General features: G+C 67.0%; 48 protein-coding genes (1 of these 48 running past the window's edge). 20 read left to right on the forward strand and 28 right to left on the reverse strand.

Annotated features, from left to right (window positions below):
- Positions 1-286: 286 nt before the first annotated feature.
- The 3 genes from CXQ90_RS18025 to CXQ90_RS18035 form a co-directional block, all read right to left on the reverse strand.
- Positions 287-1,645 carry an ABC transporter substrate-binding protein gene (locus CXQ90_RS18025; protein ID WP_104140734.1) on the reverse strand — a complete coding sequence of 453 codons (1,359 nt, stop codon included), beginning with the start codon at positions 1,643-1,645 and terminating at the stop codon, positions 287-289.
- 313 nt (positions 1,646-1,958) lie between these two features.
- Complete coding sequence (locus CXQ90_RS18030) at positions 1,959-2,927, reverse strand: carbohydrate ABC transporter permease (RefSeq protein WP_104140735.1); 969 nt, start codon at positions 2,925-2,927, stop codon at positions 1,959-1,961.
- Positions 2,920-3,864 (reverse strand): carbohydrate ABC transporter permease, encoded by a 945-nt coding sequence (locus tag CXQ90_RS18035; protein ID WP_104140736.1) that lies wholly within the window; start codon positions 3,862-3,864, stop codon positions 2,920-2,922. Before CXQ90_RS18035 ends, CXQ90_RS18030 begins: the two co-directional genes overlap by 8 nt.
- A gap of 404 nt (positions 3,865-4,268) precedes the next feature.
- Here CXQ90_RS18035 and CXQ90_RS18040 point away from each other — a divergent pair, with 404 nt between their 5' ends.
- The 3 genes from CXQ90_RS18040 to CXQ90_RS18050 are packed head-to-tail and all read left to right on the forward strand — an operon-like array spanning position 4,269 to position 9,048.
- Positions 4,269-5,597 (forward strand): acetylesterase, encoded by a 1,329-nt coding sequence (locus CXQ90_RS18040; RefSeq protein WP_308470561.1) that lies wholly within the window; start codon positions 4,269-4,271, stop codon positions 5,595-5,597.
- A gap of 2 nt (positions 5,598-5,599) precedes the next feature.
- Positions 5,600-7,897 carry a DUF6807 family protein gene (locus CXQ90_RS18045; protein WP_104140737.1) on the forward strand — a complete coding sequence of 766 codons (2,298 nt, stop codon included), beginning with the start codon at positions 5,600-5,602 and terminating at the stop codon, positions 7,895-7,897.
- Positions 7,894-9,048 carry a Xaa-Pro peptidase family protein gene (locus tag CXQ90_RS18050; RefSeq protein WP_258064589.1) on the forward strand — a complete coding sequence of 385 codons (1,155 nt, stop codon included), beginning with the start codon at positions 7,894-7,896 and terminating at the stop codon, positions 9,046-9,048. Before CXQ90_RS18045 ends, CXQ90_RS18050 begins: the two co-directional genes overlap by 4 nt.
- Before the next feature lie 186 nt (positions 9,049-9,234).
- Here the strand turns inward: CXQ90_RS18050 and CXQ90_RS18055 are convergent, their stop codons facing one another.
- From CXQ90_RS18055 to CXQ90_RS18070, 4 genes are read right to left on the reverse strand one after another with little or no spacing between them, the layout of a single operon-like run.
- Positions 9,235-10,365: a mandelate racemase/muconate lactonizing enzyme family protein gene (locus CXQ90_RS18055; protein ID WP_258064590.1), complete on the reverse strand. Its 1,131-nt coding sequence runs from the start codon at positions 10,363-10,365 to the stop codon at positions 9,235-9,237.
- Between the two features lie 41 nt (positions 10,366-10,406).
- Positions 10,407-11,312, reverse strand: a complete 906-nt coding sequence (locus CXQ90_RS18060) for a 5-dehydro-4-deoxyglucarate dehydratase (RefSeq protein ID WP_104140738.1) — start codon at positions 11,310-11,312, stop codon at positions 10,407-10,409.
- Positions 11,309-12,316: an NAD(P)-dependent oxidoreductase gene (locus CXQ90_RS18065; protein WP_104140739.1), complete on the reverse strand. Its 1,008-nt coding sequence runs from the start codon at positions 12,314-12,316 to the stop codon at positions 11,309-11,311. Before CXQ90_RS18065 ends, CXQ90_RS18060 begins: the two co-directional genes overlap by 4 nt.
- 36 nt (positions 12,317-12,352) lie before the next feature.
- The gene (locus CXQ90_RS18070) at positions 12,353-13,786 is read right to left on the reverse strand and encodes a Gfo/Idh/MocA family protein (RefSeq protein ID WP_104140740.1); all 1,434 of its coding nucleotides are present in this window, start codon (positions 13,784-13,786) and stop codon (positions 12,353-12,355) included.
- Between the two features lie 180 nt (positions 13,787-13,966).
- Here CXQ90_RS18070 and CXQ90_RS18075 point away from each other — a divergent pair, with 180 nt between their 5' ends.
- Positions 13,967-15,004, forward strand: a complete 1,038-nt coding sequence (locus tag CXQ90_RS18075) for a LacI family DNA-binding transcriptional regulator (RefSeq protein WP_104140741.1) — start codon at positions 13,967-13,969, stop codon at positions 15,002-15,004.
- Between the two features lie 12 nt (positions 15,005-15,016).
- On the opposite strand, the gene CXQ90_RS18080 is transcribed toward CXQ90_RS18075, so the two are convergent.
- Complete coding sequence (locus tag CXQ90_RS18080) at positions 15,017-15,607, reverse strand: TetR/AcrR family transcriptional regulator (RefSeq protein ID WP_104140742.1); 591 nt, start codon at positions 15,605-15,607, stop codon at positions 15,017-15,019.
- Between the two features lie 175 nt (positions 15,608-15,782).
- Between CXQ90_RS18080 and CXQ90_RS18085 the strand changes: the two genes are divergently transcribed.
- Together CXQ90_RS18085 and CXQ90_RS18090 are read left to right on the forward strand one after the other, a co-directional pair.
- On the forward strand, positions 15,783-17,072 hold the full coding sequence (locus CXQ90_RS18085; protein WP_104140807.1) for an MFS transporter: 1,290 nt from the start codon (positions 15,783-15,785) through the stop codon (positions 17,070-17,072).
- Positions 17,073-19,571: a beta-glucosidase gene (locus CXQ90_RS18090; protein WP_104140743.1), complete on the forward strand. Its 2,499-nt coding sequence runs from the start codon at positions 17,073-17,075 to the stop codon at positions 19,569-19,571.
- A gap of 77 nt (positions 19,572-19,648) precedes the next feature.
- Here CXQ90_RS18090 and CXQ90_RS18095 read toward each other — a convergent pair whose 3' ends face one another.
- Positions 19,649-20,341, reverse strand: a complete 693-nt coding sequence (locus CXQ90_RS18095) for a FadR/GntR family transcriptional regulator (RefSeq protein ID WP_104140808.1) — start codon at positions 20,339-20,341, stop codon at positions 19,649-19,651.
- 108 nt (positions 20,342-20,449) lie between these two features.
- Here CXQ90_RS18095 and CXQ90_RS18100 point away from each other — a divergent pair, with 108 nt between their 5' ends.
- The gene (locus tag CXQ90_RS18100; protein WP_104140744.1) at positions 20,450-21,793 is read left to right on the forward strand and encodes an alpha-hydroxy acid oxidase; all 1,344 of its coding nucleotides are present in this window, start codon (positions 20,450-20,452) and stop codon (positions 21,791-21,793) included.
- Between the two features lie 34 nt (positions 21,794-21,827).
- Here CXQ90_RS18100 and CXQ90_RS18105 read toward each other — a convergent pair whose 3' ends face one another.
- On the reverse strand, positions 21,828-22,475 hold the full coding sequence (locus CXQ90_RS18105) for a helix-turn-helix transcriptional regulator (protein ID WP_104140809.1): 648 nt from the start codon (positions 22,473-22,475) through the stop codon (positions 21,828-21,830).
- A gap of 47 nt (positions 22,476-22,522) precedes the next feature.
- A complete protein-coding gene (locus CXQ90_RS18110) occupies positions 22,523-23,734 on the reverse strand; it encodes an acetoin utilization protein AcuC (protein WP_104140745.1) in 1,212 nt (403 codons plus the stop codon).
- Between the two features lie 105 nt (positions 23,735-23,839).
- On the opposite strand from CXQ90_RS18110, the gene CXQ90_RS18115 reads away from it, so the two are divergent.
- Positions 23,840-25,273 (forward strand): TrkH family potassium uptake protein, encoded by a 1,434-nt coding sequence (locus CXQ90_RS18115; RefSeq protein ID WP_104140746.1) that lies wholly within the window; start codon positions 23,840-23,842, stop codon positions 25,271-25,273.
- Entirely contained in the window at positions 25,266-25,952 is a 687-nt protein-coding gene (locus tag CXQ90_RS18120) for a TrkA family potassium uptake protein (protein WP_104140747.1), read from the forward strand. The genes CXQ90_RS18115 and CXQ90_RS18120 overlap by 8 nt, the downstream gene beginning before the upstream one ends.
- Before the next feature lie 110 nt (positions 25,953-26,062).
- On the opposite strand, the gene proC is transcribed toward CXQ90_RS18120, so the two are convergent.
- From proC to CXQ90_RS18145, 5 genes are all read right to left on the reverse strand, one after another.
- Complete coding sequence (proC, locus tag CXQ90_RS18125) at positions 26,063-26,896, reverse strand: pyrroline-5-carboxylate reductase (protein WP_104140748.1); 834 nt, start codon at positions 26,894-26,896, stop codon at positions 26,063-26,065.
- Between the two features lie 505 nt (positions 26,897-27,401).
- Positions 27,402-28,430: a Ppx/GppA phosphatase family protein gene (locus tag CXQ90_RS18130; protein ID WP_104140749.1), complete on the reverse strand. Its 1,029-nt coding sequence runs from the start codon at positions 28,428-28,430 to the stop codon at positions 27,402-27,404.
- Positions 28,431-28,508: 78 nt separating this feature from the next.
- On the reverse strand, positions 28,509-28,958 hold the full coding sequence (locus CXQ90_RS18135) for an SseB family protein (protein WP_104140750.1): 450 nt from the start codon (positions 28,956-28,958) through the stop codon (positions 28,509-28,511).
- A 130-nt stretch (positions 28,959-29,088) separates the two neighbouring features.
- A complete protein-coding gene (gene topA, locus CXQ90_RS18140; protein ID WP_104140751.1) occupies positions 29,089-31,812 on the reverse strand; it encodes a type I DNA topoisomerase in 2,724 nt (907 codons plus the stop codon).
- A gap of 126 nt (positions 31,813-31,938) precedes the next feature.
- Positions 31,939-32,604, reverse strand: a complete 666-nt coding sequence (locus CXQ90_RS18145; protein WP_104140752.1) for a helix-turn-helix transcriptional regulator — start codon at positions 32,602-32,604, stop codon at positions 31,939-31,941.
- 257 nt (positions 32,605-32,861) lie between these two features.
- On the opposite strand from CXQ90_RS18145, the gene CXQ90_RS18150 reads away from it, so the two are divergent.
- Complete coding sequence (locus CXQ90_RS18150) at positions 32,862-33,173, forward strand: hypothetical protein (RefSeq protein ID WP_104140753.1); 312 nt, start codon at positions 32,862-32,864, stop codon at positions 33,171-33,173.
- Between the two features lie 14 nt (positions 33,174-33,187).
- On the opposite strand, the gene CXQ90_RS18155 is transcribed toward CXQ90_RS18150, so the two are convergent.
- Positions 33,188-34,828 (reverse strand): methyltransferase, encoded by a 1,641-nt coding sequence (locus CXQ90_RS18155; RefSeq protein ID WP_104140754.1) that lies wholly within the window; start codon positions 34,826-34,828, stop codon positions 33,188-33,190.
- Between the two features lie 325 nt (positions 34,829-35,153).
- Here CXQ90_RS18155 and CXQ90_RS18160 point away from each other — a divergent pair, with 325 nt between their 5' ends.
- The 3 genes from CXQ90_RS18160 (at position 35,154) to CXQ90_RS18170 (ending at position 37,119) form a co-directional block, all read left to right on the forward strand.
- Entirely contained in the window at positions 35,154-35,702 is a 549-nt protein-coding gene (locus CXQ90_RS18160) for a hypothetical protein (RefSeq protein ID WP_104140755.1), read from the forward strand.
- Positions 35,703-35,857: 155 nt separating this feature from the next.
- Positions 35,858-36,301, forward strand: coding sequence for a hypothetical protein (locus tag CXQ90_RS18165; RefSeq protein ID WP_104140756.1), 444 nt, complete (start codon positions 35,858-35,860; stop codon positions 36,299-36,301).
- A 254-nt stretch (positions 36,302-36,555) separates the two neighbouring features.
- Positions 36,556-37,119 (forward strand): hypothetical protein, encoded by a 564-nt coding sequence (locus CXQ90_RS18170; protein ID WP_104140757.1) that lies wholly within the window; start codon positions 36,556-36,558, stop codon positions 37,117-37,119.
- An 87-nt stretch (positions 37,120-37,206) separates the two neighbouring features.
- Here the strand turns inward: CXQ90_RS18170 and CXQ90_RS18175 are convergent, their stop codons facing one another.
- On the reverse strand, positions 37,207-38,100 hold the full coding sequence (locus CXQ90_RS18175) for a rhodanese-related sulfurtransferase (RefSeq protein ID WP_104140758.1): 894 nt from the start codon (positions 38,098-38,100) through the stop codon (positions 37,207-37,209).
- A 203-nt stretch (positions 38,101-38,303) separates the two neighbouring features.
- Between CXQ90_RS18175 and CXQ90_RS18180 the strand changes: the two genes are divergently transcribed.
- Positions 38,304-38,996: a GNAT family N-acetyltransferase gene (locus CXQ90_RS18180; protein ID WP_104140759.1), complete on the forward strand. Its 693-nt coding sequence runs from the start codon at positions 38,304-38,306 to the stop codon at positions 38,994-38,996.
- A 163-nt stretch (positions 38,997-39,159) separates the two neighbouring features.
- The gene (locus CXQ90_RS18185; RefSeq protein WP_104140760.1) at positions 39,160-41,562 is read left to right on the forward strand and encodes a DEAD/DEAH box helicase; all 2,403 of its coding nucleotides are present in this window, start codon (positions 39,160-39,162) and stop codon (positions 41,560-41,562) included.
- A gap of 23 nt (positions 41,563-41,585) precedes the next feature.
- Here the strand turns inward: CXQ90_RS18185 and CXQ90_RS18190 are convergent, their stop codons facing one another.
- The 7 genes from CXQ90_RS18190 to ssd all read right to left on the reverse strand — a co-directional run bounded on the left by CXQ90_RS18190 (position 41,586) and on the right by ssd (position 47,213).
- The gene (locus tag CXQ90_RS18190; protein ID WP_104140761.1) at positions 41,586-41,957 is read right to left on the reverse strand and encodes an Rv3654c family TadE-like protein; all 372 of its coding nucleotides are present in this window, start codon (positions 41,955-41,957) and stop codon (positions 41,586-41,588) included.
- The gene (locus CXQ90_RS18195; protein ID WP_308470562.1) at positions 41,954-42,499 is read right to left on the reverse strand and encodes a TadE family type IV pilus minor pilin; all 546 of its coding nucleotides are present in this window, start codon (positions 42,497-42,499) and stop codon (positions 41,954-41,956) included. The genes CXQ90_RS18190 and CXQ90_RS18195 overlap by 4 nt, the downstream gene beginning before the upstream one ends.
- Positions 42,496-42,780, reverse strand: coding sequence for a DUF4244 domain-containing protein (locus tag CXQ90_RS18200; RefSeq protein WP_104140763.1), 285 nt, complete (start codon positions 42,778-42,780; stop codon positions 42,496-42,498). The genes CXQ90_RS18195 and CXQ90_RS18200 overlap by 4 nt, the downstream gene beginning before the upstream one ends.
- Before the next feature lie 156 nt (positions 42,781-42,936).
- Entirely contained in the window at positions 42,937-43,551 is a 615-nt protein-coding gene (locus CXQ90_RS18205) for a type II secretion system F family protein (RefSeq protein WP_104140764.1), read from the reverse strand.
- 160 nt (positions 43,552-43,711) lie between these two features.
- Positions 43,712-44,626: a hypothetical protein gene (locus tag CXQ90_RS18210; RefSeq protein ID WP_181038623.1), complete on the reverse strand. Its 915-nt coding sequence runs from the start codon at positions 44,624-44,626 to the stop codon at positions 43,712-43,714.
- A complete protein-coding gene (locus CXQ90_RS18215; protein WP_258064595.1) occupies positions 44,626-45,873 on the reverse strand; it encodes a TadA family conjugal transfer-associated ATPase in 1,248 nt (415 codons plus the stop codon). Before CXQ90_RS18215 ends, CXQ90_RS18210 begins: the two co-directional genes overlap by 1 nt.
- Positions 45,874-45,938: 65 nt before the next feature.
- Positions 45,939-47,213 (reverse strand): septum site-determining protein Ssd, encoded by a 1,275-nt coding sequence (gene ssd / locus CXQ90_RS18220; RefSeq protein WP_258064592.1) that lies wholly within the window; start codon positions 47,211-47,213, stop codon positions 45,939-45,941.
- Positions 47,214-47,429: 216 nt separating this feature from the next.
- Between ssd and CXQ90_RS18225 the strand changes: the two genes are divergently transcribed.
- Positions 47,430-49,178 carry a bifunctional 3'-5' exonuclease/DNA polymerase gene (locus CXQ90_RS18225; RefSeq protein ID WP_104140768.1) on the forward strand — a complete coding sequence of 583 codons (1,749 nt, stop codon included), beginning with the start codon at positions 47,430-47,432 and terminating at the stop codon, positions 49,176-49,178.
- 248 nt (positions 49,179-49,426) lie between these two features.
- Positions 49,427-49,624, forward strand: coding sequence for a DUF1508 domain-containing protein (locus CXQ90_RS18230; protein ID WP_104140769.1), 198 nt, complete (start codon positions 49,427-49,429; stop codon positions 49,622-49,624).
- On the opposite strand, the gene CXQ90_RS18235 is transcribed toward CXQ90_RS18230, so the two are convergent.
- The 3 genes from CXQ90_RS18235 to CXQ90_RS18245 form a co-directional block, all read right to left on the reverse strand.
- Positions 49,621-50,298, reverse strand: coding sequence for a CoA pyrophosphatase (locus CXQ90_RS18235; protein WP_104140770.1), 678 nt, complete (start codon positions 50,296-50,298; stop codon positions 49,621-49,623). The two genes, CXQ90_RS18230 and CXQ90_RS18235, sit on opposite strands and share 4 nt — an antisense overlap.
- A complete protein-coding gene (gene nth / locus CXQ90_RS18240) occupies positions 50,295-51,062 on the reverse strand; it encodes an endonuclease III (protein WP_104140810.1) in 768 nt (255 codons plus the stop codon). The genes CXQ90_RS18235 and nth overlap by 4 nt, the downstream gene beginning before the upstream one ends.
- Positions 51,063-51,228: 166 nt before the next feature.
- Positions 51,229-52,749 (reverse strand): hypothetical protein, encoded by a 1,521-nt coding sequence (locus tag CXQ90_RS18245; protein ID WP_258064593.1) that lies wholly within the window; start codon positions 52,747-52,749, stop codon positions 51,229-51,231.
- A gap of 431 nt (positions 52,750-53,180) precedes the next feature.
- Between CXQ90_RS18245 and acs the strand changes: the two genes are divergently transcribed.
- From acs to CXQ90_RS18260, 3 genes are all read left to right on the forward strand, one after another.
- Entirely contained in the window at positions 53,181-55,193 is a 2,013-nt protein-coding gene (acs, locus tag CXQ90_RS18250; protein ID WP_104140812.1) for an acetate--CoA ligase, read from the forward strand.
- 219 nt (positions 55,194-55,412) lie between these two features.
- Positions 55,413-56,723, forward strand: coding sequence for an ABC transporter substrate-binding protein (locus tag CXQ90_RS18255; RefSeq protein ID WP_104140771.1), 1,311 nt, complete (start codon positions 55,413-55,415; stop codon positions 56,721-56,723).
- A gap of 15 nt (positions 56,724-56,738) precedes the next feature.
- A protein-coding gene (locus tag CXQ90_RS18260; protein WP_104140772.1) for a carbohydrate ABC transporter permease crosses the window boundary here: on the forward strand, positions 56,739-57,671 show its 5' portion. Its footprint extends 39 nt past the window's final position; the window shows 933 of its 972 coding nt (coding positions 1-933); its start codon is at positions 56,739-56,741; its stop codon lies off the right edge, out of view.

Below are 57,671 nucleotides of genomic sequence, written 5' to 3' on the forward strand. Positions count from 1 at the left end.
CACAAAGAACAATGGACCATCCACATGCGATCAGGCATCCCCTGGTTCATCCCGCCACCCCACATCGACCCCCGCCAAAGACCCCGGAGAAGCCACCAACTCCGAAACTGAGAACCACCAGGCCCGCGAAACGCAGCATGGGCCGCGCCTGCGTCCATGCGGAACCAGAAGAACTGATCAGCGCCCCAACGCAGAGATGCCCCAACCGGATGCCGGATCCGGTTGGGGCAAATTCTGAGCGGGACAGCTCTGCTGCCTGCGCTGCATCGGGACGGCGCGCTACTCGCTAGCTGCTGATTGCAGACTTCATTTCGTCCACGGCCTTCTGGCCGGCTTCCTCCGGCGAGAGCCTGTCGAAGAGGACCTCGGAAGTGTAGCGCTTGATGATTTCCTGGATGGCGCCGGCACCCTTCGGTGGCGGAGCGGGGGCTTCACCGAGTTCGCCCTTGATCTGGTCGATAAAGCCCACCACCTTGATGTCCGCCGGAGTCAGCTTCGCGGAGATGGCCTCGCGCACATCGGAGTTCGGTGCCACGCCACGGTCGGCAAGCAGGGCTTCGCCGGCCTTGACGTTGTTCGCCAGGAAGTTGATGAACTTGGCCGTCTCCTCGGGGTGCTTGGTGCGGGACGACGCCGACCAGAACTGTGACGCTTTGTACCAAAGCTTGGTGTCTGCGGAATCCCCCGTCTTGGACGGCATCCGGAGGATCTTCAGGTCGCTGCCGGCGGCCTTCTCCAGTGCGGGCAATTGATTGGACCACCAGAAAGCCATGCCGTTCTTGCCTGTCGCCAGGCCGCTCTGGTCCAGCGGTGCCGCCTCAGCCTCCACCACTTCAGAGGCCGAAGGCACCGCCTTCTTCGCGCTTAGTTCCTTGAGCAAAGTCCACCAGGATGCAATGTCTCCCGACTCGAATCCGAGCTTGCCGTCTTCGGTGTAGAGCGACTTTCCGTCTTGACGGAGCCACACGCCAAGGGAGGCCTCATCGGTGCCATAGGCTGCCGCCCCGTAGGTGCCCTTGGGAGACTTCGAGGTGACCTCGGCCGCGATGCGCCCGAAGTCCTCCCACGTCCAGGTGGAATCGTCCGGCAGGGCTACTCCGGCCGCTTTGAAGACGGCCGGGTTGGCGAGGATCGTGGCCGCGTTGATGCCGGCCGCGACGCCGGTCAGGCCTTTGCTTCCCTTGCCCGCGTTGAGTGCTGCCTCATCGAATTTCGCGGTGTCGATGTCGTATTTGGAGAGATCGAGCAGAGCGCCGCGGGTCGAGTATTCCGTGATGAACTTTTCGTCCATCTGGATGATGTCCGGAGCGTCGTTCGCGGCCACCTGGGTGGCGAGCTTGTCCCAATATCCGCTCCAGTCGCCGAACTCAGGCTTGATCTTGATGTTCGGGTTCTCCGCTTCGAAGGCGGCGATTGCGTCCTGGGTCAGCTGCGCCCGCTTGTCGCCTCCCCACCACGAGAACCGGAGCTCTACCTTGCCGTCGGCGCTTGTAGGGGCGGCTCCCCCTCCGCAGGCGCTGAGGGCGAGCACGACGGCGGCCGCTGCGGCCACCGCGCCGGATCGGCGGAACCTCCGCGCAGGCTTCGTGGATCTTGCTTCGGCCGCGCCGGGACTGGCGGCTTTGGATTGGCGGGAAAAAGGCACTGTATTCTCCGATCTTCTTTGATCTTGAAAGCTGACTGAGCTGATATCTGAATATGGTGAAAGCTGGGTGCTGGTCGAATCAGATGAAACGCGTGGCCCTGGATACCAGACCGGCTGCCTGCGAAGGCTGGGAAAGCGCTTTCTGATAACCGAGCATACAAGTTAGCTACTTGTAGTACAAGGTACTTTTCCGGCATATATCGCGATTTGATTTCGGCGTCACTTGTCGCCTCACGAACTGCCGACAGGGCAGCGTGCGGCCGAGGCAGAGCGAGGCATCGGGACCGGATCGGCAGCCCCCCAAGACCTGGCTTTACTTAATTCCGGTGGTAGCGATCCCCTTGATGAGGAACCGCTGGCCGAACAGGAACACCAGGAACACCGGCAGCAGCGACACTATGGACATCGCGAAGAGCGAGCCCCAACTCGTGGCGGACTGTGAGTCCACGAACGCCCGCAGGGCAACCGGCACGGTGAACATCTCCGGATCCGTCAGGTAGATCAATGCGCCGAAGAAGTCGTTCCATGTCCAGATGAACGTGAAGATGGTTGTGGTGGCGAGCGCCGGAACCATCAGGGGCAGGATGACTCGCAGGAAGATGCGGGGATGGCCGGCGCCGTCGATCCGCGCGGCCTCATCCAGTTCCGTGGGAATACCGCGGATGAACTGCACCATGAGGAAAACGAAGAACGCGTCCGTTGCCAGCAGTTTGGGCACAATGAGCGGCCAGAACGTGTTCACCCAGCCGATCTGCGAGAAGAGGATGTACTGCGGCACGATGATCACGTGGAACGGAAGCATGATGGTCAGCAGCATGATGCCGAAGAACAGTTTCTTGCCGCTGAACTGCAGCCGGGCGAATGCATAGGCGGCCATGGAGCAGGAGATCAGGTTGCCCAGGATGGAACCGATCACCACCACCGCCGAATTGAGCATGTAGTGCCCGAACGGGTGGGTCAGCGCCGACCATCCGTCGGTGTAGTTACCCATCTCCAGGCTGTTCAGCCAGAGACCGGGTTCGCGGAAAATCAGCTCGTTGGGCCGCAGCGATGAAACCACCATCCACAGCAACGGGTAGATCATGATGCCGCCGGCGATGATCAGTACGGCATGCTTCGCCATGGCTTTGAGGCGCGCGCTGCGGCTGAAGGCCAGCGTGCCGCGGGATTCGCGCTTCCGGCCGCCGCCCTTGGGGCTCCCGACTCGAAATTTCGCACCCCTTGATTTACCGCCCGAGGACGGCGCTTTCTCCGGAGCTGGCAAGGTCTGTAGTTCAGTCATCGTAGAACACCCAATACTTTGAAGCGATGAAGTTGATGGCCGTAAATGCGCCGATGATTACCAGCAGGAACCAGGCCATCGCCGAGGCATAACCCATCTCGAACTGGCCGAACCCCTTCTGATACAGGTAGAGCGTGAAGAACATGGTGGAGTCGGACGGCCCGCCGTTGCCTCCCGAGACGATGAACGCCTGGGTGAAGGACTGGAAGGAGCCGATGATCTGCAGGACCAGGTTGAAGAAGATGATCGGGCTCAGCATCGGCAACGTGATCCGCCAGAACTTCTGGAGCGTGGTGGCCCCGTCCACCTCGGCCGCTTCGTAGTACATGTTGGGAATCTGGCGAAGGCCCGCAAGGAAGATGATCATGGGGCTGCCGAAGGTCCAGACGTGGAGCAGGATGATGGAACCGAGCGAGGTGGACGGGTCCGAGATCCAGCCCGGCCCGGTGATCCCGAACATGGCCAGCACTTGGTTCACAAGGCCGGAGGTTCCGAAGATCTGCTTCCAGAGGATAGCGACGGCGACGGAGCCGCCAAGCAGGGACGGCAAGTAGAAGATGGACCGATAGAACGGCAGGCCGCGGAGGCCCTTGTCCAGCACCAGTGCAATGAGGAGTGCCACCGCAAGCTGCAGGGGAACGCCGACCAGTACATAGGTGAAGGTCACGCGCAGGGAATTGTGGAGCCGTGCGTCGCCAAGCATGCGGGTGAAGTTATCCAAGCCGGTCCATTCCGGCGGCTGCAGCAGGTTGTAGTCCGTAAAGGACAGGTAGAGGGACATGATCATGGGGCCTACAGTGATCGCCACGAGGCCGATCAGCCACGGCAACAGGAAGATGTAGGCCGCCTTGTTGTCACGACGGTTAGCGCGTTTTTCCTCGGCAGTCGCCGGCCCTTTTCGCCGGCTCATGGAGGACAGTTCGCTGATAGCGCTCATTGCCTCCCCCTCGGTGGGCGGACGCCTGCCGGCGTCCCGCAGTGATGCTGTGCGGCCATGTGGTCTCCTTTGGTCATCGTGGCCTTCCACGGCGTGCTGGGTGAAGTGCTTTGCCGTCCCCGGGGGCGCCGAAGAGTTCCGGCACCGCCCGCCTTTATGGCTTCCGGAGTGACCGGGCCAACAGCGGCTTTGTACCAAAGTAAACGCTTTCTTGACCGCTGTACACCCTTTTGCTAATTTTTAGGAAAGCGTTTTCCAAAATCAGTCCAACTCCGGATCAGAGCAGCTGCGAGAGGCAGGACACCCATGTTTGCACCCGTCAGGCCGAGCCGATGAATTCGGGTCGGATAGATGACGCGCCACGGCCGAGCGCCATTGGCGGCTATGAGAACTGGCCTGCTTACATGCATTCCCGCCCGCGGCATAGGGCAGAGTCCGCGCCCGCGCAGGAGCTGGCGGACGCCCTCGGTGTGCCTGCCGTTCCGGAGGCTCCGCATGCTGTGCTTGAGTCGGCGGAAACGCACGACGGCGTTACTACTTCCCGGGTCAGCTGGCAGTTGGGCTTCGGCCCCCGCACCCGCGCCTGGTTCCTGCGTCCCGCCGGCGTGCCCGGCCCGCTGCCGGGAGTCCTGGCACTCCACTGCCACGCCGGCATCAAGTCGGGCGGCGCCGAACGCCTGCTGCCTGCGGTTACTGTCCACGGGACCGCTGCTTCCGGGACGGCTGTCCCCGGGATGATGTCCGCGGACACCGCTGCGGGCAGCGCGCACACGGAATTCCAGCGGCGGCTCTACGGCGGCAGACCGTCCGCCGCTTGGCTAGCGTCACAGGGCTTCGCCGTCCTGGCCCACGACACTTTCTCCTGGGGTAGCCGCCGCTTTGACCTCGGCACGCCCCCTCGGCGCACGTCCGCCATCATCGAGGGCCGCAAGGCACTATGGCGGGAGGCCGGCGTCGTGCCGTCCGAAGCGGAGCAGTACGACGCCGCGGCGGCGGCGCACGAGGACACTGTTGCGAAAGCGGCCGGCCTGCTGGGCACGAGCTTCGCCGGAATGGTGGCGCACGATGACCTCGCGGCCCTCCACGTCCTTGCGGGTCTTCCCGGCGTGGATGCCGGCAGGCTGGGCACCATCGGCTTCTCCGGCGGAGGCGGCCGGTCCCTCATGCTGGCCGCGCTCAGCCCGCTGGTCCGCACGTGCGTAGTGTCGTGCATGATGACCACCTACCGCTCGCTGTTTCCCGCGTACCTGGACGCGCACTCGTGGCTGCTGCAGACCCCGGGGCTGTCGCGGCTGGGCGAATTTCCGGAGCTGGCGGGACGATCGACCGCGGACCGCATCCTGGTCCAGTACGCGCTGTCCGATGAACTGTTCCCGGAGGACGGGATGCGCGACGCCGATGCGATGCTGCGCGCACAGCTTTCGTCCGGCCGCTACACCGGTAGCTTCTGGCCGGGAGGGCACGCCTTCAGCACCGTTATGCAGGACGAAGCCGCCAGCTTCCTGGCCGAGTCGCTGTTCGGCACACCGTCGGATGCGTCCGCACTGTCCCAGCCGCGCCTCAGCGCGGATGACCTTGCCGGTTCCCTGTCAGCATCCCTGGCCGGCTCCCTGTCAGCATCCCTGGCCGGCTCCGTGTTCGCTTCCGGGTCAGGCTCCTTGGCCGCGAGCGCCGCCTCCCTGTCCGCGGGCGCCGCCCCGGTTCCTTCTCCGCCAGCAAGTCAGGACGGTTAGACATGACCCGCACCTCCCCCGACGCTTCGGCGCCCACATCCATTCGTCCGGGCACCCCGGCCGCGCCGACCTCCACCCCGGACATACTGGCTTCCGGTCCGGACACTCCGGCACCAGCCGGTCCCGCGGCGCCACCGCGGACCGCCCTCGTGGGCGCCCACGGCTACGGTGCGCGGCATCTGGAGAACCTTGCCCGGCTCGCCGCGCTCAACCTGGTTGACCTCGTGGCCGTCGCGGATCCCCGTCCTCCGGCCGAGGGCACGCTGGCCGCAGGCGTTCCCATATTCGCATCATTGGCGGAACTCCTCGCCTCCGGACCGGCGCCGGACGTGGTCATCCTGGCCACGCCCATCCAGACGCATGCCCCGCTGGCGCTGGCTGCCCTCGCTGCGGGTTCCGACGTCTATGTGGAGAAACCACCAATGGCCTCCTTGGCCCAGTTCAACGCCGTGCTCTCCGCAGCAGAAGAGGCCGGCCGCCTTGTCCAGGTTGGCTTCCAGAGCCTAGGTTCGCATGCGTTGCCCGCCCTGGACCGGCTGGTGGCCGACGGCGAAATCGGCGACATCCGGGGCGTCAGCGCCGTTGGCACCTGGGTGCGCGCCACCGGCTACTTCAAACGCTCCCGCTGGGCGGGCAAGCGGAGCCTGGACGGCACGGACGTGGTGGACGGTGTTGCCACCAACGCCCTGGCTCATGCGGTGGCCACAGGGCTGAGAATCGCAGGCGCGGCCAGTACGGCCGACGTCGCGTCCGTGGAGACCGATCTCTACCATGCGCACGCGACCGAAAGTGACGACACGTCCGTGATCCGGGTCCGGACCGCCACCGGAACGGTCCTGCTGTGCGCCCTGACGCTGTGCGCCGACGAACAGACCGCACCGTCGGTGACCATCCACGGCACCAAGGGTCAGGCCGAATTCTTTTACACCGAAGACCGGCTGACGGTTTCAACGCCCGACGGCGAGCGCACGGAGACCTTCAGCCGAACGGACCTGCTGGAGGACCTGCTGGAGGCCCGCCGTTCCGGTGGCCCCGGCGCTCCGCTGCTGAGCCCGCTGGCTGGCACTGGGGCATTCATGCGTGTGCTGGAGGCCATCCGGACAGCGGAACCTCCCCGCGGCATCGGCCCTGAGCATGTCACATGGAAAGGCGACGGCGACGACGCCCATCCCGTCGTCCACGGCATCGGCCAGCTGGTTCGCAGGGCCGCGGAAGCCCAAGCAACCTTCGCCGAGCTCGGCACGCCCTGGGCCCGGGAGCTGCCAGAGTCAGCAGTGGCAAATCCGCAGCTCCCGTTCACTGTGAAGGGCAAAGTGGTGGCGCGGCCGGCCGACGGTACGAAGATCAGGCCCACGTCGTCTCCCCGCCCCTACCTCCATCCCGTCAGCACCCTGGCCGGCACCACGGTGACCGACCACCTGCCTGAGGATCACGTGTGGCACCTGGGCGTGGGCGTTGCCATCCAGGACGTGGACGGCGTCAACTTCTGGGGCGGGCGCACCTACACCCGCGACGCCGGAGCCTACGTCTGGCGCAAGGACCACGGCCGGATCGTCACCCTAGCGGTGGACGCCGCAGAAGGGCCGGAAGGCGAAGGGGAGGCGGAAGGCGCAGGGGAGGCGGAAGGCGCAGTAGCCCCGGAAGGCGCAGAATTGGCGGAAGATGCAGGGGCGGTTACCGGCACAGCCACGGCGTCGGCGGCAGCACAAGGCGAGTGTTCGCGCACCGAAACCCTCAGCTGGCTGGCCGCGGACGGTTCGCCCCTCCTCAGCGAACGGCGGACGTGGAGCTGGGCCGCCGTCGGATCCTCCAGTTGGCGCCTGACGCTCGACTTCGAGCTCACTCCGGCCGGAACTGATCCGGTCACTCTGGGCAGTCCCGGTTCCAACGGCCGGCCGCAGGGCGGCTACGGCGGCTTCTTCTGGCGCCTGCCGGCAGTCGAGGATGCCAAGGTGTGGACGGCGAACGCGGAAGGTGAAGACGCCGTGCACGGCGCACTGCCCTCTCCCGAGGCTCCTTGGCTGGCCTGGTCCGGCATTTTCCGGAAGGGAGAGCCCGACGGCGGTCCCGCCACCATGGTGTTCCTGCCCACGGCGGCCGGGACGAGACAGCCGCACGATCCGTGGTTTGTCCGCGTGGCTGGGTACCCCGGCGTCGGACTGTCCCTGGCATGGGAACACGCGGCGACGGCCACCCGCGACAACCCGCTTCACCGAACCGTCATGGTGCTGGTGGCCGACGGCCTCCTGTCCACCTTGGACGTCGAACGGCTCATCACAACTTTGGGGGAATCTGCATGAACTCGACCGTGAACACCACCATGACGGCGACAGCCGGGCAGGTACCGGACGGCGAGGGGAACCAGGCCGACCCGGAGAACATTGCCAAGCCGGGGAACAAGGCCGACCGCGCAATCAAGCGGCAACGCGTGCTGGACATTCTGGCCGAGTCCGGCCGTGATTCCCTGCTGCTCACCACCAACACCGCGCTGACCTGGTACCTGGACGGGAGCCGGGTCCACATCAGCCTCGCCGGAGATCCCATCGCGGCGATGCTGGTGGACCGCGACGGCGACCACCTCGTCACGTTCAACAACGAGGCGGCCCGGATCGCCGCAGAGGAACTGCCCGACGGCGTCGCGCTCCACTCGGTGCCCTGGCACGGCCAGCTGCATGCCGCGGCGGCCATGCTGTCGCCCGGCGGCAACCCGCTGGCCGAGGCCGAGGTTGCTGCCGAGCTGAGGGCCGCCCGGCAGCAATTCCTTCCCGGCGAAAGCGCCCGGTACGCCCGGCTCTGCGAAGAAACTGCCGCCTCTTTGACCGATGTCCTGTCTGAGGCGACGCCCGAAACCACGGAGTTTGGCGTCGCCTCCGCCTTGGCTGCGCGGATTGTGGCCATGGGAGCCGAACCGCTGGTGCTCCTCTGCAACGGGGCCGGCCGCGGCGAGTTCAGGCATCCGCTGCCTACGCACTCCCCGCTCGGGCGGCGGGCCATGGCCGTGGTCTGCGCGCGGCGGAACGGACTGGTGGCCAATGTGACCCGCTGGGTCAGGTTCGACGCAGGGACGCCCGCGGAGCTCGACGCCGAATCACGCATCGCCGCGGTAGAGGCCGAGATCTTTGATGCGACCGTTCCAGGAGCCCAACTCAACGGCGTCTTCGCCGAAATTCGGGAAGCCTACGGCCGGCATGGATTCGGAGCCGCACAGTGGACCCTTCACCACCAAGGCGGTCCGGCGGGATATGCAGGCCGGGATCCCCGCGCCACTCCTGCCGCCGACGACACTGTGGTCCTCAATCAGCCCTTTACGTGGAACCCCTCGGGCCCAGGGGTGAAGATCGAGGATACGGTGCAGCTGACGGAGTCCGGCATCGCCGTCCTGAGCGTCGATCCCCGCTGGCCTACGGCCCCGGTGAACGGGATCCAGCGTCCGCTGACCTTGCAGCTATGACCCTCGTGCTGCGCGGCTGCGCTGTGCCAATGCCCTGCGTGGCTGAAATGCTGCCCTGTGCGGCTGCGCTGCGCAAATGCGCTTCGCAACCGTGCGGCTGAAACGCTGTGCAGTGACGGCGTGGGCGCCAGCTCCCGCCGTCACTGCACAGGGCAGTACAGGCCCAGCTTCCCGGGCTTGGATGGTCTAAAGAACGGGTGCGGGCTGCTGGAAATCAAATCCCAGCCCCTCCCGGGCAACGAGCGTGAGCCGGCTGTTGCGGACCTGCACGGGGGAGGCCCCGTCCAGCACGCCAAGCTGCTCAAAGGAGGCGTCCTCGACGTCCTCCACCAGGGTGGGCTCGGCCATGGTCAACGCAAGCTGGCCGGAGAGTTCCGGCAACAGGTGCGGCATGACCCTGATGCTGTGGGCCCGGGCCAGCTCCACGATACGGCGGAACGGGGTAATGCCGCCCACGCGAATGATGTTGGGCTGGATGATGTCCACCGCCTCCGCCTCGATGAAGTCGCGGAACCGGTAGATGTTGTGCAGGTTCTCGCCGAGCGCGATGGGCACCGGTGAATGCTTCCGCAGCCGGCGGTAGGCCCAGAGGTCATCCGCCCGCAAAGGCTCCTCCAGCCATTCCAGTCCGAACTCCCCCAGCACCTCCAGGGCCCGGAACGTGGCGGGCAGGTCCCAGCGCTGGTTGGCGTCGACCATGAGCTTCCGGCCCGGCCCCAGGACGGTCCGGACGGCGGCCACGCGCTCCGCGTCCTCCCGGATATCCGGTTTGCCCACCTTGATCTTGACGGCGCTGTGGCCGGCTGCAACCCACCGTTCCACCTGCGCCACGAGCTCTTCGAGCGAGTAGTGCAGGTTCACGCCCGAACCGTACACCCCCACGGAATCCTGCCGCTGCCCCAGAAGCCCGGTCACGGAGGTTCCGGCGCGACGGGCCTGCAGGTCCCACAGCGCAAGGTCCACCCCCGCCATGGCGATGGTGGTGAGTCCTCCGCCGCCGGCTTCGTGCAGCCGCTTCCACAGCTGGTCCCACACTCCCTCCGGGTTGGCTTCGAGCCCCGTGATGAAGGGCGCGACGTCGAAGTCCAGTAGGGCTTTGACGGCCTGCGGACCGATGGTGGGCGTCCAGGAGAAACCGTGCCCCGTACCGCCGTCGTCCGTCCGTATTTCGGTGACGATCACATGGTTCTCCGGCGCCTCCTCGCCCCAGCTCCGCAAAAGCGGGATGGTGAGATGGCGGGTGGAGAGTCCGGTGATCCGGGGCAGCGCCCGCACGCCCGCTGGCACTGGCGCTTCAGCCGCTGGCGCTTCTGCCACGGGCGCTGCCGCAACCAGCCCCTCTGCAACTGGCGAACCCATCAGCGGCCGGCCAGCTCGTAGCCCTTGGCCAGGATGGACTTGAGCTGGACCAACTGTTCTTCGGTGGGGTCCACGAGCGGCGCACGGACCGGGCCTACTGGAAGGCCGCCCAGGCGCAGCCCTGCCTTGATGAGGGAGACGCCAAACCCGGGAGTCTGGTCGCGCAGCCGGACCAGCGGCGCGTAGAAGCCTTCCAGCAGGGCATGCCGCCGCTCCTCGTCACCGGAGGTGTAGGCGTCGTAGTAGGCGTTGGCGATTTCCGGGGCCATGGCGAACGCCGCCGACGAGTAGAGCGGGATGCCCAGGCCTCGGTAGGCGCCCTGGGTGAGTTCGGCGGTGAGCAGGCCGTTGAACAGCAGGAAGTCCTCGCGTCCGCTGGCGGCGATGGCAGTGACGATCTCCTGCGCCAGCCCGACATCGCCCAGGCCGTCCTTGAAGCCGATCACCTTCGGGTTCGCGGCCAAACGTGCCATCGCGGCCGCCGTGTACGTGGCGTTCCCGCGGTGGTAGACGATCACCGGCAGGTTGCTGGCCGCGGCCACGGCCTCGATGTATGCCACCAGGCCGTCGGTGGGGCCGGTCACCAGGTACGGCGGCAGGACCAGCAGGGCGTCCGCACCGGCTTCTTCGGCCACCCGGGCGGCGGCGAGCGCGTGGCCCAGCGGTCCGCCGGCACCGGCAACCACCGGCACCTGGCCAGCAACGGCTTCGACGGCGGCAGTCACCACGGTGCGCACCTCGTCAATGCTCAGCGCATGGAATTCGCCGGTTCCGCAGGCGGGGAAGACGCCGCCCGGGCCGTGAGCCAGGCGGGACGTGATGTGCTCCTTGAGGACTTCCACGTCCACGGCCCCCTCCGGTGTGAAGGGTGTGACGGGAAAGAACAGTACGCCGTCGAATTTCATGGGGTCTCCTTGGATCCGGTTCCGGCCGCGACCAGCGCGGCGGAGTTCTCATCGTTGAGGGGCTGTGCATGAAGGGGCTGTGCATGAAGGGGCGATGCACCTTTTGGCTCGGCAAGCTCGGTCCGCCAGCTGCGCCGGGGCTCCCAGCCGAGGAGCTCGCGGGCCTTGGCGATTGAAAATGCCGGGCTGGTGCCCGTGAGTCCGGCGGCAAGGTGCGAGCTGCCGGGCAGGAACTGCGGCATCAGCTCGGAGAGCGGCGAGGTGGCCAGCGCGTCGGCGGCTCCCACGAAGAAGGTCTGGCCGTTGGGGATGGTGTCCATCTTTGCCAGCAGCAGGTCCAGGAAGTCCGCCACGTCCCGCGCGTCCACATAGTTGAAGAGGGCCGGCGCGGACAGCGCCGGATCGGCCAGGCGTTCGCGGAGCGTGTGGCCCTGCTGGGTCGGGGCTCCCGCCCATTCCTCCGGGGAGATGACATAGCAGGGCCGGAAAGCCGCGTACCGGATAGAGTCCCCCTGGGCGGCGGCAAACATCTGGACGGTCTGCTCGGCGATGAGCTTGGACAGCGCATAGGCGTTCCACGGCCGAGGGGTGGTCGCTTCGTCCACCGGAAAGCTGTCCGGCAGCCAGCCCGCAGGCGAGCCGTATCCCATGACGGTGGGGCTGCTCGCCGTGATGATCTTGCCAATGCGCAGTTCCGTTGCCGCGCTGATGACGGCGTAAGCAAGCCTGGTGTTGGTGCTGAAAATGACGTCTTCCGGCTCGCTAAACGGCACGGCGATCGCCGCAAGGTGGACGACGGCGTCGGGCGTTGTCTCCCGAAGGAGGCGCAAGGGCTCCCCCGGCTCCAGGAGGTCGCCCGTGCGCTGCTCGACGCCGTCGGGCAGTTGGGCGGCCGGCACGGCGTCCCGGTCCACCGAGATGACATGGTGGCCTGCGGCCGCGAGGCCGGCAACAACGCTGCGCCCCAGCCGGCCGGAACCGCCGGTGACAAAAATCCTGCTCATTAGTATGGGTCCTTACTCAGGGTTTGTTGGCGCAGGTCACTGGCCGCGGCGAAGGTCGACGCCGAGCCCCAGGTCCGCGGTGCGGACAGGCAGCCCGGATTCCAGCGACTTGTTGCCCGCGATACCGACGGACACGGAGCGGAGTCCGTCGAGGTATCCGGAGGGGCGTCCCAGGGGGTCCTCGCCGGGGCCGTTGAACAGATCGGACAGGAGGAGTTCGTCGCCGCCGCCGTGGCCGCCTTCGCCGTTGATGATGGGCACCTCGTAGGCGGGCTCCCAGTGCCGCTGGACCACCAGGCGTTCGCCGTTGCGCCGGACCTGGTCGTCCTCCTCCACGGGCGTGGCACTCGGATCGACCACCGTCTTCTTGTCGGTGCTGTGGTGGACCGCGGCGCGCTCCACCACTTCCAGCTCCGCCCGCCCCTCGGTTCCGTTCACGGCCACCCGATAGCCCTCCCACGGGCTGTGCGCGTTGAGCGAGTAGCTCAGGACCGGACCGCCCTGGTAGTCCACCACCAGGGCCAGGTTGTCCTCGATGGTGATGCCGGTGGTGAAGACGTCCTGGTCGCGGCGGTAACCGTCAAAGTGCTCGTTGTCGTAGTACAGCGCGCGCAGGCGTTCGTCCTCGCGCAGGTCCAGGACGAAGGGGTCCTGGACCCCTGCTCCGGTAGCTGCATCCGTGCCTGCGTCCGGAGTGCCGCGCTCGGGCCGGGCACCGAGGCCGCGCTCGGCCGCGTTCTTGTCCCCGTAGAACCTCAGGCCGCCTGAAGCGAACACCCGCTCCGGAACGTCGTCGATCCACCAGTTGACGAGGTCGAAGTGGTGGGAGGACTTGTGGATCAGCAGGCCTCCGGAGTTCGCCTTCTCGCGGTGCCAGCGGCGGAAATAGTCGGCGCCGTGCACGGTGTCCAGGACCCAGCTGAAGTCGATGGAAGTGACCTTGCCGATCACGCCGCTCTGGATGATCTCCTTGAGGGCGCTGTTGCGCGGCGAGTAGCGGTAGTTGAACGTGACCACCACGCTGCGCCCGGTCCGTGCCACGGCATCGGTAATCCGCAGGCACCCTTCGGCGTTGATGGTCAGCGGCTTCTCCACCACGACGTCGGCGCCGGCTTCGAGCCCTTCCACAATGTAGTCCGCGTGCGTGTAGTCGGGCGTCGTGACCACCACCCGCTCAATGCCGTTCTCCTTGATGAATGCAGTCAGCTGCCCCGGGTCGAAGGATTCCACCGGCTGGGTCCCGCCGAGTTCCTGAATGAGCTTCTGGTAGAACTCCACGCGGCCCGGGTTGACGTCGGACAGGCCTACCAGCTCGGCCGCACCGGCATGCCGGCCGTAGATGGCCCGGATGTACATTTCGGAACGTCCCCCTGTGCCGATCAGGGCGATCCGCGCCCGGCGGACCGCTTTAGGGGCGGTGTCGACGTCGACACTGCTGCCGGGGGTGGCGGTGCTGGCTGTGTTGCCCATGCGGTAAATCCCTTTCGGAAGGCAGGAACGCTGGCCGCTTGACGGCCCGGAACGGTGCGGGAAGAATAGTGAGAAAGCGTTTTCTCACCGCGTTATAAGCTTTGTATCAATACTCTGGCAGCCGCGTCAACCAGTGCCCCGAACGGGGCGGAGGCCGGAGACAGCCCGGAAAGGGGCAGCATGGGCAGGAGAGCCACCACGCGGCGCATCGGCATCGCCGACGTCGCACTCAAGGCCGGAGTTTCGCATGCCACGGTGTCGCGGGTCATGAACGGCAACTTCACCGTGGACCCCGCCATCGCCGAGCGGGTGAAGGCTGCAGCCACCGAACTGAACTACCAGCCGAACCCTGTGGGCCGCAGCCTGGCCCTGGGTAAGACGGACACCATCGGGATTGTGGTGCCGGACCTCTCCAACCCCACTTTCCAGGCCATCCTTCGCGGGCTCAGCATGGCAGCGGCTCAGGACGGCTACCGGGTACTGATTGCCGACTCTTCGGAGGTCTCCAGCGAGGAGGCCATCCTCGCCGGCGAGGCGCGGCGCCGGTGCGACGGCCTGGTGCTGTGCGCCCCGCGCATGAGCGACGCCGAACTGGAAGAGCTGGCGCCGTCCCTGCACCCGATGGTGCTGATCAACCGCAGCACCATGGACACGAAGGCGCCCAGCCTCATGGTGGACTATGGACAGGGCATCCAGGAACTCGCGGAACACCTCGTGGGCCTTGGCCACACGCAGCTCGCCTTCCTGGCCGGTCCCGAGCGGAGCGCCTCGAACGGGCTGCGCCTGCAGGGGTTGGATAAGTTCAAGGCGGCACACCCGGAGATCGATCTCCGGATGCTCGACGCCGGCTCGAGCTTCGAGGCGGGTCACGAGTCGGTGGATTCAGTCCTGGCCAGCGGGGCCACCGGCGTCATGGCCTTCAACGACCTCGTGGCCATGGGCCTGCTGAGCGGCCTCCACGAGCGCGGCGTCCGGGTCCCCGAGGACATTTCCGTGACCGGCTTCGATGACATCCCCTTTTCGCGCTACACCACCCCCACGCTCAGCACGGCCGCCGTTCCCATCAATGAGCTCGGCCAGCAGGCGTGGCACCGGATGCGGGATTTGATCCGGAACGTGTCCCCCGACGCCGGCAACGAAGGACCCACCATATTCCTGCCGCGGCTGGAAGTCCGCGGCAGCACGGGCCCGGTAAGAGCGGAGCGCCGCGCCGGGTAGGCGCCGCGCAGGCTAGCCCGCCGGCGGAGCCAGGAGGACGTCGACGAGCTGCGTCAAGCCATCCGCCATGTCCACAGTCTTGTCATAGAGCCACTGCAGCTGCAGACCGTCGAACGCCGCCACCACCAGCCGGGCGAGCATTGTGGCGGACACGTCCGTGCGCACTTCGCCGGCGTCCTGGCGCCGGGTGATGTCTTGGGCAAGCTCCTCCACCACTTGGGCATAGCGCTCCTGGAAATAGGGGTGGGAATCATGCCCCGGGTCATTTGCGGTGGCTGATGCCACGGCATATAGGGTGGTGAGCCCCGGTTCCCGGCGGTTCCGCTCGGCGATCGGCGCCAACAGCCGGAGGCCCACTGCCTCCTCATCACTAACGGCCAGGCCGCGCCGGTCCCGCTCGGCAAGGACCGCCGTCAGCAGTTCCTGCTTGCCCCGGAAGTAGTGGAACAGTGTTGCTTCCTTCACGCCGACCAACTCGGCAACCCGCTTAAGCGCCGTGCCCTCGAATCCTTCCGTGGCAAAAACATCAGTGGCCGTCTGGATTATCTGTTCGCGGCGCTCCGCCCCTTTTGCGTAAGGGCCGCGGGTCTTGGTCGGTGACATTGAGTCAGTGTATTTCACTTGTTTCTTTGAAAATCTAGTCAGACTTGGTTTTTGTCGCTACCATCATTGTCAGGACCCAACGGAGGGTCACTTTTCGTCAGGAGGCAATGTGGCCATCAAGACCATTCCCCAGGATTCCGCTGCTTCTCCGGCCAGCGGATCTCCGTACAGCAGTATGAGCACTACTTCAACGAGCGCCGAGCCAGTCAGCACGGCGTCGGGCGCAGCGGTTCAGGCGACGCCCCAGGCGGCGCCGGCCAAAGCACCCCGTGCCTATGTCATCGGCATGCCCATCGCGAGCGCAGGCCTGTGGATGGCTGTGCTGGCGCCGGCCCTCGTGGTGCTGGCCATCAAGGTTTCGGAGATCACCACACCGGACACGCGGGCCGGGGCACTGAGCCTCGTGGCCGGCGTCGGCGCCATGGTGGCCCTGCTCGCCAACCCGTTCTTTGGCAGGCTCAGCGACCGCACCACGTCACGGTTCGGCATGCGCAAGCCCTGGATCGTCGGTGGCTCTCTCGTGGGGCTGGCGTCGCTCTTCCTCCTGGGTTCGGGCACCGACGTCGCCACCGTACTGGTTGCCTGGGTGGTCGCGCAGCTCGGTTTCAACGCGGCACTGGCCGCCCTCGTGGCAACACTCCCCGACCAGGCCGCTCCGGCGGAGCGCGGTCGGCTCTCCGGGCTGATCGGCATGACCCTGCCCGTGGGCCTGGTCGCCGCTGCATTCTTCGCGCAGCTCTTCGACAACGCGCTGCAGATGGCCGTGGTCCCCGGTGTAGTGGGAACCGCAGTGGCTATTGCCTTTGCCTTCACCTTCAAGGACCGGGTCCTGACGGAAAAGCCTGCCCCGCTGAACCTTAAAGAAATCCTGGGTTCGTTCTACTTCAACCCCCGCACCTATCCCGGACTTGGCTGGGCCTGGCTCACTAAATTCATGGTCTACATCGGCTACTGCGCAGGCCTGCTCTACCTGCCCTACTTCTTCACGGACCACCTTCACGTTGCAGAAACTGACGTCACCAGCCTGGTGTTCCAGGCCACCCTGGTCAGCTCCGCGGGCACTGTGGCCACGAGCCTCGCCGGCGGCTGGATCAGCGACCGCATCGGCAAGCGCAAAGGCATGGTCATCGCTTCGGCGCTGATCATGATGGTGGGCCTCATCGTGATTGCAACCAGCAGCACCACCGACCAGGTCCTCGTAGGCCAGGCGATCGCCGGGCTCGGCCTCGGCTGCTTCGGCGCCGTGGACGTCGCCCTCATCGCAGACCTGCTGCCGGGCAGCCAGTCAGAGAACGCCAAGACCTTCGGCGTCTTCAACATCGCCCAGGCACTGCCCCAGTCCTTGGTGCCTGCCGTTGCCTTCCCGGTCATCGCCTTCGGCGGTTACCCCGCACTTTTCCTCGGCGGCGCAGCCGTCGGCATCATCGGCGCCGTCCTCGTCATCCGTATCAAAGGAGTCAACTAAATGAACCCCGTACTGTCACCGGCCGTGTCTGCCCCGGCTCCGGATTCCCCGGACGCCGAGGCACGGATCCGCGAGCTTGCCCAAAGCCTTACCCTCGACCAGCAGGTTCAGCTGCTGACCGGCGCGGACGTCTGGGCCACGCATTCCATTCCTGAGATCGGGCTTAGGCGCGTGGTGATGTCGGACGGACCGTCCGGCGTCCGCGGCGAAGACTTCGACGAGCGCCACGACTCAATCTCCCTGCCGTCGTCGTCCGCCCTGTCCGCCACCTGGAGCATCGAAACGGCGCGCCGTTACGGCCAGGTGCTGGGCCAGGAGGCACGCCGCAAGGGCGTGCACGCCGTCCTTGGCCCCACCATCAACCTGCACCGTTCCCCGCTGGGCGGCCGCCACTTCGAATGCATGAGCGAGGACCCGCGGCTCACGGCAACCATGGCCGCCGGGTACGTCTCCGGCGTGCAGTCCATGGGCGTCGGCGCCACGCCCAAGCACTACCTGGCCAACGAGGCCGAGACAGACCGGTTCACCGCGGACTCCGTGGTGGCCGAACGTCCCCTGCGCGAGCTTTACCTGGCGGCCTTCGAGGACGCCATTACGGAGGCCCGCGCGTGGCTGGTGATGAGCTCCTACAACTCCATCAACGGCACCACGGCCAGTGAAAATAAGCTGCTCGAAACCCCGCTGTCCACGGAATGGGGCTTTGACGGCGTGGTGGTTTCGGACTGGACCGGCGTCCGGTCCGTGGATGCGGCCAACGCACACCAGGACCTCGAAATGCCCGGCCCCGTAGGCCACTGGGGACCCAAGCTGCTGGCCGCGGTGAACGACGGCCGGGTCAGCCGGGACGCCATCCTCGAGAAGGTCACCCGCATCCTGCGGCTGGCAGCCCGCGTGGGTTCTCTCGAGGGTTTCACGCCCGCCGTGACGGAACTTCCCGCCCAGTTGAACGGTGCCGCCGTCGCCCGTGAAGTGGCTGTCCGCGGTGCTGTGCTGGTCCGGAACGAAGGCGGTCTCCTGCCGTTGGACGCCACCAGGCTCAGCAGCGTAGCGGTGATCGGCCACAACGCCGAGGAAGCCCGCACGCAGGGCGGCGGCAGCGCCACCGTCATGCCCAAGTACACCGTCTCACCGCTGGAAGGGCTCCGGAAGGCACTGCCCGCCGACGTCGGCGTCGCTTATGTCCGCGGCGCCAAGGTGGCAGAGGGGCTGCAGGCGTTCCCCCGCAACTCGCTCCGCAACCCATTGTCCGGAGTTCCCGGGATCCGGGTCACGTTCCTCGCCGGGGACGGCTCGGAAATTTCCGGTGAGGACCGGCTTGCCTCGCACCTGATCTGGTTCGGCGTGGGCATCCCCGAGGGCGCCGCATCCATCCGGATGCAGGCCGACTGGACTGCCGAAACGGCGGGCGTCCACCACCTGGGCGTCGGTACGGTGGGGCAGATCCGGCTCGCCCTCGACGGCGACGAGGTGTTCAACAGCGAGCTTGAGGACGACACAGACGTCCTCGGCGCCGCCCTGTTCGATCCGCCCAAGACCGTCCACGCCATTGAAACCACGGCCGGCCAGAGCGTGCGCATCGAGGCCGAGTACCAGCTGCCGACGCAGCAGGTCATTCCTTTCACGGCCATTCTCCTGGGTGAGGAAGCGGTGGTCACGGACCCGCAGGCCGAGATCGACGCCGCCGTCGAAGCCGCACGGGCTGCCGATGTGGCAGTGGTCGTGGTGGGTACCAACGCCGCCATCGAATCCGAAGGATTCGACCGCAAGGACCTGGACCTGCCCGGGCACCAGAACCAGCTCGTCGAGGCCGTTGCGGCAGCCAATCCGCGCACTGTCGTGGTGGTGAACTCCGGGTCGCCGGTGCTGATGCCGTGGCTGGACAGGGTCGGCGCCGTACTCCTGGGCTGGTTCGGCGGCCAGGAGTTCGGAGCTGCCGTTGCCGACATCCTGCTCGGCAACGAAGAACCGGGCGGACGCCTGCCCACCACCTGGCCCGCAGCACTCGAGGACGTGCCCGTTCTCAACACCACGCCCATTGACGGCAAGGTGGTCTACACCGAGGGCATCCATGTGGGCTACCGTGCCTGGCTCAAGCAGCAGGCCGGCGGGGGCGCCGCGCCGCTGCTGCCGTTCGGCTTCGGCCTGGGCTACACGACGTTCGAACTCGGCGGGGCCCACGCGCCGCAGTCGGTTCCCGCCGGCCAGGACGTCGTGGTGCACGTTCCCGTCCGGAACACCGGGACGCGCACGGGCCGCGAAGTGGTGCAGGTCTACGTTTCCCGTGAGGACTCCGCCGTGGAGCGGCCGGTCCGCTGGCTGGCGGGCTTCGCCGGAACTCACCTGGCACCGGGCGGCACGGACACGGTTGAGGTGAGGATCCCGGCCCGCGCCTTTGGTCATTACGACGGCGGATGGCAGGTCGAGCGCGGATCCTTCCGGCTGCTGGTGGGACGCCACGCGGCGGACGATTTCCAGGCGCTGGAGATCGAGGTCCGTTAGCACTCCCAACCCAACTGGCTCGCAGTTGTGGTCGTTTTGACGGCTCACAACGACAACTGCGAGCCGGTTAGGGGCGGTCAGTTGTGTGCGTGCCCCAGCCCGGCCTCTTGGTAGTAGCCCTTGATGTGGGCGGCCACCAGCTCGGCCGCACGGCCGCCGTCGTCATTCTTGATGGCGGCTAGGATTTCCCGGTGCTCCGCCCGCAGGCGCTCCGCCGTGGCCTCCCAGTCCGGCAGGTTGTCGGTCAGCTTCTCCGCATAGCCCTGAATGGCCTCGCGGAGGGAACCCATCATGGCGCTGACCACGGCGTTGCCCGCGGCGTCGGCCACAGCCAGGTGGAAGCGGACGTCAAGGGCGAGGAAATCATCCACGCCCGGGTCCGCGTCCATCTCGTCCAGCAATGCGGCCGCGAGGTCGAGCTCCGGCGCTCCGGGATTTGCGCGTGCCGCAGCCCAGGATTCGAGCAGCACCCGGGTTTCCACGATGTCCGCCACCGGCAGGTGCTGTGTGGCCACGTGCAGCCGCAGCGCCGAGCCGAGCGCCGCCGTCGGGTCGGAAATCACCACGGTGCCGGCATCAGGGCCGGAACCGACGCCGGCGCGCACCACCCCCATGGCCTCCAGGACCCGGATGGCCTCGCGGACTGACGTGCGGGAGACGCCGAGCTGTTCGGCCAGGCTCCGTTCGGCGGGCAGGCGCCCGCCCACCGTCAGCCGTCCGCCCGAGAGCTGGTCCTCGATCCAGTGCAGGACAAGTTGGTGCGTGCGCATGTGCCAATGGTACTTGATGTGGTTGGACCACATGGCCTACAGTGTGGTTAGACCACAGCCCGCAGCTGCCCGCTGACTGACGTCCCGGCCCACCATCGGAGGAAAGCCATGACCCACACCATCCAGCCCACCAATCCTGAGATCACTCCAGCGCCCGAGGCAACGGATACCCCCGCAGCAGGATACGCCGCCCCCGGTGGCCCATCAGCCGCTCCCCTGGTTCCGGCGGCCCTCAAGCGCCGGATCCCGAAGTACTCGGACCTTGCCCCGCTGATGCAGTTCAAGAAGCCGGAGTTCAGCCGCGCCGCGAAGCTCCAGCGCGCCAGCACCATCTGGGAGCTCCGCGACATGGCAAAGCGCCGCACGCCGCAGGCCCCGTTCGACTACACCGACGGCGCGGCGGAAGCCGAGATTACCCTGCGCCGCGCACGCGAGGCGTTCCTGGACATTGAGTTCCGGCCGGGCATCCTGCGGAACGTTTCCAGCATCGACCTAAGCACCGACATTTTAGGCAAGCCTTCACGGCTCCCGGTGGGTATCGCGCCCACCGGCTTCACCCGCATGATGCAGTCCGAGGGCGAATACGCCGGATCACGGGCCGCCGAGGCCGCCGGCATCCCCTACACGCTCTCCACCATGGGCACAGCGTCCATCGAGGACGTTGCCGCGGCGGCGCCCAACGGCCGGAACTGGTTCCAGCTGTACCTGTGGACGGACCGCGACCGCTCGCTCGAACTGATTGAACGCGCCGCAAAGGCGGGCAACGACACACTCATGGTCACCGTGGACACAGCAGTGGCCGGTGCCCGCCTGCGCGACGTCCGCAACGGCATGACGATTCCGCCAGCGCTAACGCTGAAGACCGTCCTGGATGCGTCCTACCGCCCGGTCTGGTGGTTCAACTTCCTCACCCACGAGCCACTCACGTTCGCTTCGCTGTCCCGCTACACGGGCACGGTGGCTGACCTCATCAACTCGATGTTCGATCCCACCCTGACCTTCGAGGACCTCGACTGGCTGCGCGAGACTTGGAAGGGCAAGCTCGTGGTCAAGGGCATCCAGACCGTCGAGGATGCCCGCAAGGTGGTGGACCACGGCGCCGACGGCATCATCCTGTCGAACCACGGCGGACGCCAGCTGGACCGCGCACCCATCCCGTTCCACCTGCTGCCGGACGTCAAGGAAGCCTTCACCAAGGACAACAACGAAGCTGCCATCATCCTGGACACCGGCATCATGAGCGGCGCGGACATCATCGCGGCGCTGGCCCTGGGCGCCGACTTCACGCTGATCGGCCGCGCCTACCTGTACGGCCTGATGGCCGGCGGCCGGGCCGGTGTGGACCGGGCCATCCAGATCCTGGAAAAGGACATGACCCGCACCATGGCGCTCCTCGGCGTCAGCAAGCTCTCCGAGCTCACGCCGGAGCATGTGCGGATCCTCGGCAAGTAGGGGTTCCCGGCGGACCAGCTGACCCGCAGTCGGGCTATTTTTTGCGGCCGAACTTCGGCAGGTTGGCCAGGAGGTCCGCTGCCTTCTTGGCACCGCGGCCCACGGTGCGGCCGATCTGCTGCGGGACGGTGTCGTCCTGCGAGGCGCCCCCTGCAACGGCGCCGCCCGGAACCACGACGGCGGGACTCAACTGACCGGTCGCGGGACGTCCGGGGGCGTGCGCGGCCGTTTCCGCCGCGGCAGCTCCGGGGGTTCCGGAGTGTGCTGCGGCGAATGGCTCCGGCACCTCGGTGGCTGAGCCGGCAGCTGCAACAGCCGGCTGCCGGGACGTAGCCTGAGGCCGGGCGCCGGAAGGCTGGGATTCCTCCGCTGCCCCCGGTCGGATATCCGCCTCAGGCGACTTCGCGACGGCGGCCGCCGGGCCGACGTCGAACGTCTCCAGCCAGCTGGCGATCCCGGCCAAAGGCTTCGTGTTGAGTGCGTAATAGCGTTTCTGGCCCTGCGCGCGCATGCTCACGAGGTCGGCCTCGCGCAGTACCTTGAGGTGTTTGGAGATGGTGGGCTGGCTCGCGGCGAGCTCCTCGACCAGCTCCCCCACCGCTTTGTCCCCCTTGCGGAGGGAAACGAGAATGTCACGCCGTGTTGCCTCAGCAATGACGGCAAATACGTCGTCTGTCACCATGCCTCCCACCCTAGCGACATATACGCCGGATGGCATCTACTATTTCGTCAGTCGAACCAGGGGTCCAGCCCGTAGAGCGGGAAGACTTCCTTGCGGGTCGCCATCACGGTGCGGTCAACCTCGTCATTGGGGTCGAAACCGACTTCCCAGGACCGCCACCACACGTCGGCGTCATCCCCCATGAGCTCGGGCGCGGCAATCCCGTACCGCTCGTGCACATACGTCCGCCACGCCTCCGGCACCGGCGTGCGCAGGGGGACGGGGCGGCCCGCTGCGATGCCGATCAGGTGGCTCCAGGCCCGCGGCACCACGCCCGTGATGTGGTATCCGCCGCCGCCCGTGGCGATCCAGCGGTTGTCACAGTGGCGGGCTGCGAGATTCGCGACGGCGGTGGCCGCCTCACGCTGGCCGTCCACGCTGACGTTGAGGTGCGTCAGGGGATCCAGCCGGTGCGAATCACAGCCATGCTGGCTCACGATCACCTCGGGCTGGAACGCCCCTACGAGCTGCGGGACCACCGCGTGGAAGGCCCGCAGCCAGCCGGCGTCCCCGGTCCCGGCGGGGAGTGCGACATTGACGGCGCTGCCCAGGGCGTCCGGACCGCCGATCTCGTTGGCGAAGCCGGTGCCGGGGAACAGAGTCATGCCGGTCTCGTGCAGCGAAATGGTCAGGACCCGCGGATCGTTCCAGAAGATACTCTGTGTCCCGTCCCCGTGGTGCGCGTCGACGTCGATATATGCCACGCGCCGCACACCGCCGTCGAGCAGTCGGCTGACGGCGAGGGCGGCGTCGTTGTAGATGCAGAAGCCGCTGGCGCGGTCGCGGGAGGCGTGGTGCAGCCCGCCGCCGAAGTTCACCGCCCGGACCGCCGAACCGTCCAGGATCGCGCTGGCGGCGAGCAGCGAGCCGCCGGCCAGGCGCGCGGCGGCCTCGTGCATTCCGGCGAAGGCCGGATCATCCTCGGTGCCCAGCCCGTGGGCCTCGTCAACGGTCCACGGATCTTCGCTGACCCGGCGCACCGCCGCCACGAACTCCGGGCTGTGAACGGCCGTCAGTTCGTCGTCGCCGGCCACCTCGGGGGATGCGAGCATCACGTGGTCCAGGTCCAGCAGTCCCAGGCTCCCGGCCAGCCGGGCGGTGAGATCCATCCGGTCCGGCGCCATCGGGTGGCCCGGGCCGAAGTTGTAAGCCGTCATGGCAGCGTCCCACACCACCGTCGTCGGCAGTGCGGGGAGGCTGAGTCCGTGGGCGAAAGTCATCACTGACAGGCTACCCGAGCCGGCTTCCGCGCTCAGCCCGGCCACCGCCCGGACTTTAGTGGTTTACTACTTGAGGAAGCAGAGTCAACCTAGGATAAGCCACCCATGACGCAAAGCCAGTCGAGGTCAAAGAGCCCGGCGAGCTGGCAGCCTGCCGCACCCGAACGCGAAGGCCTCTGGATTTTCACACGGCTGCGCGACTTCATCGATGACATCGCCAACACCTCGCCCGCCCGGCTCGCCCTGAGCGCCTTCGTTGTGGTGATCGTCCTGTTCACCGGGCTGCTCTCGCTGCCGGCCGCCTCGGCCACGGGCGATTTCACGCCGATCCACCAGGCACTTTTCACAGCTGTCTCCGCCGTCTGCGTCACGGGGCTCACTGTGGTGTCGACGGCGGTCCACTGGTCCTTCTTCGGGCAGCTGATCATCCTGATCGGCATCTTCGTCGGAGGCTTGGGCACGTTGACGCTGGCATCGCTGCTGGCCCTGATGGTGAGCAAGAAACTCGGCGTCCGCGGCAAGCTCATCGCCCAGGAAGCCATGAACAACGCCGGCCGCCTGGGTGAAGTGGGCACGCTGCTGCGGATCGTCATCACCACGTCCGTCATCATCGAGGCCGTGCTGGCGCTGGCTCTCATCCCCCGGTTCCTGACCCTGGGCGAGCCTTTCTGGCAGTCCGTCTGGCACGGCATTTTCTACTCGATCTCGTCCTTTAACAACGCCGGCTTCACGCCGCATTCGGACGGCATCGTCCCCTATGAGACAGACCTGTGGATCCTCATTCCGCTCATGCTGGGCGTGTTCTTCGGCAGCCTCGGCTTCCCCGTGGTCATGGTTCTGCAGCAGAACGGCCTCAACTGGAAGCGCTGGAACCTGCACACCAAGCTGACCATCCAGGTGTCGTTCATCCTGCTCGCCGCCGGGACGCTGCTGTGGGGGCTGATGGAATGGGACAACGCCCGGACCATCGGGGGGATGGACATCGGCGACAAGATCACGCACTCGCTGTTCGCCTCCGTGATGACGCGCTCGGGCGGTTTCAACCTCGTGGACCAGAACCAGATGGAGTCCACCACCATGCTCCTCACGGACGCCCTCATGTTCGCCGGCGGCGGCTCCGCATCCACGGCCGGCGGCATCAAGGTGACCACCATCGCCGTCATGTTCCTGGCCATCGTGGCGGAGGCCCGCGGCGACGCGGACGTCAAGGTCTACGGCCGGACCATCCCCGAGGGCACCATGCGCGTGGCCATCTCGGTCATCGTCGCCGGAGCAACGCTGGTGTCCGTCTCGGCGTTCCTGCTGCTGCACATCAGCGGAGCATCGCTGGACCGTGTGCTGTTCGAGACCATTTCGGCCTTCGCCACAGTGGGACTCAGCACGAACCTCAGTGCCGAGCTGCCGCCGTCGGGCGTCTACGTTCTCTCCGCCCTGATGTTCGCCGGCCGCGTCGGCACCGTCACGCTTGCAGCTGCCCTTGCCCTGCGCCAGCGCAGCCAGTTGTACCACTACCCGGAAGAGAGGCCAATCATTGGCTAGTACGTCAGGCGCCGTCAACCGCCCCGCCCACAATGCTCCGGTTTTGGTGATCGGGCTCGGCCGCTTCGGCTCCGCCACCGCGGAGCAGCTGGTCAAGCAGGGGCGCGAAGTGCTGGCCATCGAGCGCGACCGCACGCTCGTGCAGAAGTGGTCCCCCGTCCTCACCCACGTCGTGGAGGCGGACGCCACCAACATCGACGCCCTGCGCCAGCTCGGCGCGCAGGAGTTTAGTTCCGCCGTCGTGGGCGTGGGCACGTCGATCGAGTCCTCCGTACTGATCACGGTCAACTTGGTGGACCTCGGCATCGAGCACCTCTGGGTCAAGGCGATCACCCCCTCGCACGGCAAGATCCTGACCCGGATCGGCGCCAACCACGTCATTTATCCGGAGGCCGACGCCGGTGTCCGGGCCGCGCACCTGGTCTCCGGGCGCATGCTGGACTTCATCGAGTTCGAGGACGACTACGCGATCGTAAAGATGTACCCGCCGCGCGAAACCGTAGGTTTCACGCTTGAGGAATCCAAGGTCCGTTCCAAGTACGGCGTGACGATCGTGGGCGTGAAGTCGCCGGGCGAGGACTTCACCTATGCCCGCCCGGAAACCAAAGTGTCCGCCCGCGACATGCTGATCGTCTCGGGGCACGTGGACCTGCTGGAGCGCTTCGCCGCCCGGCCGTAACCGGCCGCCACTCCGGCAGCCTCCTACACCCCTAGACAGACCCGGGCACCGTGGTGCCCGGGTCTTGGGGTTCTGGCGTTGTGGGGTTCTGGCGTTGTGGGGCTTTTCGCTTAGCCCAGCTGCTTCGTCATCTCGGCCGCGCGGTCGGCCGCGGCACGTGCGCCGGCCGCGATGATTGCGGGCATGCCGCGCTCATCGAACGTGGCAATGGCGCGTTCGGTGGTGCCGTTGGGGCTGGTCACTGCCTTGCGCAGGACGGCCGGCACGGCGCCGGGTTCCGCCAGCATGAGCCCTGCTCCGGCAACGGTTTCGCGTGCCAGCAGGAGCGAGAGTTCCTCGTCCAGGCCGAGCTCGACGCCGGCAGCCGCCATGGCCTCCGCCAGGTAGAACGCGTAGGCGGGGCCGGAGCCGCTGATGGCGGACAGGGCGTCCACCTGCTCTTCCGGAATCTCGACGACGGTTCCCACCGCGGAGAGGATATCCTTCGCCTGCTGGAGCTGCTCGGGCGTGCAGTTGGTGCCTGCCGACACGGAAACCACCCCGCGGCCCAGCTTCGCGGGAGTGTTGGGCATTGTCCGGATCACGGGCTGGCCGGGCGGGAGGGCAGCTTCAAGCTGGGCAATGGAAACCGCGGCTGCCACGCTGATGACGATCGCATCGCGGGAGAGGGAGCCACTGATTTCGCGGGCCAGATCGGTAATGCCCACCGGCTTCACGCCGAGAATCACGACGCCGGATCCCTTCGCCGCCTGCTTGTTGTTGTCAGGTTCTTCCTCTCCGGCGATGGCGGTAATGCCGTGGTAGCGCTGGGCCAGCTCCGCGGCCCGCTCAGCGCGCCGGACCGTTGCCACTACCTCCATGGGGTTTGTGCCCGCTTCCAGGAGGCCGCCCATGATGGCCTCGTTCATTGATCCACAGCCAAGGAATGCGATTCGGTTGCTCATGGCTCCATCATTGCAGTTCGCGGTCCGCGATGCAGGCCTATCCCATTCACAGGAAGCTCACATGTTGGCCGAAGCTTTCACACAACATTGGGCCCTAGGTTTGTTATACCTCATTGAGGGTGCGAGTGAAGTGATGAGGCAAGCATGGGGATGTTTGCCTGGCACCGACGGCCTGCAGCAGTTTTACCCATTTCCTGCAGCAGGCCGTCGGTGCCTTCGCTTTTTAACGTGCGCACGCGGGGATCAGATCAGCGTGCGTATCAAGTGCCCAGCCAGCACGGAAGGATTCCCAGCGGGCGCTCAGGAAAAACCCGCCAAACACTCAAGCTCGGCCGTTAGAGTCGTTAACGCCTCACAAGGTGCGAGTGATGGAGCCGGTCCCTAGGGGCTGGCGCGGCGCCGGTCGGTTGCAGGAGTGTTCCCCCAGCTTCTTCTGCGAAACCGTCCGGCGCTTCCTCATTTAAGACGACTGGTTTTAGCCGTCATCGTTTACGGCGTCATCCATTCAGATGACGGGCAGCGTCGCCGCGTGCTGGGCGGCGTCGGACTGCTGGGCGGCGTCGGACTGCTGGGCCCCGACGTGCGGGGCCGGTTCCAGCGGACCGTCAAAGACCAGCTGGTCCAGCCTGCGTAGGATGAGGCCTTCACGGAGAGCCCAGGGGCAGATTTTGACCTTCTTGAATTCGAAGAGCTCGAGCGCCGCCTCCGCCACGAGCGCCCCGGCGAGGAGCTGGTTGGCACGGGCCTCAGATACTCCCGGCAGGTGCAGCCTGTCCTCCGTTTTCATGGCCGAAATCCGCTGTGCCCAGATTCCGAGGTCTGTGGCGTTCAGTTCCCGCTTGACGTATGGGCCGGCCGCGCTAGGCGCAGCACCGGCAATCCGCGCCAGCGAACGGAACGTCTTGGATGTCCCGGCCACCAGGTTGGCACGGCCGATCGCGTCGAAGCTTCGGACCGCAGGCTTGAGCGTTGCACGGATGTAGCGCCGGAGTTCCTTCACGCTCTTCGCCGAGGGCGGATCCTCGTGCAGCCAGTCCCGTGTGAGGCGGCTGGCGCCCAAGGGCACTGACGTGGCCAGTTCCGGCAGCTCGTCCTGGCCGGAGGCCATTTCGAAGGAACCGCCGCCGATGTCCAGGTTCAGGATGGGCCCGGCGCCCCAGCCGTACCAGCGGCGGACGGCGAAGAACGTCATGGACGCTTCCTCGCTGCCGGTCAGTTCCTGCAGGGTGACTGTGGTTTCGTGCTTGACGCGAGCCAGCACAGCGGGGCCGTTGGTGGCCTCGCGGATAGCGGACGTACAGAAGGCGAGAAGGTCGTCCGCCCTGTGCCTCGCGGCGAACTCCCAGGCTTCTAGGACGAATTCCGTCAGCTCATGCTGCCCGGCGTCGGTGATGTTGCCGTCGCCGTCGAGGTACTGCACGAGCGACAGGGGCCGCTTATGTGAAGCAAAAGGTACCGGCCGCGCGCCGGGATGGGCGTCAACGAGCAGGAGGTGGACAGTATTGGACCCGATATCGAGGACGCCTAGCCGCATCCTGCCATTATTCCCCGCGGAGGAGCAGGAGGTGTAACCGGGCCATCACATTTCGGCGGTCCCGTTTCCCGGGCCGGGCTATTCGCCTTCGAGGCCGGCGGGGTTGGCGTCCGCTTCGTCGGCGCGCTTGAAGTCCCGCTTGATGTTGGCGATGCCTTCCGGGTTGATCTCAAAGCCGTACGCTGCGCCGGGGTTGATGACCATGCCGAGTTCGTCCCCGATGTTCGCAATGATGGCCGCGCCCTGGGTGCCCAGTACGTTCGGGGCAGCTTCAAGGTACTGCTCATCGACGCGGCTCGGGTGCGAGAAGACGGCCAGGACTGGCTGGCCCTCCGCGTTACCAAGCACCAGCGGCTCGACCTGGGAGTCTTCGCCTTCGAGGGTGTCGGAGCTGATGATGTAGACCTCGTTGTTGAGGAAGGAGAGGATGACGTCCACCGGGTTGGCGTCCGGCTGGTCTCCGCGGGCCAGCTTCTCCTCGAGGTCGTTCAGCGGCGTGGTGTCTGCGGGTCCAAGCTGTTCAGTCATGTATCTACTCGACCACGTTGAGCACAGCGGCGCAATTCCTAGCCGGGTGCACCCGCGCCGAAGTCCGCCCCTGAGCGCGGGTCGAGCCTGTCCAGTCCTTGGTTTCGATCGCCACCCAGCCGCCCTGACCTTACTTCTTGGCCGCTGCCTTCTTGGCGGGGGCCTTGCGCGTGGTGGTGCGCTTGACCGGGCCCTTGGCCCGTTTCTCCGCCAGGAGTTCGACGGCCTGTTCCCGGGTCAGTTCCTCCAGCGAGGTGCTCCTGGGCACGGTGATGTTGGTGACGCCGTCGGTGATGTACGGGCCGAAACGGCCTTCCTTCACCACGATGTTTTTCTCCGAGACCGGGTCCGGGCCGAACTCCGCCAGCGGCGGCACAGCGGCGCGGGCACCGCGCTGTTTGGGCTGGGAGTAGATCTCCAGCGCCTGCTCCAGCGTGATCGTGAAGATTTCCTCTTCGGAGCCGATGGAGCGCGAGTCCGTGCCCTTCTTCAGGTACGGGCCGAAGCGGCCGTTCTGCACCGTGATCGGGTTCCCCTCGGCATCCTGTCCCAGGACCCGCGGAAGGCTCATCAGCTGCAGCGCCTCGTCGAGGGTGATGGTGTCCACGCTCATCGACGCAAACAGCGAACCGGTGCGGGGCTTGGCCTTGACGGGCTTCTTCGGCGGCTTCGGCTTGCCGTTCTTGTAGTACTCAACGGGCTGGTTGGCCAGCTGTTCCTCAGTCATCTCCGGGATGACCTCGGTGACGTAGGCACCGTAGCGTCCGTTCTTCGCCACCACGGTATGCCCGGTGTGCGGGTCGGCGCCCAGGACCCGTTCCTCCGGTGCGGCGGTTTCCATGAGCTCCACGGCCTTGGCGGCGGTGAGTTCATCCGGTGCAAGGTCCTCGGGAACGTTGGCGCGTGCAGATTCCACCACCTCGCCGGTCTTGGGATCGACCGTGGGGACGGAGCTTTCCAGGTAGGGCCCGAACTTTCCGACGCGCAGGGTGATGCCGTCCGCGATGGGCACCGAGTTGATTTCCCGGGCATCGATCTCGCCCAGGTTGTTCACGATGCTCAGCAGGCCCGGATCGGCGTCTTCACCGTAGTAGAAGTGCTTAAGCCAGGCGGCGCCCACGGCCTGTCCGTTGGCGATCTTGTCGAGGTCGCCTTCCATGTCTGCCGTGAATTCGTAGTCCACGTAATCCGTGAAGTGCTGCTCCAGCAGCCGGATCACGGAGAATGCGATCCAGCTGGGGACCAGGGCTGACCCCTGCTTCCGGACGTAGCCGCGGTCCTGGATGGTGGAGATCGTGGACGCGTACGTGGACGGGCGTCCGATGCCCTTCTTTTCCAGCTCGGCCGTCAGGGAGGCTTCGGTGAAGCGCGGCGGCGGCGAGGTCTCGTGGCCTACGGCGATGATGTCCGATGCGGTGAGGGAGTCGTCCTTGGCCACGTTGGGCAGGCGGCGCGCTTCCTCGGACTCGTCGTCTCCGCGGCTTTCGTCCTTGCCTTCCTCATAGGCGGCGAGGAAACCGGGGAAGGTGATGACGGTGCCGGCGGCCGAGAACTCCGCGTCGCGGCCGTCGGAAGCCACGGCACCCAACCGGATGGTGGCCGTGGATCCCTTGGCGTCGCCCATCTGCGAGGCCACGGTGCGCTTCCAGATCAGCTCGTACAGCCGGAATTCGTCGCCGCTGAGCTGCTTGGCAACCTGCGCAGGGGTGCGGAAGGAGTCACCGGCGGGACGGATGGCCTCGTGGGCCTCCTGCGCGTTCGCGGCCTTGCTGGTGTAGACGCGGGGCGACTGCGGAACATACTCGGGACCGTACAGCTCGGAGGCCTGGCGCCGGGCGGCCGTGACGGCCTCGTCGCTCAGCGCCGAAGAATCGGTACGCATATAGGTGATGTAGCCGTTTTCATACAGGCGCTGGGCAACCTGCATGGTGCTCTTGGACGAGAAGCGCAGCTTGCGGCCCGCCTCCTGCTGGAGCGTGGAGGTGGTGAACGGGGCGGCCGGACGGCGGGTGTAGGGCTTGGTGTCGACGGAGCGGACGCGGAAATCGGCGTCCTGCAGTGCTGCCGCCAGGGACGTGGCGAGTTCCTCGTTGAGGTGGGCCACATTGCGGGAGGTGAGTTCGCCGTCGTCGTTAAAGTCACGGCCGGTGGCGACCTTGGCGCCGTCAACCGCGGCGAGCTTGGCCTTGAAGGAGCCGGAATCGGCACCGAACTGTCCGGTCAGGTCCCAGTAGGACGCAGACTTGAAGGCCATGCGCTCCCGCTCGCGGTCAACCACCATGCGGGTCACCACGGACTGCACTCGGCCGGCGGACAGGCCGCGCGCCACCTTGCGCCACAGCACCGGGGAAATCTCGTAACCGTAGAGGCGGTCCAGGATGCGGCGGGTCTCCTGTGCGTCCACCAGGGCCGCATCGACATCGCGCAGGTTGTCCATGGCGCGGTGGATGGCTTCCTTAGTGATTTCACCGAAGGTCATCCGGTACACCGGAACCTTGGGCTTCAGGACCTCCAGCAGGTGCCACGCGATGGCCTCGCCCTCGCGGTCCCCATCGGTTGCGAGATAGAGGGCGTCGGCGTCCTTGAGCTGGGCCTTGAGTTCGGCCACCTTTTTCTTCTTGTCCGGGGACACAACGTAGTACGGCTTGAAGCCGTTTTCGACGTCGACGGCGAACTTGCCCACGGAGGTCTTCTTCAGCTCAGCGGGGAGTTCCGACGGCTGCGGCAGGTCGCGAATGTGACCGATGGAGGCCTCAACAATGAAGCCCTCGCCCAGGTACTTGGCGATGGTCTTGCTCTTGGCCGGAGACTCCACGATCACGAGTTTCTTGCCGGTTTTGGCCTTGCTTGGCACAGTGCTCCTACAGAAAAAGGTTGCTCGGGCAGATGAGCCCATATTGGCCTAGTTCACCATATTTTGGAGAATCATGCGCAGTCATGTGGAAAAGAGGTGGCCACCGTCACTGCCAAGCGGGCTTACTTAACTCCCGCCGGATGCACCGTTCCGGGCAGCTCCTGCAACGTGGCGGTCGTCTGGAATCATGGACCACATCGTGGCCGTCCGCTCGGCCTCCGGGGGGATGGCGTCCGGGTCTTCGAGTTCGTATTCCCGCAGCAGTTCGAAGACCCGTTTGGTGAGTTCGCTGCGCTGACCCGGCGTCAGGTAAAGAAGGTTGCTGGCCAGGACCACCGCCGACGACGCCTCGGGAGCCTCGCCGCGCTGGCGCTGCTCGTTCCGGACCGTGGCGTAGGCGCGGGCGCGGCGGCGGAAGGCGTCCAACTCGAGGTCGATCACCGCGAACTCGGGGCTGGCCACACGCCCGCCCGAATTGATGGCGAAGTCCGTGCCGGCAGCCTTCCAGCGGCGCTCGCGGGCATCGCCGGCGGTCTCCGCTGGCACCACGATCCCCCACTTCCGGAGGGCACGCAGGTGGTAGCTCATGGCACTCGGCGTCAGCCCGGTCTGCTGGGCAAGTTCGGTGGCCGTGCGGCTGGACTGGGTGGAGTACAGCTCGGAAATCACTTCGAGGCGTGCGGCATGGGCCAGCGCCCGGATGGCCTTGGGGTCGGTGATCTCCACTTTCTTTTCCGGGCGCTTTTCCGGGCGTGGCGTGCGCGCTAACCCCTGATGTTCGCCGGGAGTCATCGTGGATGCCGGCTCCGCGGGGGGCGTCTCAGTACTCACATTTCCAGTTTACCCAGCAGAAATGCGTTATGAAAGAAATGTTTGACATTGCCGCCGGGACGCAGGGCGGGCAGGATGAACCGCCGGCGACTAGACGCTTCCGGTTTGCCGCAAAAATACTAAGCATGCTTTGCTTATTGGGTAAGCAGACCTCCCGCAAGCAGTTCGCGGCAGGACCGCCAAAGCCGGCGGTCCTGTGAAAAGCCCAAAGGACAGCCATGATTACCCTCGAAGAAGATGTGTTCGCGGCGGCCACCGCCATTGCCACGGAAGGGAACGGCGCAGGCAAGGTAGCCTGGGCGGCCGTCGATGACGAATTGCTGGCCACCTTTAGTACGCGGCTGCACTGCCGCAAGCCGATGCAGCGCGTCGACCGGGAACGCGTGCCCCTGGACAAGGCCCTCCATGTTGACGGCCCCCGCCGCTTGCCGAAGGGCCCGGCGGCAGAAGACGTGATCACCTACCGCTGCGTCTGCGGTTTCACCATGGATGCGCCTTCGGTCGCCATGGGACTAGCGGCAGCCAGCTAACGCAGCCAGCCGTATTAGGCGCCGTCGGCCGGGAGCAGGAAGCCGTCGCGGACCAAATTGGCAACTTCGGTCAGCAGCCCGGCGCGGAAGGCATCGCCGTCGAACCCGTCCGCCCCGCCCAGCAGGGCCTCAAGGGCGCCGATGATCTGCCCGACGGAGAGGTCGCCGTCGCATGCTGACACGAAGCCGGCCAGCTCGGTGCTGAGGAGGTTGGTCCGGCGGAGTCCGGCTCCCTGCCGCAGCAGGATGACGCCGGGATGTTCGGCACCGGGGCGCTGGTGGCGCTCCTCGGTAACATCGTCAGCCACGAGCAGGTGGGCCGCCGGAAGGTCGTTGGCGGCCAGCCAGTCCACGCGGTCGATGCCAGCGCCAAGGTGCGGGCCCACCGGCTGCTCGATCGGATAGGTGATCTCCTCGAACCGGCAGACCCTCCGCTCTCCCCCGGCAGGCCGCCGCAGCCAAATCATTCCGAATCCGACCCCGCCCACATCCCGCGAGGCAAAGTCGTCCAAGTACGCGGCGTAGGCGTCCTGGTAGTGCCGCCGGTCCCGGCTTTCCGAGGCGTCCTGCAGCCAGGTCTCGGCATACTGCTCAGGGCCGAGCTGCTCGCGCTGGATGAACCACGCGTCCGTGTCCGGACTGGCCCAGCTTTGCGGCCGCTCCTCCCAGGAAGTGCCCGCCGTGATCTCCCAGTTGCCTAACAGCTGGGCTGTTCCGCCAGGGGCGAGCACCTCGGGAAGGGACCGGACCAGCGACGCCACGATGTCATCCCCGGCCAGGCCGCCGTCGCGGTAGGTAAATTGGTCCGCCGCCGCCTCCCCGGTGCTGCGCGGCGTGATGACGAACGGCGGGTTGGACACCACGAGGTCGAATTTCTCGCCCGCCACGGGCTCCAGCAGGGATCCGAGGCGCAGGCTCACCCGGTCCTCGGGCTGAGCCCGATCCACATGCAGGGCCTCGGCATTGAGCAGGAGGTTGAAGCGAGTGAACGCGAGGGCACGCTCCGAAATATCGGTCGCTGTGACGTGATCACTGTGATGGAGGAGGTGGAAGGTCTGGATGCCGCACCCGGTGCCCAGGTCCAGGGCGCGGGCAGCATGGCGCCGGATGGTGGTCTGCACCAAGGTGGTGGAGGCCTGCCCGATGCCGAGGACGTGGTCGTGCCGCAGGACGCCCGGGGCCTGGTGCGCGGCGAGGTCGCTGGCCACCCAGAGTTCAGCGCCGCCGCTGCCGGAGGCACCCTCCCCTGCGGCGGGTTCCCAGCCATACGGTCGCAGGTCCGCCGCCGCCGCGATCCGGCTCCCCGCGGCTTCGGCCAGCCCCAGTGTCAGGAGCCCTTCCGTCCGGACGCGCGGCAGGGCGGCATCCAGCGCCCCCGCGTCCTGCGGGACGGCCAGGAGCCAGAAACGCACGACGGCGGCGAGCGCCGCTTCGCGCTGCTCACCGTGGGTGGCCGCCTCGGTGACGATGAGCGCGGGAATCAGCTGGTCCCGGCCCAGTGCCGAGTACGCCGACGCGCCGAGCAGGTCGGCCACACCGTCCAGCGTGTAGCCGACATCCCGCAGGTCGGACGCGAGGGCGTCCAGGAGGTCGGGGAGGTCGCTGCGGGGTGCATCGGGGGTGTTGCCGGCCGTGAAGTGCGTCGATTCAGTCACCGGGCAAGTCTATTTCCCGTGCCCGGCGCTCGGATCCCGGGCGTCGGTTCTGCCGGCGGGGTCAGGCGGCCCGGCGGCTGGCCGGTGCCGGACCGGATCAGGGTGTGTGCGGGGTAAGGGTGGCGGTCGGGGCCGGATGGCCGGCCGGGCGTGGCCGGCTGGGATGCGGGGTAAGAGTGGCGGTCGGGGCCGGGCGTGGCCGGCCGGGCGTGGCCGGCTGGGCTGGCTGGCTGGCTGGGGCCTGCTGGCGGGCCCGATTGACGGGTGCTTTTTGTCGGTGCTTTTGTCGGGGCTATTTGTCGGAGCGGGAGGCTAAAGTGGGGCCATGCTCGGAACCCAGGCAACGGCGGCCGATCCCGGATGGCTGCAGTACGTGGCCGCATTCGCACCCCTCAGCACTCTGGTTGCGGCAATTATCGCCGGATGGATAGCGTGGCGGACCCTGGCCCAGCGGCGTGAAGCGGACCGCCGGGACCAGTGGTGGCAACGGACGCAGTGGGCCATCGACCTCGCCATGGACCGTGACTTCAGCCGGGCCGTCGTGGGCTTGGTCACGCTCAAGCACCTGGCAGCCAGCGACCTCTGTACCGAAGAGGACTACCAGATGCTGGACAAGATCGGCGGCGCCAAGATCGATGCCCTGACGCTTTCGGAGGCAAGCGCCGACCACGAACCGAGCGCAGCGCCAGGCCACACGCCTTGGCCGTCAGCGCATCCTCCGCAGCCCGGACCCGCAGCCCGCGCGGACGTCATTCCGGTTCGGCTCGAGTCCCGTGGCGAGCGGGTCTTCGCCAGTTCGGCAGGCATGGCGAAGGTCCTGACGGAGGCAGACAGACTTGTCTCTTTCGTGGGAGCGCGGCATGCCGGGCGGTGACACGCACGCCCTGCCCCCCGCCCCGTCCGGCCGGGCTAGCGTCCGATGTGGGCCAGGACCGGCCGGGCCAGCGCAGCTGTGGGGCGGCTCGGCCGGGCCGGGGCCCGCCCCTGCGAGCGGCGATGGGGCTGCGCCCCAGCAGGTAAGTTGGAGGCATGGCTGAACGATCTCCTGCGATGCCCCGTGTCCTGTCCGGTGCCGCGGCAGGTGCCCTCCTCTTGCTGGCGGTGTCCGCGTGCTCACCCGTCGTTTCGATCGAAAACGCCGACGTGCCCGCATGGAAAGCGACGGCGCTGCCGTCCGTCAGCGGCGCCGTACTCGAGGATGCCGGCAAGATTCTCAACCGTGACCGGATTATCCGCGAGGCAGCCAATGTGCCGGCAGGCCGCTACACGCTGGCCATGACCTGCGAGGGTGGCGGCAAGGCGTTCTTCGCCGTGACACTCGCCGGTAAAGAACTCATGGATGCTGGCGCGGCGTGCAACGGCAGCCGCGAAACGGTGAAGATCACGGTGCCGGAAACCGGGCCGGTGGAGATCGCCACGTCCAGCGTTGACGCGCCGCTTATCTACGCGTACCAGTTGGTCCCAACCCAGTAGCTTGCGTTCCGTCGCGGTGCCCGAAGCCTGACCGGCCCTAAGCGGCCTCTGCACTAGCCGGCGAGCCAGATTCCCACTCCCAATTCCTGGCTCCAAGTGTCAGGCCCCAAGGGGCTGATGACAAAAGCCAGGAGCCAGTCGGGAACCAAGCCCCGGCGCGGGGAGCCTCGGCGAAATCCGCCTAACATGACCGTGCCGTCAGGTGCTGATTCAGCCCTCTGGCCCCGGGCCGCCCGCAGGCCTAAAGTCGGACTATGCCCACGGTGCGGATGGCCTCCGCGCATCGTCTCGTCGAGCGGGAACCGCGCGTTCCGCGACAGCGGACCCCGGCAGCCGCCGTCGTGGTTTCCGCTGTGCTGGCCGCTGCAGCCGCCCTGACTGGATGTGAATACAGTTACGATGATGGCCGCGGCGAGCTCCCCGATTCCCCTGTGGTGACGGACGCCGCGATACCGCGGGATCCCCTCGAAAACCGGCCCGTCACTGGCTCCGAGCTCGACGCGTGGGCCAAGCAGGTGCTGCCGGACGCCGAGGGACAGGTTTTCGATACCGAGTACGGGACAATCGACGGGGGCGAAAAGGAGACTGAGTCCACGGGACAGCTGCCCAGCGGCACGTACGCCCTCACGCTCGCCTGCCGAAGCGAGCGGAGAGTCTCCTTCACGGTGCGCGACACCGAGTTCGCGCTCGTTGACCTTAGCCTCAGGTGCGGCACGTCGCGCGTGAACGTCGTGCACCTTTCGAAGGACTCCGTGCTCCGGATGACGGTGGAGGCGAGGGCGGACGCAAACTTCGCCTACCGCATCAGCAGGATCTGACGGAATCGGACGCTCCGCCGCGGCGGCGCGGTGGCGCTCCTGCGCGGCGGCGCACGAGGGGCGTGTAAGTCCCGGAAGCCGGATTGGTCAGGCGGCGCAGCCGTCCGGGCAGCGCAGGGTCTCCGGGCTGGAGGCGCACGCGGCGCAGTACAGGGTGAGCGTCCGGCAGCTGGGGTTGGAACAGTTCTCAAACTTGCTCGTAGGTGCGGCACAGCGGACGCACTCGCCGATGGTTGTGGCGTCCTCACTGAATTCAAGGTGCATGCGCTTGTCAAAGACGTACAGTGAGCCTTCCCAAAGGCCCTGGTCCTTGAACGTTTCGCCGTACCGGACGATGCCGCCGTCGAGCTGGTAGACCTCTTTAAAGCCGCGGTTCACCATGAGGCTGGAGAGGACCTCGCAGCGGATGCCGCCGGTGCAGTAGGTGACCACCGGTTTGTCCTTGAGGGCGTCGTACTTGCCGGACTCGAGTTCCTTGATGAAGTCGTGGGTGGTGGCGACATCCGGAACAATCGCGTCCTTGAACTTGCCGATCTGCGCCTCGAAGGCGTTGCGTCCGTCGAAGAAGACCACTTCTTCGCCGCTCTGCTTCTTCGCATCCACCAGCTCGTGGAGCTCCTCGGGCTTAAGGTGCGTTCCGCCGCCCACGACGCCGTCCTCGTCCACTTTCAGCTCCCCGGGGGCGCCGAAGGAAACGATCTCGTCGCGGACCTTCACGCTCAGACGCGGGAAGTCCTCCGCACCGCCGTCGGACCACTTCACGTCGATGCCGTGGAAGCCCTTGTACTCGCGGGTGGTCTTCACGTACTGCTTGACGGCGTTCAACTCGCCGCCGACCGTCGCGTTGATGCCGTCCTTGGAGATGAGGATGCGCCCGGTCAGTCCGAGCTTTTCGCAGAGGGCTCGCTGCCAGAGCCGGACGGCATCCGGGTCCGCGATCGGGGTAAATCCGTAAAAGAGCACAATTCGGTTCAAAGCCACGTATTTAAGGGTACTTGCTGCCCGGAAACCTCAGGAATCAAGGGCGTGAAGGTCGCAAGCATGAGGTGCCGCGCATCCGGCGAAGGGCAGCTGCGAGGGGGCCCGGTGCCAGGCGGCGACGCGGCCGGACCCCGCCCATCACAATTACATAAGCAACGTCCAAAGCCCTGTTGCTTGTGACAGCGCTGGAATAGTCTCAACACATGACGCCAGAAGCCATGGTAGGAGACATCACTCATCTGCTCGAAGTCTGGGTAGCCGGCTGGGCCGGCTGCCGGGGCTACGAGACCGGCACGGAGGGCCGGTTCCCCGCCGCCCTGCGTGCCGATACCACCGGGGACTGGGAGTATTTCGCCTCGGACCCCTCCGACGCTGAGTTTGCTGCATTGGCCGCCAAGACGGTCGAGGTTCCGGCGAGGGTGCTGACCATCCTGACCAATGATGTTCTTCGCTACAAGACCCTGGCAGAGCAGCACGGCCTTAACGTCACGTCGGCGTCCCAGTCCATGATGGTGGTGGACATGGAAACCCAGGACTCCGAGGATCCATGGCTATCCGACGATGATCTGATGCTGGAAACGACTGAATCAAATGGCGTGCACCATGCGGTGGTGCGCTCCGGTGACACGCTCGCGGCGAGCGGGCAGGTCTTCGTGGTCAACGGGACCGCGGTGTTCGACAAGATCGTGACTGAGCCGGACTTCCAACGCCGCGGGCTGGGCAGCTTCATCATGAAGGCGCTGGCCGCCCAGGCATTCGAGCACGATGTGGAGGACGGCCTGCTGCTCGCGTCCCTCGACGGGCAGAAGCTGTATTCACACCTTGGCTGGACCTCGGTGTGCCACGTCCTGATGCTCTCCGCCTCCGACGAGGGCGCCGACCTTTCCGTCAGCTGACCACTCCCTCTGTTTGGTTTCCGGTCCGCTCCGGACGGGCTTCGGCTTGGGTCCGGCGGCGATCAGCGCCGACGGTAACTGCTTGCGCCGGCGCCGGCGCAGGCACAGGCACCGGCGGCGTGTGCACCGGCGGCGATTTTTGGCCGGATGAAACAATGTTGGGGTGAACCCCCATGACTCGCTGATTCCCCTGCTGGGCCGCGGCCCGGACCCGGAGCAGCTCCGGCATGTGCGGACCATCCCGGCCCGCGACGCGGTGCATGAACCGTGGCCCGACTGGGCCCATCCCGACCTGGTGAGGGCGTACGGCAACTTGGGCATCCAACGGCCCTACCGTCATCAGGTCCGGGCGGCCAACATCGCTCATGGTGGCGAGCACGTCGTGATCGCCACCGGCACGGCGTCCGGCAAGTCGTTGGCGTACCAGCTGCCGGCGCTGGACGCGATCCACCGTTCCGAGCTCCGGGTCCTCTCGGAACCGGGAAAAATCCACGACGACGGCGCCGTGACCCTTTATCTCTCCCCCACGAAGGCGCTGGCCGCCGACCAGCTCGCGGCCATCCGTTCGTTGAAGCTTCCGACAGTCAGGGCCGAAACCTACGACGGCGACACGGACCCGGCCTCGCGGCGCTGGATCCGGGATCACGCGAACTTTATCCTGGCCAACCCCGACATGCTGCACTTCGGAATCCTGCCGAACCATGCCTGGTGGGCAGGGTTCTTCCGCCGGCTGCGCTACGTGATCGTGGACGAGGCGCACAGCTACCGAGGTGTCTTCGGCTCCCACGTGGCCAACCTGATGCGGCGGCTGCGGCGCATTTGCGCCTATTACGGGGCGGGCACGTCCTTCCCCGGCCCCGTCTTCATTGCGGCATCCGCCACGGCGTCGGAACCCGAGACCTCCTTTGGCCGGCTGATCGGCGCGCCCGTCCGCGGCGTCGCCGAGGATTCCTCGCCCCACGGCGCCACCACGGTGGCGTTTTGGGAACCCGCCCTCACCGAAGTGCGGGGCGAGAATGGCGCCAAGGAACGCCGGACCGCCGTGGCCGAGACCGCCGACCTGCTCGCGAACCTCGTGTCGGCCAGAATCCGGACCATCGCCTTCATCAAGTCCAGACGGGGCGCGGAAACCATCTCATCGATCACCAAACGGCTCCTGGACGAGGTTGATCCGAGCCTGCCCCAAAGAGTGGCCGCGTACCGCTCCGGCTATCTCCCGGAGGAACGCCGGGCCCTGGAAAAGGCGTTGCGGGCAGGCCAGCTTCTGGGGATTTCGAGCACCTCAGCCCTCGAACTGGGCATCGACATTTCGGGGCTTGACGCGGTGTTAGTGGCGGGCTGGCCCGGGACCAGGGCATCCCTCTTCCAGCAGATCGGCAGGGCGGGCCGCGCCGGGCAGGATGCGATCGCCGCCTTCGTGGCCAGCGACGACCCGCTGGACACCTACCTGGTGAACCATCCCGAGGCCATCTTTGACGTGTCGGTCGAGGCGACCGTGTTTGACCCGTCGAATCCTTACGTGCTCGGTCCCCACCTGTGCGCCGCCGCTGCAGAGCTTCCGCTGGGCGTGGCGGAGCTGCCCCTCTTCGGTGCTACGGCGGAGAAACTCCTCGGACAGCTGGTAACGCAGGGCTACCTGCGGCGGCGCCCGGCAGGATGGTTCTGGACACATTCCCAGAGCGCGGCCGGGATGGTGAACCTGAGGGCCGACGGCGGAGGCCCCGTGAGCATCGTGGATGCGGACACGGGATCACTGCTGGGGACCATGGATTCACCGCAGACCCACTACCAGGCGCACACCGGCGCCATCTACGTCCATCAGGGCGACAGCTATGTGGTGGAGGACCTGAATGAGGCAGATCACTGCGTGGTGGTGCGCCGCGCCAACCCCGACTACTACACCACCGCCCGGGACGTAACCCAGATTGAGGTGCTCGAAACGCAGCGGTCGGTCCAGTGGGGGGACGTCGCTGTGCATTTTGGTGATGTGAAGGTAACGACTCAAGTGGTCTCCTTTCAGCGGAAGGCCCTGATTTCGAATGAGGTCCTGGGCGAGGAACCGCTGGAGCTCGGAGCGCGGGAGCTTTTTACGAAAGCCGTGTGGTTCGTCATGGACAATCGGTCGCTCACCGGTGCCGGCCTGATCGAGGCACAGTTCCCGGGCGCCCTCCACGCCGCAGAGCACGCCGCCATCGGGCTGCTGCCGCTGGTGGCGTCGAGCGACCGCTGGGACATTGGCGGCGTGTCCACCGCGATCCACGCGGACACCGGGGTTCCCACCATATTTGTGTACGACGGGCACCCCGGCGGCGCGGGCTTTGCGGAACGGGGCTTCGAGAAAGCCAAGGTGTGGCTTTCCGCGACGAGGGACGCCATCGAGGCCTGTGAGTGCGAGTCCGGCTGCCCCTCGTGTGTTCAATCTCCGAAGTGCGGGAACAAGAACAACCCGCTGGATAAGAACGCCGCCGTGACATTGATCGACGTCCTGCTGCGCGATGCCACGGAGACCGCAGGCCCGCCGCAGGAGCATGCGGCGGGACCACCCCGCGCGTCTGCCGGCCTATAGCACGGTTTCTTGGGCTCCCGCCGTTAGGGCGGCGGCCCGGCCCGGGCATGCCCGGCGGCCGTGCCGAGAACGGCGCCGGCCGCCAGCTCGGTGCGGACCTCGACGGACTGATCACCTCCCTCGACACAACTGACCAGCATGGCGTCGTGCCGGGCTGCCACGGCGGCAGCTACCCGGCACGGCTCCCCGGCTGACACACCGCGCAGTGCGTCCGCGGCCGCCAGAGCGGCGAGATCGGCCGCAGCTGCTGCCCTTGAGGCCAGCACCGCTGCCTGCGCCAGCAGGAGGAGCATGACCATTGCCCCGAGGACCACCAGGCCGAGGCCGGCTGCCAGGACAGTGCCCGAGCCCCGCTCTGGATTCTGCTCCCCGCGCGGCTTTTTGCCCCGGCTCATGCGTGCCGCTTTGCGAAGCCATCCCCTGGGCCGGAGACGGCCGGCGTGGCGCGGGGCTGAAACGATGCCGATTCCGCCGTTTCCCCCCGGGCCTCGGCCCTGGCCGTCAGCGTCCACGGAACCACGGTGCCAAACGGTCCGGCCACGCGGTCCGACACTGTGACGCCCAGCCATTCGCCGTCAGCCACCACAGCCGACGATGCCGTAGCGCCCGCCAGCTTCCTGACCATTCCCTCGACGGCGGACGGCGACTCTCCCCGGGCCAGCGCCCGGGCGCTGGCCCGGGCCGCTTCCTCCAGCCTGAGCTGGGTAATTCCCGCCGCAGACCCCGCCAACAGCATGGCCAGGAGCAGCAGGACCGCAGGAAGTGCGACCGCGAATTCTGCGGTCACGGCGCCGCTGGTGTTCCTTTCGCCGGCGCTCCCCTGGCCGTGAAGTTTCCCCGCCCCACGGTCAGATCGCTGCTGCACCGTCCGGTTGCCCGAGCGTCCGGCGCCCGACGGCGGTGCCGCCGCCAGCGGGGTCTGCGGTAGCGGGCTCACGGCAAGGCCAGCGCCGTACGGATCAGGTTGAGCAGGAAGCCGCGGACTTCGTCGCTGCGCAGGATGAACACCAGGAGCCCGGCGAATCCGACCGCAGCCAGCGTGGCTATGGCATACTCGGCTGTCGCCATCCCGGCTTCCGAAGCCATGAGGGGCCGCCGGGTGCGCGCCTTGATGCGAGGCGCCGTACTGGCGCCGGGGTAGATCTCCCGGACAGCCCCGTCTGGGCTGTCCTGGTGCAAGGGCTGGGCCTCGGTGGCACCGTGTTGGTTCAGGGACATAGCTTTTCCTTTCTGGTTATCCGGCGGGATTGCCGGTTAGTTCGACTGTTCCGCCTGGGGAGCGGGCCGGTAAGTGACGGATTCGCCTAAGTGGAAAAAGCGCCGTGCGTGCCGCCGTGTGGAGGAACAGTGCCCGGGTTGGCGATCAGACGGCACTTAGGCTCCGGAGGGCACCAGCGCAAGCAACACGGGGACCACGCCCAGGCAGATGAACGCCGGCAGGGAGCACAGGCCCAAGGGAATCACGAGCTTGACGCTGAGGGACGCTGCGCGTTTTTCGGAGGAACGGAACCGTTCGCGCCTCATCCTGGCGGCCTGGGCATAGAGAATGGCCGACGACGGCGCACCGGTCAGTGCGGCGAATCCCAAGGCGTCGCGGAGGGCTAGTATCTCGGGTGACCTCGCCTGCGTACTCCGCCAGGCGGTGTCCCAATCAGCTCCGATGGCCATGGCCCCGACGACGGGTCTTAGCGACCGGCTGTACTCCGGCGACGCCGCGGCTGCCACCAGTTCCAGGGACCGTCCGATCCCTGATCCGGCGTCGAGCATGGCTGCGACCAGCTCCAGCATCATTGCGGTGTCGCGTAGGCCCGCGCCGTGTCCGGCAGGAGCGGACCGGCCGGAGCCGCCGATGTGCGTCCCAGATTCCGGGATCATGCCGTTTCTGCCGAGAAGGCGCCGCCGAGTCCGCGAATGACCGGTGAACGCGACCGCCGCAGCAGCAGCCAACACCATGGCCACCAGTGCAGCGGAAAGAACCGGCCCGGTCACGAGCCGGGACCTGTCATGCCGGGGTTCCGTGGCACATTTGTCCCGTCGCGTCGGGGTCCGCGGCACCGTGGCCGTCGCATGTCGCCGGCCCGCTCTAGCGGCCGGGCACAGACCCGTAGCGGGCAGAGTCGTGTCGCCTGCCTGTCGCGTTGCGGCCCACTCATGGCACTGACGCTCCGGCGGCGGCCCGCACGAGCCTTGCCGACCACAGCCTGCCGGCAACGGTAAGGACGACTCCTGCGACGAGTGCCGCCACGCCGATGGGTGTGCCGAGCAGCATCGCCAGCGGATCCACGCCCAGGCAGAACCCCAGCCCGAGTCCGAGCAGGGGAAGCCAGGTCAGCAACGTAACTGTCGCCTTGGGCCCGGCCAGGGCGGTCTGGCGCGCTGCTTCGGCGTCATCCTCGACCTCGAGCTGCGCAGCAAACCGGGTCAGCACGTCAGCCAGAGGACAGCCGCTGGCCTCGGCGATGTCAAAGCAGGCTGCCAGTTCCTGCCAAATCCGCGGTTCGCGGCTGCCGGCAGCGTGACCAGATGAGGAGGCGGCCAAACGAACTGCCTCGGCCACGGGCGAGCCGCGCATTGCCGCACCGCGCGCAGCAGCCAGGACCGCCGCCGAGCCGGGACTGAGCCGCGGCCCGCCGCCGGTGCCGTCGGCGGCATCGGATCCTCCGTACACGAGACACAATTCGTCCCAAAGGCGGGCAGGAGTCCGGCCGCCCTTCAGCAGGGCAGCGAGTTGCTGAACCAGTACTGTGAGGGACACCGCGGCGTCATTGCGACGCCTCCGGCTGAGGCTGAAGCGATCGCGGCCACCCCATGAAAGATCCTGCCCGTCGCTTGCTTCGAGGCCCCTCCGCCGACGATAGCGGCGGGCCGGTGAGACATCCGGGAGAGATCCCCGGGCCTCCGGGGATCCGGCGTTGGCCCAGCGTGCCGTTCCTCTCCTGCTGCGGGCTGTCCGACTCCCGGCGGCGCTCCCCGCGAATGCCTTGCGGACCCTGCGGTGAAGGCCTTGCGGCGGCCGCAGGATCAGCCAAAGCGCAATGGCCAACGCAGCAATAAGTACGGCGATCACGCTGGCGCTCCCGTTGTGCCGAGCCCTTCGTCCTGCTCCGCCATCCCCATCTTCTGCGGTAGCCCCGCGTCCATGCCGAGGCGCCGCGCCAGGGCCTCCCACGCCGGTCCGGTGAGCAGCTGTCCGCCCGAAATCTCGAGTGCCACGGCCACGCCAAGTCCGGCGGACGTGTCCGTCAGAACACCCACGCAGGCCACATACCGCCCGTGCCGGGATCGTGCCACGTGAACCACGATGTCCAGGGCGCTGGCAACCTGCAGCCTGACGGCGTCCTGCCCCAGCCCTGCCAGTGCCCCGAGCGCAATGAGCCGCGCCGGTACCGCGCCGGCGGCATTGGCGTGGATGGTCCCGCCACCGCCGGTATGTCCGGTGTTCATTGCGGTTAGGAGTTCCCGCACCTCAGCGCCGCGGCACTCTCCCACCACCAGCCGGTCCGGCCGCATTCTCAGCGCCTGCCGCACCAGCTCACCCAAATCCACTTCGCCGCCGCCTTCCAAGTTGCCGTGCCGCGACTCGAGCTGGACAACGTGCGGGTGTACCGGGTTCAGCTCGGAGGCGTCCTCAATCAGGACCAGCCGTTCACCGGGATGACAGAGTCCCAGCAGCGTGGACAGCAGGGTGGTTTTCCCTGACCCCGTAGCTCCGCTGACTAGAAAGCTCAGCCGCTGCTCCACCAAGCGTTCCAGTACCGCCTGCACCAGAAGGCCGAACATACCTCCCTGCCGGAGCTCGTCCATGGAAAAGACCTGTTCGCGCCGGATCCTGACACTCAGGAGCGTCCCGGATGCGGAGATGGGAGGCAGGACTGCGTGAACGCGGTAACCGCCCTCGAGCCGAACATCCACGCAGGGTGATCCGTCGTCCAGGCGCCGTCCGCCCGCCGCCACCAGCCTGGCGGCTAGGGCCCGGACCTGGGCTTCTCCGGCGAAGACCACAGGCGCCCGTTCGATGCCCCTGCCGCGGTCAAGCCACACGGAACCGGGCGCGTTGACGAATATGTCCGTCACCGACGCATCCCGGACCAGCTGCTGCAGGGGCCCGAGCCCGTTCAGTTCAGCACTGATGCGTTCGACGGCGGCAAGGGACCCCGCGGTGCCGAGCAGCTTTCCCGTAGCCTGTACGGCGGCCGCAACGCGCGAGGGAGTGACTGGTCCGGCATCTGCCATGACGGATTCGCGCACGGTTTCCAACAGCCCCGCGTCGAGGGCCCTCGCCGCCCGCCGCCGGCTGGCGCTCGACGCCAGCCCGGGGCCCGCCGCAGCACCTGGCCGCGGACCGAAACCTGGCTCCGGAATGCCCAAATGGGCACTCACCGGACATCCCCCGCCAGCAGCTCATCGTCGAGAATGTCCAGCACCGAGGCCGCGAAGCGGCGGATGCTCTTCCGCTTGCCGTGTTCCAGTAGGCGGCCGAGTTCGGCGGCCGCAGCCGTGCCGCGCACTTCCGGCATCCGGCCGTGCAGCGGAAGGCCCACAGACTCGGCAATCAGTGCTCCGTCCAGCGCAGCCCCGGCCTTCCCCCTGACAAGCAGCGCCGACTCCACGGGCGGCAGCTCCTGCAGCAGCCGGGCAGCAGCGACAGCCGCCTTCAACTGCGCCGGGACCACGACCAGCAGGCGGTCACAGTCCCAGGCAAAAGTCCGCAACGGTTCGCCATTCCGCCCGATGTCGACGATGACCAGCTCGTAGCCCCGCCGTGCGGCGTCGAGTACTCCGCCCACGCTGGCGGAGTCGACAGCCGGCGGCCTTTCCCTTGTGCCGGGCCACGACAGGAACGAAAACCCTCCGGCCATGGGCAGGGCGTCCGCGAGCTGCTCGGGGTCGATGCTGCCACTGGCATCCGACAGATCCGGCCATCGGAGGCCCGGCGATTCCTCGGCCGCCAAGGCGAGTTCGAGTCCGCCTCCCCAGGGGTCTGCGTCCACGAGCAGAACCCTTGCGCCGAGGCCTGCCGCCGCCTGGGCAAGCCAGATCGCCGCCGTGGTGGCGCCTGCACCTCCGCAACCGCCGGTAACGCCGAGGACCATTCCCCCGGCCTCCGGTGCACGTGAGCGGCTGAGGTACTCGGCGAGCCACGCAGCGGCGTCGGGGAGGACGGCTACGCGTTGCGCGCCAAGGGCCGCTCCGAGGTGCCACAGCGCATCCCCTTCCCCGCTCAGACCCACGAGCACGGATGGCGCGCGGCGGCGCGGAGGCAGATCTCGAACATCGCTGCCCACCAATACGGCCGCGGCCGAATCCCAGTAGGGAGCAGCCTCCGCGATGTCGGCAGCCACGCGCAGGCTGGCCCCGGCGGCCGCCACGATCCGTTCTACTTCGGCATGGAGAAAATCGAAGGCGGTGACCAGCAGTACCTCGCTCGCCTCAACGGGCAGCCAGGGCTCCGGACCACGTCCGGTCTGCCGGATCCTTGCAGCACGCTCGGCAGCAGACGTCCGCCGCGCTGCCGGCGCTCGCCCGTCAGGTGTACCCGGTGCCCTGTCCGCCGTGCGCTGTGCGGGGATGCCCTGACCGGATGGCATAGCCGCCGGCTCAATATCCGGTTCGGGGGCGCTTTCCTGGTTCCGTGCATGGTGCCTGCTCATGCGTCCACCCTGCCGAAAAGATCCGTTGCTGGTCAGGGCCGGATTGTCCTATGTGGACAACCCGGCGGCCCTCGCCCTGTGGAGGAGATGTCCGGCGGCGCGGCCGGACGGACGTATTGCACAAATCCGGCGCCCGGATCCCGGTCCTCGGCTTCCCGTAAGCGCCGGCAAGCGGGGCGGCAAAGAACACCGCCTGCGGCAAGGCAGAATTGACGCATGTATCTGTTGCTCGCCGCCCACGCTGACGGCGCAGTCATACAGGAACTCACCGCCGCCGGCCTGCCCAGTCCCGGCAATCCGGAACCGCGGATCATCAGGCGAAACTCCACCGGAGAATCCTCGGCACCAGGCAAACAGCCCAGCGCAACCGGACTTGCCGCCGTCGTGCGTGAACTCGAAAAGCGGCGGCCGCGCTGGATCTGGCACCGGACGCAGGACTGGTACCCGGCCCTGCTGCAGGCCGGCGTCGAGCTGGAGCGCTGCTACGATCTCGCACTGTGCGGCGCCATCCTGGCGCATTCGGAGTTCACGGCGCATACCGCCTATGCGGAAAACGCCGAGAAGCTGACGCAGGACGACGATCTCCAGCCGCCGCGGGTGCTTCAGCCACCGCCTCCGCCCGCCGATCAGGGTGCGCTCTTCGACGACCCCGGACTGAGATCCGAACCCCGGCATACCCTCGATGAGCTCCGCACCGACTACGCCGCCCAGCAGGAGGCTCTGGGGGCCGCAAGCGCGGACGGCAACCGGAGGCAGCGGCTGCAGCTGCTGCTCGCCGCCGAATCCGCCGGGGCCATGATCGCCGCCGAGATGCAGCATGCGGGCGTGCCTTGGCGGGAGGAGCTGCACGAACAGATCCTCGCCGAATATCTGGGCCCGCGGCCGCCGCTGGGACACCGGCCCGCCAAACTCGAGGCACTCAACTCGGAACTCCGCCGGCTCCTCAACTCGCCGAGCCTGAACCCGGACTCGCCGCAGGAGCTCATGCGCGCTCTGCACCGGAATGGCATCGAGGTAAAGTCGACCCGGCAGTGGGAGCTCAAGGAGTCCAGCCATCCGGCCATCGAGCCGCTGCTGGCCTACAAGAAGCTCTCCCGGCTGCATACCGCGAACGGGTGGGCGTGGCTGGATGCCTGGGTAAAGAACGGCCGGTTCCAGCCCGAGTACGTGGTGGGCGGCGTCGTATCGGGGCGCTGGGCTTCACGCGGCGGCGGTGCCCTGCAGATCCCCCGCCAGATCCGCGGCGCGGTGCATGCCGATCCGGGCCACAAACTGATCGTTGCGGACGCCTCCCAACTTGAACCCCGCGTTCTGGTAGCGCTGGCCCAGGACTCCACCATGGCCGAGGCGGCCCGCGACCAGGACCTCTACGCGGGCATCGCCGCTAAGGGATTCGGCGGCGATCGCGGGAAAGCCAAGATGGCGCTGCTGGGCGCTATGTACGGTGCCACGTCCGGCGAAGCAGGGCGCCTCATGCCGCAGCTGGCACGGACCTACCCGCGCGCCGTCGGCTTCGTGGAGCGGGCGGCCCGCGACGGCGAGGCCGGGAAAACGGTCACCTCCCGTCTGGGCCGCAGCAGCCCGCCCCCGTCCGAGCGATGGCTCCTCAGCCAGCGGTCCACTTCGGCCGAGGAGCAGCGGCGGGCGGATTCGATCGCCCGCTCGCGGGGCCGGTTCACGCGCAACTTCGTCGTGCAGGGCTCCGCGGCGGACTGGGCCGCCTGCTGGCTGGCGGAATTACGACGCCGGTTGCGCACCTTGCGTGCCGACGGTTCCGCTTCCGGGGAGCTCGTTTTCTTCCTGCACGACGAAGTCATGGTCCACGCCCCCGAGGCGGCCGTGGATGCCTGCATCAGGGCGATCGAGGCAGCCGCCAACGCCGCCAAGGAGCTGCTCTTCGGCCCTATTCCAGTGGAGTTCCCGGTGAGTGTGGCGGTAGTGGACTCCTACGACCACGCGAAGTAAGGACGCCCCGTCAGGCGCCGGTCGATAACAGAGCCCCTGGGCTGCAGCCGGGGCGTGACAATAGCCGCTCAACGGCGGGAAATAAAGTCACATCCGTCCGCCATGGACACGTACCGTTGAACGAAGTAACGTACCCGCGGGTAGCTCGCCCCCTGTGGCCCAGGACACTAGGCTCGAAAGTGGCCGGGCAGTGGCAGAATCGTTGGTCCGGCACGTGCAATGAAGCATCAGCAGGGGGTTCCACGCCAATGGCGGGCAAATTTGAAGTACACGAGGACGGCGAGCAGTCCTATAAATTCCGGCTCATGGACGGGGACGGCAACGTGGTGGCTGTGTCCCCGCGGTTCAGGACCGTATCCGGCGTCCTGGCGGGCATCAACGCGATGCGGGAAAACGCCGCAACGGGGCTTGTAGTGGACCTGCGGAAGCCGCAGCCCCAGCGCTAGAGATCCAACTGGTGCAGCCGGGTCCGGTCCCACGGAACAGCCCAGTCCAGCTGGTCGAACAGTTCGTTCAGGATCATGCCGGTAAAGCCCCAGACCACCACTTCCTTGACGGTGAACGCCGGACTCTGGAACGTCTGGTTCATCCTCGTGACGGTGGCCATCGCCCGGTTTTCCGGATCCAGCAGGTCCCGAACCGGGACGCGGAAAACCTGGGCGGACTCGCCGTAGTCCATAACTCGGACGGGCGACGGCGAGGCCCACCATCCGAGGACCGGCGTCACGAGGTAATTGCCGCGGGGCAGCGCCAGTTCGGGCAGGACCCCGAGCACTTCCACGCCTGCCGGATCCACCCCGGTCTCCTCCTCGGCCTCGCGCAGCGCCGCCGCGACCGGAGACTCGTCCGGATCGATGCCGCCACCGGGAAATGCCACCTGACCGGGGTGGTCGTCCAGCGTGTGCGCGCGCTCGAGGAGCAGCACGTCCAGGTCCGCGGCCACCAGCGGCTTTCCCGAGGCCGCCGGGACGTTGTCCAGCGCACCGAAGAGGATCAGCACGGCAGCCTTTCGTGCCACCGAGGCGTCCACCGTGAGCGTGCGCCAGTACGGATTCCGCGCCGGTCCTGTTCCGGCGTTGATCGACTTGACGAGGTCCACCAAGTCCTGGCGCGCGGTCATGGGACCCTCCGCTGGGATTCCATCCGGATCTCGGCCGCACGGTGGGTCTCGGCCAGGAGCCTGCCGAGGAGTGCCTCGTTTCCCGGCGCGAGCTCGTACTTAAGGAGTTTCGCGGCCTTGGCCGGGTCCGTCTCGCCCAGGCCAAAGCTGGGACACCAGTTGGCCACGGCGCAGGCGCCGCAGGCGGGCTTCCGGGAATGGCAGACCCGCCGGCCGTGGAACACCACGCGGTGGGACAGCATGGTCCAGTCGCGGGGCTCGAACAGTTCCGCCACATCGGATTCGATGCGGACTGGATCGTCGGACTCGGTCCAGCCGAACCGCCGCGCCAGGCGTCCGAAGTGCGTGTCCACGGTGATGCCGGGAATGCCGAAGGCATTTCCCAGCACCACGTTCGCGGTTTTCCGTCCGACGCCGGGAAGCGTCACCAGATCTTCGAGCCGGCCGGGAACCACGCCGTCGAACTCGTCCACGAGCCGGTTCCCAAGGGCCAGGAGGTTCTTCGTCTTGGCCCGGAAGAATCCTGTCGGCTTGATGATCGCCTCCAGCTCCGCGGTGTCGGCTTCGGCCATGGCACGTGCGTCCGGATAGCGGGCGAACAGCAGCGGCGTGATGAGGTTGACGGTCACGTCGGTGGTTTGCGCGGACAGCACCGTGGCCACCAGGAGCTCAAACGGATTCCGGAAGTCGAGCTCGGCGTGGGCATAGGGGTACTGCTCGGCAAGGGCCCGGTTGATTCGCCGGGCCCGCCGCTTCCGCGCCAGTGTTGACTCGCCGGAACCGGGCGCACCCGCTTCGGGCGCACCGGTTCCCGCCGCCGTCGGGCTTCCGGGCGCACCGGTTCCCGCCGTCGTCGGGCTTCCGGGCGCACCGGCTCCGTTCCGCACGGTGCCGCGACGGGGTGTGCTGGAGGTGGCCACGGGAGGCCGGCTAGCCGCGCTCGATGTTGCTGAGATCGCGCAGGACGCCCACGCGGCCGTCCGTGTGCTGGACCAGGAACTCATCGCCCCGGTCCTCGAGGGCCAGCACCCAGCCGCCGGGCTCGATTCCGAACAGCGGTGCTCCGGTGCGCTCGTCAACGGCCGTCCGGTGCTGCGCCACCGCGAACCAGAATGCCTCGTGGACGGGCTGCTCCTCGGACTCCTCGGGCCGGCTTGCGGGATCAACCGTAGCGCCGATCGGCTCCTGCGATTTCATCGGCTCCTGCGCCTTCACCTGCGGATGGACGGCGGTGGCCGGAGTGGCCGACGCCGCCGGGGCCGTGCCGGCGCCGGCAGCAGCTGCGGTGACCGGAGTTCCGTCCAGCTGCGTCTCCTCGGCCGCCGGCGTTGCCGGTTCGGTTGCCGCTGGCCGGGCGGCTGCGGGAGCCTCTGCGGAAGGCACGACGGCGGCGGGTCCGGTTTCGGGGGATGCTGCGGCGCTGCTGGCTGCGTTGGCGGCGGGCCAGGCACCCGCGGACGGCGCCATTCCAGCGGAGGGTGCTATTCCGGCGCCCGTGGCACCGGCGCCGGTTGCGGCACCTAAGGTTCCCGCCCCGGCTGTTGGGGTAACGGCGGTGGCGCCGCCCCTTGCCGGCGCCGGGGCTTCTGCTTGGGCTGCGGACTGGCCGCCGAATTTCTGGCCGCCAAAAAGCCGGCCGACCGCCTTCTGGCCGACCGCCGTCGGGCCCTGCTCGGACGGCTTGGCAGGTTTCGGCGCCTTCGGCGCACGAGCGGGCACGGCGGATTCGCGGGCGGCGATGTGGGCCGGCACTTCAGCCCGGTCCAGGAAGTCGCCGGCGAAGAAGGGAATGAACCTGGCCAGCACCGTGGCGGCGAAAAGCACCAGGGAGCCAATCAGTGCAACGAGCAGGCTCGGCGTGAATGCTCCTGCGACAGAGAGGAAGAAGAAGGCCACGGCAAAGGAGGCCACAACCGAGCCGAACTGGTCGACGGACAGCGAGCCGATGCGGACCTTCGTCTCGGGAGCCAGCCGGCGCGCCACAAACAGCGCCGCCAGGATGAGCGGCAGCACGATCCCCAGCCCCAGGAAGAACAGGCTTCCGAGGTTCCACAGGTTGTACCGGACGGCGAACATCGGAATCAGCGATGCGACGAAGAGAATCAGCGTGGCCCCGAAAACGGTCAGGTCACGGACGGTGAAAGGGCCTGCGACTGCCACGTTCCGCGCTCCGGAACCCGTGCCACCAGCGGAAGCACTGGAGGCAGCTGCCGCGGATTCCCCTCCTTGGGGCCTGCCGGAGTGTGAGCCGTGGCTGTTGGCCTGCGAATCGTCCCGCGGCGCTTCACGTTGTCCGGTTGAACCTATTTCGGCTCCGGCCGCATCGGCCGGAGCGTGCCCGGCTGGAGCCTGCGGACCCAGGTCGCGCTGGGCCTGACCCTGCTGACCGGAGTTCCGCTGGTCCGGGCCCGGCTGGGTCAGACCCGGCTGGCCGTGGCTTTGCTGATTCATACTGTTCTCCTTAGCGTGGCGCCACCCGAGCGGCTGTCCGATGCCGGGCGACGCCTAACGGCCGGCGGGCCCGACCTCAGGGGTCAGGCTGCCTCCGGCCTCTGTCACGAGTCCTTCTCAGCCTAGCCAAGTGCATGGATGATCACTAGCTGACTGGCCGCGGCGGGGCGCCGGGGATGCCCCGGCCGGGGATCACCCCGGTACCGACGCCCGCGAAGGCGGGCAACCATTCGTCGCGAAATAGGCACCGCTCACTGTTCACTATGTGACGCGGCACACGTGGCTGAACCGAAAGCGCTAGTCTGTTTTCGGAACAGCTCTTTGCGGTATGTCCGCGATCGGCCGCAGCCCGACGCCGTGCACAGCGGCCCGGCGCCGGCCGGGCACGGCACATCCCGCGCAGCAAAGATCGATGAATGATGAGGTTCACCATGTCCCACGACACTCCCGGCTCGACGGCCACCGCCGCCGCAACCAGCCAGCAGGGCGATGCTCTCGAAAACCTGCTGCATGAGAACCGCAAGTTTGCCCCGTCCGAAGACTTCGCCGCCAACGCCGTGGTTGGTGCGGAAGCCTACGCCGAGGCCGAAGCCGACCGCCCTGCCTTCTGGGCCAAGCAGGCCCGCGAGCTGCTCACGTGGAACAAGGACTTCACGCAGGCGCTTGATTGGTCCAATCCCCCGTTCGCGAAGTGGTTCGTCGGCGGCGAGGTGAACGCAGCGTACAACGCGCTGGACCGGCACGTGGAGAACGGGCTCGGCGACCGCGTGGCCATCTACTTCGAGGGCGAACCCGGCGACACCCGCAGCTACACCTACGCCGAACTGACCGAAGAAGTGAAAAAGGCCGCCAACGCGTTCGAGTCCCTCGGCGTGGCCAAGGGTGACCGCGTGGCCGTTTACCTGCCCATGATTCCGGAGGCCGTGATCACGCTGCTCGCCTGCGCCCGGATCGGGGCGGTGCATTCGGTGGTGTTCGGCGGCTTCTCCTCCGACGCCCTGCGGTCCCGGATCGAGGACGCCCAGGCAAAGCTCGTGGTCACCGCCGACGGCACGTACCGCCGCGGCAAGCCCAGCGCCCTGAAGTCGGCTGTCGATGAAGCACTAGCCAACGATGGCCACACGGTGCAGAACGTGGTGGTGGTCAAGCGCAACGGGCAGGACGTGGACTGGCACGCGGGACGCGACCACTGGTGGGCAGACACCGTCGAGGCGGCCTCCGCCGAGCACACCGCCGTGGGTCATGACTCCGAACACCCGCTGTTCATTCTGTACACCTCCGGCACCACCGGAAAGCCCAAGGGCATCCTGCACACCACCGGCGGGTTCCTCACCCAGACGGCGTACACCCACAAGGCCGTGTTCGACCTGCACCCGGAGACGGACGTCTACTGGTGCACGGCCGACGTCGGCTGGGTCACCGGCCACTCGTACGTCGCCTACGCTCCGCTCATCAACGGCGCCACCCAGGTCATGTACGAAGGCACCCCCGATTCCCCGCACCAGGGCCGCTGGTGGGAGATTGTCCAGAAGTACAAGGTCTCCATCCTCTACACCGCGCCCACCGCCATCCGCACCTTCATGAAGTGGGGCCGGGACATCCCGGACAAGTACGATCTCTCCTCCATCCGGGTCCTGGGCTCCGTGGGCGAACCCATCAACCCCGAGGCCTGGATGTGGTACCGCGACGTCATCGGCGGAAGCGGCGGCAAGAAAAACCCCGCACCCATCGTGGACACCTGGTGGCAGACCGAAACCGGCGCCCAGATGATCGCCCCGCTCCCCGGCGTCACCGCCACCAAGCCCGGCTCAGCGCAGGTGCCGCTGCCCGGCATCGCCGTGGACGTCGTGGACGAGAACGGCGTCTCCGTGCCCAACGGCCATGGCGGGTTCCTGGTGATCCGCGAACCGTGGCCTGCCATGCTCCGCGGAATCTGGGGCGACCCCGAGCGGTTCAAGGAAACCTACTGGTCCCGGTTCGAGGCCATGTACTTTGCCGGTGACGGCGCCAAGAAAGACGAGGACGGCGACATCTGGCTCCTGGGCCGCGTGGACGACGTCATGAACATCTCCGGGCACCGGCTCTCCACCACGGAGATCGAGTCCGCCCTGGTGAGCCACCCGGCCGTGGCGGAAGCCGCCGTCGTCGGAGCGGCGGACGAAACCACCGGCCAGGCAGTGGTGGCGTTCGTGATCCTGCGCGGAGATGCCGTGGACTCAGGCGATGAAATCGTCCAGGACCTCCGCAACCACGTGGGCAAGGAAATCGGGCCGATCGCCAAGCCCAAGACCATCCTGGTGGTGCCCGAGCTCCCCAAGACCCGCTCCGGAAAGATCATGCGGCGCCTGCTTAAGGACGTGGCCGAGGGACGCGACGTCGGAGATGCCACCACCCTGGCCGACAACACCGTCATGGCCCAGATCGCGGCGTCGCTAAAGAAATAAGCACAAAACCGCACTTTGCAGGGCCCGGCCGCACTCAGCGGACGGGCCCTGCTGCTTGGCCGTCACGGGCCGCCCATTGGCCGCTCACCGGCCTGCTCACGGGGCCTGCCCACCGGACGGCAGCATGTTGTTTTTCGATCTTTCCTGTTCCCTTTTGCGAGGTTATAGTCATCCCTATGTGAGGCGCCTCACAACCAGCTGAACCTCAAGGGAGAGATCATGGCAGCGCACACAGAACCGTCCCTACCCGCCGGCCCCGGCCGGCGCACAATCCTGAAGAGTCTGGGCGTGGGTGCTGCCGGGCTGGCCGGCGTGCCGCTGCTGGCAGCCTGCACCGGAGGCACCGGACCGTCCGGAGGAGGCACGGAGTCGTCGGGACTCACGTTCGGTTCGGGGTCCTCCGACGAGGTTCCCAAGAAGGCATACCAGGCGGTGACTGACGCCTTCACCAAGAAGACGGGCAAGACGGTCAGCACCAACGTCGTGCCGCACAACGACTTCCAGAACAAGATCAATTCCTACCTGCAGGGCTCGCCGGACGACACGTTCACCTGGTTCGCGGGCTACCGGATGCAGTTCTACGCCGGCAAGGGCCTGCTCGCTCCCGTCGACGATGTCTGGGAGACGATCGGCGGAAACTTCTCGGACGCCCTGAAGACAGCCTCCACCGGACCCGACGGCAACATGTATTTCGTGCCGAATTACAACTACCCGTGGGGCTTCTTCTACCGGAAGAGCCTGTGGGCGGAGAAGGGCTACGAGGTTCCGGAAAACTTCGACGCCCTGAAGACCCTGGCGGCCAAGATGAAGGCCGACGGCATCATCCCGATCGGCTTTGCCGACAAGGACGGCTGGCCCGCCATGGGCACTTTCGACTACATCAACATGCGCCTCAACGGCTACCAGTTCCACGTGGACCTCTGCGCGCACAAGGAATCCTGGGACCAGCCGAAGGTGACCGAAGTGTTCACCACTTGGTCGGCGCTGCTTCCCTTCCAGGACCCTGCCGCGCTGGGCCAGACCTGGCAGGACGCGGCCAAGGCATTGGCGGCCAAGAAGACCGGAATGTACCTGCTTGGCTCCTTCGTCACCCAACAGTTCACGGATCCCGCCGTGCTGAAGGACATCGACTTCTTCCCGTTCCCGGAGATCGCCACCGAGGGCCGCGACGCCGTCGAGGCCCCCATCGACGGACTACTCCTGTCCAAGAAAGGCGGCGAGAATGCGGCGGCGCGCCAGTTCATGGAATTCATCGGCACGCCCGAGGCCCAGGACGCGTATGCCGCCGTTGACCCCTCCAACATCGCCACGGCCAAAGGCACCGACACGTCCAAATTCAGCGAGCTGAACAAGAAGTGCGCCGACACGATTGCCAACGCCAAGTACATCAGCCAGTTCTTCGACCGCGACGCCCTGCCTGCCATGGCCAACAACGTCATGATCCCCGCCCTGCAGACCTTCCTCAAGGACGGCAGGATGGACGTCAAGAATCTCGAGGCCCAGGCCAAGACGCTCTACGCGGCCCAGTAGCGGTCAGGGATTCTCATGAGCACCACAGCAAGAGACCTGGTCCCGCCGGAATCCAGGGCACCGTCCGGAGCGCAGGCCAGGGGCGTCAAGAGCGGGAAAGTCCGGCGGCTTTCCAAACGCGACAAGATCGTCCTTTCCTTCATGGTGGGCATTCCGACGCTCATCCAGTTGGTATTTGTCTGGCTGCCCACGCTGATGTCCATCGCCCTGAGCTTCATGCGCTGGAACGGCCTGGCCCTGACGGACATCAGGCCTGCTGGCCTCGATAACTACCAGTACATCTCGCAGGACTACCCGCCGTTCTGGCCGGCCATGCAGCACAACCTGCTGTGGCTTGCCTTCCTGGCCCTGGTGGCCACCCCGCTGGGACTTCTGCTGGCCGTGCTCTTGGACCAGCAGATCCGCGGGAGCAAGATCTACCAGAGCATCTTCTTCGCTCCCGTGATGCTGTCCCTGGCCCTGATCGGCATCATCTGGCAGCTCTTCTACCAGCGGGACAACGGCCTGCTGAACTTCCTGCTGGGCACCTCCGGCACACCGCAGGCGGTTGACTGGTTCGGCGACTCCTCCGTCAACATCTGGGCCGCCCTGATCGCCGCCACCTGGCGGCATGCCGGCTACGTCATGCTGCTCTACCTTGCCGGCCTCAAGGGCGTCGACCCGAGCCTCAAGGAAGCCGCGGCCATCGACGGCGCGAATGCGGTGCAGACCTTCTTCCGGGTGGTCTTCCCGGCCATGCGCCCCATCAACATCGTGATCGTCGTGATCACCATCATCGAGTCGCTGCGTGCGTTCGACGTTGTCTACGTCATCAACCGCGGCACCAACGGCCTCGAACTCATCAGTGCGCTGGTTATTCAGAACCTCGTGGGAGAGGGACAGGTGATCGGCGTCGGATCCGCCCTTGCGGTGGTTCTGCTGGTGATCTCCCTGGTCCCGATCGTCTTC

The sequence above is a fragment of the Arthrobacter sp. ZGTC131 genome (assembly GCF_002929275.1).
GTDB lineage: Bacteria > Actinomycetota > Actinomycetes > Actinomycetales > Micrococcaceae > Arthrobacter.

Coding starts and splice junctions, on each gene's coding strand:
- CXQ90_RS18095 (WP_104140808.1), bottom strand. CDS start 20,341: ATGCGCACGCACCAACTTGTCCTGCACTGGATCGAGGACCAGCTCTCG.
- CXQ90_RS18190 (WP_104140761.1), bottom strand. CDS start 41,957: ATGAGCCGGGGCAAAAAGCCGCGCGGGGAGCAGAATCCAGAGCGGGGC.
- CXQ90_RS18230 (WP_104140769.1), top strand. CDS start 49,427: ATGGCGGGCAAATTTGAAGTACACGAGGACGGCGAGCAGTCCTATAAA.
- CXQ90_RS18040 (WP_308470561.1), top strand. CDS start 4,269: ATGCATTCCCGCCCGCGGCATAGGGCAGAGTCCGCGCCCGCGCAGGAG.
- CXQ90_RS18255 (WP_104140771.1), top strand. CDS start 55,413: ATGGCAGCGCACACAGAACCGTCCCTACCCGCCGGCCCCGGCCGGCGC.
- CXQ90_RS18245 (WP_258064593.1), bottom strand. CDS start 52,749: ATGAATCAGCAAAGCCACGGCCAGCCGGGTCTGACCCAGCCGGGCCCG.
- CXQ90_RS18080 (WP_104140742.1), bottom strand. CDS start 15,607: ATGTCACCGACCAAGACCCGCGGCCCTTACGCAAAAGGGGCGGAGCGC.
- CXQ90_RS18160 (WP_104140755.1), top strand. CDS start 35,154: ATGCTCGGAACCCAGGCAACGGCGGCCGATCCCGGATGGCTGCAGTAC.
- ssd (WP_258064592.1), bottom strand. CDS start 47,213: ATGAGCAGGCACCATGCACGGAACCAGGAAAGCGCCCCCGAACCGGAT.
- CXQ90_RS18100 (WP_104140744.1), top strand. CDS start 20,450: ATGACCCACACCATCCAGCCCACCAATCCTGAGATCACTCCAGCGCCC.
- CXQ90_RS18180 (WP_104140759.1), top strand. CDS start 38,304: ATGACGCCAGAAGCCATGGTAGGAGACATCACTCATCTGCTCGAAGTC.
- CXQ90_RS18170 (WP_104140757.1), top strand. CDS start 36,556: ATGCCCACGGTGCGGATGGCCTCCGCGCATCGTCTCGTCGAGCGGGAA.
- acs (WP_104140812.1), top strand. CDS start 53,181: ATGTCCCACGACACTCCCGGCTCGACGGCCACCGCCGCCGCAACCAGC.
- CXQ90_RS18115 (WP_104140746.1), top strand. CDS start 23,840: ATGACGCAAAGCCAGTCGAGGTCAAAGAGCCCGGCGAGCTGGCAGCCT.
- CXQ90_RS18105 (WP_104140809.1), bottom strand. CDS start 22,475: ATGGTGACAGACGACGTATTTGCCGTCATTGCTGAGGCAACACGGCGT.
- CXQ90_RS18110 (WP_104140745.1), bottom strand. CDS start 23,734: ATGACTTTCGCCCACGGACTCAGCCTCCCCGCACTGCCGACGACGGTG.
- CXQ90_RS18130 (WP_104140749.1), bottom strand. CDS start 28,430: ATGCGGCTAGGCGTCCTCGATATCGGGTCCAATACTGTCCACCTCCTG.
- CXQ90_RS18060 (WP_104140738.1), bottom strand. CDS start 11,312: ATGAAATTCGACGGCGTACTGTTCTTTCCCGTCACACCCTTCACACCG.
- CXQ90_RS18065 (WP_104140739.1), bottom strand. CDS start 12,316: ATGAGCAGGATTTTTGTCACCGGCGGTTCCGGCCGGCTGGGGCGCAGC.
- CXQ90_RS18070 (WP_104140740.1), bottom strand. CDS start 13,786: ATGGGCAACACAGCCAGCACCGCCACCCCCGGCAGCAGTGTCGACGTC.
- CXQ90_RS18235 (WP_104140770.1), bottom strand. CDS start 50,298: ATGACCGCGCGCCAGGACTTGGTGGACCTCGTCAAGTCGATCAACGCC.
- proC (WP_104140748.1), bottom strand. CDS start 26,896: ATGAGCAACCGAATCGCATTCCTTGGCTGTGGATCAATGAACGAGGCC.
- CXQ90_RS18165 (WP_104140756.1), top strand. CDS start 35,858: ATGGCTGAACGATCTCCTGCGATGCCCCGTGTCCTGTCCGGTGCCGCG.
- CXQ90_RS18030 (WP_104140735.1), bottom strand. CDS start 2,927: ATGACTGAACTACAGACCTTGCCAGCTCCGGAGAAAGCGCCGTCCTCG.
- CXQ90_RS18150 (WP_104140753.1), top strand. CDS start 32,862: ATGATTACCCTCGAAGAAGATGTGTTCGCGGCGGCCACCGCCATTGCC.
- CXQ90_RS18045 (WP_104140737.1), top strand. CDS start 5,600: ATGACCCGCACCTCCCCCGACGCTTCGGCGCCCACATCCATTCGTCCG.
- CXQ90_RS18035 (WP_104140736.1), bottom strand. CDS start 3,864: ATGAGCGCTATCAGCGAACTGTCCTCCATGAGCCGGCGAAAAGGGCCG.
- CXQ90_RS18145 (WP_104140752.1), bottom strand. CDS start 32,604: ATGACTCCCGGCGAACATCAGGGGTTAGCGCGCACGCCACGCCCGGAA.
- CXQ90_RS18050 (WP_258064589.1), top strand. CDS start 7,894: ATGAACTCGACCGTGAACACCACCATGACGGCGACAGCCGGGCAGGTA.
- CXQ90_RS18090 (WP_104140743.1), top strand. CDS start 17,073: ATGAACCCCGTACTGTCACCGGCCGTGTCTGCCCCGGCTCCGGATTCC.
- CXQ90_RS18200 (WP_104140763.1), bottom strand. CDS start 42,780: ATGTCCCTGAACCAACACGGTGCCACCGAGGCCCAGCCCTTGCACCAG.
- CXQ90_RS18085 (WP_104140807.1), top strand. CDS start 15,783: ATGAGCACTACTTCAACGAGCGCCGAGCCAGTCAGCACGGCGTCGGGC.
- CXQ90_RS18225 (WP_104140768.1), top strand. CDS start 47,430: ATGTATCTGTTGCTCGCCGCCCACGCTGACGGCGCAGTCATACAGGAA.
- CXQ90_RS18075 (WP_104140741.1), top strand. CDS start 13,967: ATGGGCAGGAGAGCCACCACGCGGCGCATCGGCATCGCCGACGTCGCA.
- CXQ90_RS18135 (WP_104140750.1), bottom strand. CDS start 28,958: ATGACTGAACAGCTTGGACCCGCAGACACCACGCCGCTGAACGACCTC.